The 40,542-nt window shown below is 64.4% G+C and carries 38 protein-coding genes and 1 tRNA gene; 23 read left to right on the top strand and 16 right to left on the bottom strand.

Annotated features, from left to right (window positions below):
• Positions 1 to 80 precede the first annotated feature (80 nt).
• From ACH107_RS09235 to ACH107_RS09225, 3 genes are all read right to left on the bottom strand, one after another.
• Complete coding sequence (locus tag ACH107_RS09235; protein ID WP_412505582.1) at positions 81 to 1,067, bottom strand: membrane dipeptidase; 987 nt, start codon at positions 1,065 to 1,067, stop codon at positions 81 to 83.
• 7 nt (positions 1,068 to 1,074) lie between these two features.
• Entirely contained in the window at positions 1,075 to 2,526 is a 1,452-nt protein-coding gene (locus tag ACH107_RS09230; RefSeq protein ID WP_412505581.1) for an aldehyde dehydrogenase family protein, read from the bottom strand.
• Between the two features lie 88 nt (positions 2,527 to 2,614).
• Positions 2,615 to 3,511, bottom strand: a complete 897-nt coding sequence (locus ACH107_RS09225; RefSeq protein ID WP_412505580.1) for a LysR family transcriptional regulator — start codon at positions 3,509 to 3,511, stop codon at positions 2,615 to 2,617.
• A 181-nt stretch (positions 3,512 to 3,692) separates the two neighbouring features.
• On the opposite strand from ACH107_RS09225, the gene ACH107_RS09220 reads away from it, so the two are divergent.
• From ACH107_RS09220 to der, 3 genes are read left to right on the top strand one after another with little or no spacing between them, the layout of a single operon-like run.
• Positions 3,693 to 4,361 carry a hypothetical protein gene (locus ACH107_RS09220; RefSeq protein WP_412505579.1) on the top strand — a complete coding sequence of 223 codons (669 nt, stop codon included), beginning with the start codon at positions 3,693 to 3,695 and terminating at the stop codon, positions 4,359 to 4,361.
• Positions 4,362 to 4,410: 49 nt separating this feature from the next.
• Entirely contained in the window at positions 4,411 to 5,742 is a 1,332-nt protein-coding gene (locus ACH107_RS09215) for a PQQ-binding-like beta-propeller repeat protein (RefSeq protein WP_412505578.1), read from the top strand.
• A gap of 49 nt (positions 5,743 to 5,791) precedes the next feature.
• Positions 5,792 to 7,249, top strand: a complete 1,458-nt coding sequence (gene der / locus ACH107_RS09210) for a ribosome biogenesis GTPase Der (protein WP_412505577.1) — start codon at positions 5,792 to 5,794, stop codon at positions 7,247 to 7,249.
• 18 nt (positions 7,250 to 7,267) lie between these two features.
• Here the strand turns inward: der and ACH107_RS09205 are convergent, their stop codons facing one another.
• Positions 7,268 to 7,978, bottom strand: a complete 711-nt coding sequence (locus ACH107_RS09205) for a DUF3488 domain-containing protein (protein WP_412505576.1) — start codon at positions 7,976 to 7,978, stop codon at positions 7,268 to 7,270.
• 175 nt (positions 7,979 to 8,153) lie between these two features.
• On the opposite strand from ACH107_RS09205, the gene ACH107_RS09200 reads away from it, so the two are divergent.
• On the top strand, positions 8,154 to 9,143 hold the full coding sequence (locus ACH107_RS09200; RefSeq protein ID WP_412505575.1) for a fatty acid desaturase: 990 nt from the start codon (positions 8,154 to 8,156) through the stop codon (positions 9,141 to 9,143).
• Positions 9,144 to 9,158: 15 nt separating this feature from the next.
• Here ACH107_RS09200 and ACH107_RS09195 read toward each other — a convergent pair whose 3' ends face one another.
• Both ACH107_RS09195 and ACH107_RS09190 read right to left on the bottom strand, forming a co-directional pair.
• The gene (locus tag ACH107_RS09195) at positions 9,159 to 9,626 is read right to left on the bottom strand and encodes a disulfide bond formation protein B (RefSeq protein ID WP_412505574.1); all 468 of its coding nucleotides are present in this window, start codon (positions 9,624 to 9,626) and stop codon (positions 9,159 to 9,161) included.
• Positions 9,623 to 10,201, bottom strand: a complete 579-nt coding sequence (locus ACH107_RS09190; RefSeq protein ID WP_412505573.1) for a YqaA family protein — start codon at positions 10,199 to 10,201, stop codon at positions 9,623 to 9,625. The genes ACH107_RS09195 and ACH107_RS09190 overlap by 4 nt, the downstream gene beginning before the upstream one ends.
• A gap of 129 nt (positions 10,202 to 10,330) precedes the next feature.
• On the opposite strand from ACH107_RS09190, the gene ACH107_RS09185 reads away from it, so the two are divergent.
• Positions 10,331 to 10,416: transfer RNA gene (locus ACH107_RS09185), tRNA-Leu, on the top strand.
• Between the two features lie 163 nt (positions 10,417 to 10,579).
• Here ACH107_RS09185 and ACH107_RS09180 read toward each other — a convergent pair.
• Complete coding sequence (locus ACH107_RS09180; RefSeq protein ID WP_412505572.1) at positions 10,580 to 10,798, bottom strand: hypothetical protein; 219 nt, start codon at positions 10,796 to 10,798, stop codon at positions 10,580 to 10,582.
• A 177-nt stretch (positions 10,799 to 10,975) separates the two neighbouring features.
• Here ACH107_RS09180 and ACH107_RS09175 point away from each other — a divergent pair, with 177 nt between their 5' ends.
• Entirely contained in the window at positions 10,976 to 11,521 is a 546-nt protein-coding gene (locus ACH107_RS09175; protein ID WP_412505571.1) for a histidine phosphatase family protein, read from the top strand.
• A 37-nt stretch (positions 11,522 to 11,558) separates the two neighbouring features.
• Here ACH107_RS09175 and typA read toward each other — a convergent pair whose 3' ends face one another.
• Entirely contained in the window at positions 11,559 to 13,379 is a 1,821-nt protein-coding gene (typA, locus tag ACH107_RS09170; RefSeq protein WP_412505570.1) for a translational GTPase TypA, read from the bottom strand.
• Positions 13,380 to 13,503: 124 nt separating this feature from the next.
• The gene (gene ssb, locus ACH107_RS09165) at positions 13,504 to 13,986 is read right to left on the bottom strand and encodes a single-stranded DNA-binding protein (protein WP_412505569.1); all 483 of its coding nucleotides are present in this window, start codon (positions 13,984 to 13,986) and stop codon (positions 13,504 to 13,506) included.
• Positions 13,987 to 14,176: 190 nt separating this feature from the next.
• Between ssb and ACH107_RS09160 the strand changes: the two genes are divergently transcribed.
• Positions 14,177 to 14,770 (top strand): lytic transglycosylase domain-containing protein, encoded by a 594-nt coding sequence (locus tag ACH107_RS09160; protein ID WP_412505568.1) that lies wholly within the window; start codon positions 14,177 to 14,179, stop codon positions 14,768 to 14,770.
• A gap of 21 nt (positions 14,771 to 14,791) precedes the next feature.
• On the opposite strand, the gene ACH107_RS09155 is transcribed toward ACH107_RS09160, so the two are convergent.
• The 3 genes from ACH107_RS09155 to miaA all read right to left on the bottom strand — a co-directional run bounded on the left by ACH107_RS09155 (position 14,792) and on the right by miaA (position 18,337).
• Entirely contained in the window at positions 14,792 to 16,459 is a 1,668-nt protein-coding gene (locus ACH107_RS09155; protein WP_412505567.1) for an ABC transporter substrate-binding protein, read from the bottom strand.
• Positions 16,460 to 16,531: 72 nt separating this feature from the next.
• A complete protein-coding gene (locus tag ACH107_RS09150) occupies positions 16,532 to 17,368 on the bottom strand; it encodes a helix-turn-helix domain-containing protein (protein WP_412505566.1) in 837 nt (278 codons plus the stop codon).
• 87 nt (positions 17,369 to 17,455) lie between these two features.
• The gene (gene miaA, locus ACH107_RS09145) at positions 17,456 to 18,337 is read right to left on the bottom strand and encodes a tRNA (adenosine(37)-N6)-dimethylallyltransferase MiaA (RefSeq protein WP_412505565.1); all 882 of its coding nucleotides are present in this window, start codon (positions 18,335 to 18,337) and stop codon (positions 17,456 to 17,458) included.
• Between the two features lie 142 nt (positions 18,338 to 18,479).
• On the opposite strand from miaA, the gene pyrH reads away from it, so the two are divergent.
• From pyrH to lpxB, 13 genes are all read left to right on the top strand, one after another.
• Positions 18,480 to 19,211 carry a UMP kinase gene (gene pyrH, locus ACH107_RS09140; RefSeq protein WP_412505564.1) on the top strand — a complete coding sequence of 244 codons (732 nt, stop codon included), beginning with the start codon at positions 18,480 to 18,482 and terminating at the stop codon, positions 19,209 to 19,211.
• Between the two features lie 45 nt (positions 19,212 to 19,256).
• Positions 19,257 to 19,820, top strand: coding sequence for a ribosome recycling factor (gene frr, locus ACH107_RS09135; RefSeq protein WP_412505563.1), 564 nt, complete (start codon positions 19,257 to 19,259; stop codon positions 19,818 to 19,820).
• A gap of 17 nt (positions 19,821 to 19,837) precedes the next feature.
• Positions 19,838 to 20,563: an isoprenyl transferase gene (locus tag ACH107_RS09130; protein WP_412505562.1), complete on the top strand. Its 726-nt coding sequence runs from the start codon at positions 19,838 to 19,840 to the stop codon at positions 20,561 to 20,563.
• On the top strand, positions 20,560 to 21,339 hold the full coding sequence (locus tag ACH107_RS09125) for a phosphatidate cytidylyltransferase (RefSeq protein ID WP_412505561.1): 780 nt from the start codon (positions 20,560 to 20,562) through the stop codon (positions 21,337 to 21,339). The genes ACH107_RS09130 and ACH107_RS09125 overlap by 4 nt, the downstream gene beginning before the upstream one ends.
• The gene (gene dxr / locus ACH107_RS09120) at positions 21,336 to 22,517 is read left to right on the top strand and encodes a 1-deoxy-D-xylulose-5-phosphate reductoisomerase (protein ID WP_412505560.1); all 1,182 of its coding nucleotides are present in this window, start codon (positions 21,336 to 21,338) and stop codon (positions 22,515 to 22,517) included. The genes ACH107_RS09125 and dxr overlap by 4 nt, the downstream gene beginning before the upstream one ends.
• Before the next feature lie 2 nt (positions 22,518 to 22,519).
• Complete coding sequence (rseP, locus tag ACH107_RS09115; RefSeq protein ID WP_412505559.1) at positions 22,520 to 23,866, top strand: RIP metalloprotease RseP; 1,347 nt, start codon at positions 22,520 to 22,522, stop codon at positions 23,864 to 23,866.
• A gap of 89 nt (positions 23,867 to 23,955) precedes the next feature.
• Positions 23,956 to 24,081: a hypothetical protein gene (locus ACH107_RS09110; protein ID WP_412505558.1), complete on the top strand. Its 126-nt coding sequence runs from the start codon at positions 23,956 to 23,958 to the stop codon at positions 24,079 to 24,081.
• Between the two features lie 150 nt (positions 24,082 to 24,231).
• Positions 24,232 to 26,559, top strand: coding sequence for an outer membrane protein assembly factor BamA (gene bamA, locus ACH107_RS09105; RefSeq protein ID WP_412505557.1), 2,328 nt, complete (start codon positions 24,232 to 24,234; stop codon positions 26,557 to 26,559).
• Positions 26,560 to 26,570: 11 nt separating this feature from the next.
• Positions 26,571 to 27,146 (top strand): OmpH family outer membrane protein, encoded by a 576-nt coding sequence (locus tag ACH107_RS09100; RefSeq protein ID WP_412505556.1) that lies wholly within the window; start codon positions 26,571 to 26,573, stop codon positions 27,144 to 27,146.
• A 64-nt stretch (positions 27,147 to 27,210) separates the two neighbouring features.
• Positions 27,211 to 27,675: a 3-hydroxyacyl-ACP dehydratase FabZ gene (gene fabZ, locus ACH107_RS09095; protein ID WP_412505555.1), complete on the top strand. Its 465-nt coding sequence runs from the start codon at positions 27,211 to 27,213 to the stop codon at positions 27,673 to 27,675.
• 4 nt (positions 27,676 to 27,679) lie between these two features.
• Positions 27,680 to 28,483 carry an acyl-ACP--UDP-N-acetylglucosamine O-acyltransferase gene (gene lpxA, locus ACH107_RS09090; protein ID WP_412505554.1) on the top strand — a complete coding sequence of 268 codons (804 nt, stop codon included), beginning with the start codon at positions 27,680 to 27,682 and terminating at the stop codon, positions 28,481 to 28,483.
• A gap of 5 nt (positions 28,484 to 28,488) precedes the next feature.
• The gene (locus ACH107_RS09085; RefSeq protein WP_412505583.1) at positions 28,489 to 29,295 is read left to right on the top strand and encodes an LpxI family protein; all 807 of its coding nucleotides are present in this window, start codon (positions 28,489 to 28,491) and stop codon (positions 29,293 to 29,295) included.
• The gene (lpxB, locus tag ACH107_RS09080) at positions 29,295 to 30,443 is read left to right on the top strand and encodes a lipid-A-disaccharide synthase (RefSeq protein ID WP_412505553.1); all 1,149 of its coding nucleotides are present in this window, start codon (positions 29,295 to 29,297) and stop codon (positions 30,441 to 30,443) included. Before ACH107_RS09085 ends, lpxB begins: the two co-directional genes overlap by 1 nt.
• Positions 30,444 to 30,497: 54 nt before the next feature.
• On the opposite strand, the gene ACH107_RS09075 is transcribed toward lpxB, so the two are convergent.
• Positions 30,498 to 31,127 carry a hypothetical protein gene (locus tag ACH107_RS09075; RefSeq protein ID WP_412505552.1) on the bottom strand — a complete coding sequence of 210 codons (630 nt, stop codon included), beginning with the start codon at positions 31,125 to 31,127 and terminating at the stop codon, positions 30,498 to 30,500.
• Positions 31,128 to 31,302: 175 nt separating this feature from the next.
• Positions 31,303 to 34,038 carry a DNA gyrase subunit A gene (gyrA, locus tag ACH107_RS09070; protein WP_412505551.1) on the bottom strand — a complete coding sequence of 912 codons (2,736 nt, stop codon included), beginning with the start codon at positions 34,036 to 34,038 and terminating at the stop codon, positions 31,303 to 31,305.
• 206 nt (positions 34,039 to 34,244) lie between these two features.
• On the opposite strand from gyrA, the gene ACH107_RS09065 reads away from it, so the two are divergent.
• The gene (locus tag ACH107_RS09065; RefSeq protein WP_412505550.1) at positions 34,245 to 34,514 is read left to right on the top strand and encodes an usg protein; all 270 of its coding nucleotides are present in this window, start codon (positions 34,245 to 34,247) and stop codon (positions 34,512 to 34,514) included.
• A gap of 46 nt (positions 34,515 to 34,560) precedes the next feature.
• On the opposite strand, the gene ACH107_RS09060 is transcribed toward ACH107_RS09065, so the two are convergent.
• Together ACH107_RS09060 and hemB are read right to left on the bottom strand one after the other, a co-directional pair.
• The gene (locus ACH107_RS09060) at positions 34,561 to 35,121 is read right to left on the bottom strand and encodes a YSC84-related protein (protein WP_412505549.1); all 561 of its coding nucleotides are present in this window, start codon (positions 35,119 to 35,121) and stop codon (positions 34,561 to 34,563) included.
• Between the two features lie 130 nt (positions 35,122 to 35,251).
• Positions 35,252 to 36,247, bottom strand: coding sequence for a porphobilinogen synthase (gene hemB / locus ACH107_RS09055; RefSeq protein WP_412505548.1), 996 nt, complete (start codon positions 36,245 to 36,247; stop codon positions 35,252 to 35,254).
• A 117-nt stretch (positions 36,248 to 36,364) separates the two neighbouring features.
• On the opposite strand from hemB, the gene ACH107_RS09050 reads away from it, so the two are divergent.
• Together ACH107_RS09050 and mfd are read left to right on the top strand one after the other, a co-directional pair.
• Positions 36,365 to 36,895, top strand: coding sequence for a component of SufBCD complex (locus ACH107_RS09050; RefSeq protein ID WP_412505547.1), 531 nt, complete (start codon positions 36,365 to 36,367; stop codon positions 36,893 to 36,895).
• Positions 36,896 to 36,926: 31 nt separating this feature from the next.
• Positions 36,927 to 40,382: a transcription-repair coupling factor gene (mfd, locus tag ACH107_RS09045; protein WP_412505546.1), complete on the top strand. Its 3,456-nt coding sequence runs from the start codon at positions 36,927 to 36,929 to the stop codon at positions 40,380 to 40,382.
• The last annotated feature ends 160 nt before the right edge of the window (positions 40,383 to 40,542 follow it).

The following is a 40,542-nucleotide window of genomic DNA, read 5'->3' as shown; positions in this document are numbered from 1 at the left end:
CCGGGCGCCGGCCCGGCAGGTGGTGGCTGCGGGGCGGGCGGACGCGCGGGGATGCGGGGCGGCGGGGCATGGCGGTGTGTCTACTCCGTCTGGCGGGGACCGAAGCCGGCGTCGAAGAAGGAAAGCCAGTTGTCGCCCATCAGGCCGGCGACCTCGGTGTCGCTGAAACCGATTTCGCGCAGACCGGCCTCGATGTTGCCGAAGTCGCGGTTGTCGCGGAACCAGCCGGGCTGGGGCGGAAAGCCGGGGTTCGCGGCCGAGCCCTCCCCGTAGTCGGTTTCGCGCGACCAGCGGCCGGTGCGCATCCAGTCGACCACGCTGTCGGGCTGATCCTGGCAGAGATCCGAGCCGATGCCGAAATGCGCGGGGCCGAACCTGTCGGCGGCGCGGGCCACCATGTCGCAGAAGGCGTGCACGGTGCAGTCGGATTTGTCCTTGAGGTGATGGGGATAGAGCGAGAAGCCCATCATGCCGCCATTGTCGACCACGGCGCGGATCACGTCGTCGCGCTTGTTGCGCAAGGCGGGGTGCCACGCATGCGGGTTCGCGTGGGTGATGGCGATGGGGCGTTCGGAGATCTCGGCGGCCTCGATGGTGGATCGGTCGGCGGAGTGCGACATGTCGATCACCAGCCCGACTCGGTTCATTTCCCTGATGACCTGCTTGCCCATGCGGGTTAGCCCCGGATCCTCGGCCTCGTAGCAGCCCGTCGCCAGAAGCGACTGGTTGTTGTAGCTCAGCTGCATGAATCGCGCGCCCAGCGTGTGCAGCACCTCGACGAGGCCGATATCATCCTCGATGGGCGCGGGGTTCTGGAACCCGAAGAAGATCGCGGTGCGGCCCGTCGCGCGCGCGCGGCGCACGTCATCGCCGGTGCGCCCGTGAAAGATCAGGTCGGGGTGGCGTTCGAACCGGCGGTTCCATGCCTCGATGTTGAGGACGGTTTCGCGGAAATTCTCGTGGTAGGCGATGGTGACATGCACCGCGTCGACGCCGCCTTCGCACATCTGGCGAAATATCTTCTCGGACCAGTTGGCGTATTGCAGGGCGTCGATGCGGTAGGTCATGCGGGGGTCACTCCGGCGTGCCGGCGGCGGTGTAGCTTGTCTTCATCGTGGTGAAGAATTCGGCCGCGGCCTGGCCCTGTTCGCGCGGTCCGTAGGAACTGTCACCGCGCCCGCCGAAGGGCACGTGATAGTCCATGCCGCCGGTGGGCAGGTTGACGGTGACGATGCCGGTGCGGGCGTTGCGCTTGAAATCCGAGGCGCGGGCCAGCGACCTGGTGACGATGCCGGAACTCAGGCCGAAGCGGGTGTCGTTGACGGTGGCCAGGGCCTCGTCATAGCTGCCGACCCTGATCACGCTGCTGAGCGGCGCGAACATCTCCTCGCGGTTGATCTGCATGTCGTTGCGAGTGTTGAGGAAGATACCCGGCGACATGTAGTAGCCTTCGTGCGGCATGTTCAGACGCTCGCCGCCGCAGGCCAGTTCGGCCCCTTCGGCGCGGCCCGTCTCGACCCACTTGAGGTTCTCGGAAAGCTGCTGTTCGCTGACCACCGGGCCCATCTGCGTGCCCTCTTCCAGAGCGTGGCCGACCCGCATCGCCTTGGTCGCGTTGACGAGTTTCTCGACAAAGGCGTCGTGGACGCCCTCGTGCACGACCAGACGCGAGGAGGCGGTGCATTTCTGGCCCGTGCCGCTGAAGGCGCCGTTGAGCGTTGCCGCCACGGCGGTATCCAGATCGGCGTCGTTCATCACCACCAGCGCGTTCTTGGAGCCCATCTCCATCTGCAGCTTGGTCATGTTGTCCAGTGCGGCGGCGGCGATGCCGCGGCCCACCGGGACCGAGCCGGTAAAGGTCAGCGCGTCAAGCTTCGCGGATTCCGCCATCGCCTGTCCGATGCCGCCGCCCGACCCCATGACGAGGTTGACGAGGCCCGTGGGGATATCCTGCCGCGAGATGATCTCGGCCAGGGCATGGGCCGAGCCCAGCACGAGGTTGGCCGGTTTCCAGACGACCGCGTTGCCATAGGCCAGCGCCGGGGCGATTTTCCATGCCGGGATGGCCATGGGGAAATTCCAGGGCGAAATGACGCCGACGACGCCGACGGGTTCGCGTTTGATATCCACCTCGACGCCCGGGCGGACGGATTGCGCGTTTTGCCCCATCTGGCGCAGGATCTCGGAGGCGTAATAAGTGAAATGCTGGCCCGAGCGGTAGACTTCGCCGCGCCCTTCGGCGCGGGGTTTGCCCTCTTCCCGGCTTAGCAGTTCGCCCAGTTCGTCGGCCCGGGCCATCAACTCGTTGCCGATATTCATCAGCGCGGCCTGACGGCGTTCGAGCCCGTAGCCGGCCCAGTCGGCCTGTGCCGAGCGCGCCGCGGCGATGGCCGTGTCAAGCTGGTCGGGCGTGCCTTGTGCGAAAACACCCACGAGGTCGGACAGATCGGAGGGATTGCGGTTCTCGATCCCGGTTCCGCCCGCGACCCATTGACCGGCAATATAGTTGCATTTGAGTTCGCTCATCGAGGACCATCCTTGTCATGCCGGGTACTGATGAAAGACTACGCCATGCCCTCTTGATTCAGTCAAATGCAAAGTTATGAACTTCCTTTCAACGGAATTGAAGCGTTTTCGCCCTGACCGAGACCTCGGCCCGCGTGATGGCTTGCACCAGCGCCATGGCGGCCGGTGTCAGCATGGGCTCGGGCGGCGTGACCATCCAGACCTCGCGCCGGGCGGTGCTGTCCACCAACGGCAGGAATTCGAGATCGAGGAATTCGGGCAGGATAGCCAGTTCGGGCAACAGGGTCACGCCGACGCCCGCGCGCACGAGGCTGAGCAGGGAGGCGGTGTTGCGCACCATCATGCGCGAGTCCTTGAGGATCGGGGCGAAATCATCGTCCCGGATGCTGTGGCACAGCCCGTTGGCGATGAAATCCACGCCGGCCAGATCGGCCCATGTCAGCCGTTCCCAATCGCGGGCGAGGGGGTGATCGACCGGGCAGACGACGCCGAAGGCATCCGTGAAGACAAGACGCCGATCGTGCCCGGGCATCGGCGGGAGGCTGGCCAGCCCGATATCGGCGCGCTCGGCGGCAAGCTCGCGTTGAACCGTGGCCGAGTCGGCGTCGGTCATCTCGATCCGGACGCCGGCGTGATCCTTCAGGTAGTCTTGCAGGATCGGTGGCATCACCGTCTGGGCGACCGATGGTGTGACGGCAAGGCGCACATGGCCCAGTTCGGCGCGCGACAACCCCTCGATCGCGGCGACGGTGCGTTCGAAATGCGCAAGCTCGCGCGCCGCTTCGGCATGGACCAGCCGGCCAAGCGGGGTGAGCCGGGATTTGCGGGAACTTTCGAACAGCGGCGCGCCCACGTGATCCTCGAACTGGCGCAGCATCATCGACACGGCCGAGGAGGTGCGCCCCAGCGTGTCCGCGGCATCGGCGAGGCTGCCGTGATCCGCGACCGCACGGAAACAGCGGAGCATCTCGATCTTGATGGCCAATGGTTAAGCCTTTCTTATCTGGCGCGGCTCAGTAAAAGCATTCCTGAAAGCGGGGGTGAAGGCAAGACATTCCGTTCGGGAAACGGGCCCGGCGCCGTGGCGGGCCGTCGCGGGCATTCGGCCTCTTGGCAGCGCAGGGCCATCGCGTTAAGAGAAACCGGTATTCAAGGGGGCGTCCGACGTGAGCGATACCGACAGTTTCATCGACGAGGTGACCGAGGAGGTCCGGCGCGACCGCCTGTATTCGCGCATCCGGCGCTACGGCTGGATCGGCGTGGTGGCGGTTCTGCTGATCGTCGGCGGGGCCGGCTGGAACGAGTGGCGCAAGGCGCAGGAGACCGAGGCGGCGCGCGCCCTGGGCGATTCGATGCTGGCGGCCCTGCAGCAGGAAGATGCCGCCGCGCGTGCCGACGCGCTGGCCGGGATCGAGGCGCCGGGGCCGGCCAGCCGCGCCGTGCTGGACATGCTGGCGGCGGCGGAGCGGACCGGCACGGCGCCAGAGGCTGCCGCCGAGAGGCTGCTGGCCCTTGCCGACAGGGACGGGATCGCGCCGATCTATCGCCAGATTGCCACGCTCAAGGCGGCGGGATTGCCGGATGGCGGGCTGGACCCCGAGACGCGGCGCAGCCGGCTGGAGGGCATCGCGCTGTCGTCTGGGTTGACCGGGCTGTTGGCCGACGAGCAACTGGCCTATCTCGATATCGAGGCGGGCGACACCGAGGCGGCGCTGGAGCGCCTGCAGACCCTCGTGGCGGCCGCGCAGGCGACGGCGGGCTTGCGCCAGCGGGCGTCGCAGGCGATTGTGGCGCTCGGCGGTGAGCCCGAGGGCCCGCCGCAGGAGGCGCAGTGACGGGCTCCGGCCACGTTCCGGCGCAAGGCGAAAGGTGAGGGCAAGAGCGTTGAAACCGACCGGATTGATCCTTGGGCTTGCGGCCCTTTCCGTGATGGCGGCCTGTACCGAGGAAGAGGCCATCCTGCCCGGGGAGCGCGAGGGCATCCGCGACGTGCTGAGCGACGAGACCGTGACCGAGGCCCCGGTGAACGCGGAGGCGGCGGCGCGCGACGTGCCGCTGGCGTTGCCGCCGGCGGAGGTCAACGCGGACTGGCGTCAACGCATCGGGACCCCGGCCACGCGGGCCGCGCACCCGGCGCTTGCCCGTGATCCGCAATTCGCGTGGAGTGTCGGCGTCGGCACTGGCAACGGCCGCCGAAACCGCATTTCGGCCGACCCGGTCGTGGCGCAGGGCCGCATATACACGCTGGACGCGCGGGCGCAGGTCAGCGCCGTGAGCCCCGCGGGCGAGCGGCTGTGGACGCGGGACCTGACGCCGCCGAACGACTCCGCCAACGATGCCGGGGGCGGCGGTCTGGCCTTTGGCGACGGCAAGCTGTTCGTGTCGTCCGGATTCGGATTGCTGACGGCGCTCGATCCCGCCGATGGCAGCGTCCTGTGGCAGCAGAACCTGCGCAGCACGGGCACGGGCAGCCCCGCCGTCAGCGGGGGGCTTGTGTACCTCGTCTCGGGGGACGAGGTGGGCTGGGCCATCGACACCGATGACGGGCGCATCCGCTGGCAGCTTTCGGCAACGCCCGACATCAACAACGTGCATGGCGGTCCCGCGCCCGCGCTGACGGACAAGTACGCCATCTTCGCCTTCGGATCGGGCGAGGTTCAGGGCGCGTTCCGCCGGGGCGGCCTGCGCCGGTGGGACGCCCCGGTTGCCGGCCAGCGCGAGGGCTACGCCGCGGGCCGCGTGGGCGATATCACCGGCGACCCGGTCGTTTCGGGGGACAAGGTCTTTGTCGGCAGCCATTCGGGCCGGACCGTGGCGCTGGCGCTCGGCAACGGAGAACGTGTCTGGACCGCGGGCGATGGCGCGCTCAATCCCGTCTGGCCCGCGGGCCGGTCGGTCTTCATGGTGTCCGACCGCAACGAGCTGATGCGCCTGTCGGCCGAGGATGGCAGCGTCATCTGGTCACGGCCCCTGCCGTTCTTCACCAAGAGCCGGCCGAAGCGGCAGACGCGCATTTACGGTCATTACGGCCCGGTCATCGCGGGCGGGCAGTTGATCGTGGCGTCGGGGGACGGGCTGTTGCGGCTGTACGATCCGGCCACGGGCGAGCCCACGGGCAGCGTCGAGATGCCGGACGGCGCCGCCAGCAACCCGGTGGTGGCGGGCAACACGCTGTACGTGGTTTCCGGCAAGGGCCGTTTGCTGGCTTTCCGTTGACCGCGTGATATTGTAAGGGGTCGGCTTCACCCGGCCCGGAGCCTGAGACATGACATTTACCCTTGCCATCGTGGGGCGCCCCAATGTGGGCAAGTCCACGCTGTTCAACCGCCTCGTGGGCAAGCGCCTTGCGCTGGTGGACGATCAGCCGGGCGTGACGCGCGACCTGCGCGAGGGTGAGGCGCGGCTGGGAGACCTGCGGTTCACGGTGATCGATACTGCCGGGCTGGAGGATGCCACCGACGATTCGCTCGAAGGGCGCATGCGGCGCTTGACCGAGCGTGCGGTGGACATGGCGGATGCCTGCCTGTTCCTGATCGACGCGCGGACCGGCGTGACACCGACCGACGAGCTTTTCGCCGACATCCTGCGCAAGCGGTCCGCCCGCGTGATCCTTGGCGCGAACAAGGCCGAGGGCAGCGCCGCCGACGCGGGCGTTTACGAAGCCTACGGGCTGGGGCTGGGGGAGCCGATTCGCCTGTCGGCCGAGCACGGCGAGGGGCTGAACGAACTGTATACCGCGCTGATGCCGCTGGCGGACGCGATGGCCGAGAAGGCCGCCGCCGACCTGCCGGAAACGGATGTGGCCGTTTCGGAGGCGGCCGACGAGCCCGCCCCGGCGATCACGCCTGACAAGCCGCTGCAGGTGGCGGTGGTGGGCCGCCCGAACGCGGGGAAATCGACCCTGATCAACCGGATACTGGGCGAGGACCGCCTGCTGACCGGGCCCGAGGCCGGGATCACCCGCGACGCGATATCACTGACGCTGGACTGGGACGGGCTGCCGACCCGCATTTTCGACACGGCCGGGATGCGCAAGAAGGCCCGGGTTCAGGACAAGGTCGAGAAACTGTCGGTCGCCGACGGGCTGCGCGCCGTGCGCTTTGCCGAGGTCGTCGTCGTGCTGCTGGATGCCGGGATACCCTTTGAACAGCAGGATTTGCGGATTGCCGACCTGGCCGAGCGCGAGGGCCGCGCGGTGGTGGTTGCGGTCAACAAGTGGGACGTGGAGCCGGCCAAGCAGCAGAAGCTGCGCGACCTGCGCGAAGCGTTCGAACGCCTGCTGCCGCAGCTTCGCGGTGCGCCGCTCGTCACCGTTTCGGCCAAGACGGGCCGGGGCCTCGACCGGCTGCGCGACGCGGTGATCCGGGCGCATGACGTGTGGAACCGGCGGGTGCCCACGGCCCAGCTCAACCGCTGGCTGGGCGAGATGGTCGCGGCGCATCCGCCCCCGGCGCCGGGGGGACGGCGGATCAGGCTGCGCTACATGACGCAGGCCAAGACCCGGCCGCCGGGTTTCGTGGTGATGTGCAGCCATCCCGAGAAGCTGCCAGAAAGCTATGCGCGGTATCTGGTCAACGGCCTGCGCGACGATTTCGACATGCCCGGCACGCCCATACGGCTGACCATGCGGTCGCAATCCGACAAGAACCCCTACAAGGGCCGCAAGAAATCCACCCCGTCGCGGCTGCGCAAGCATGTGAAGGGCAGGCCGCGCGACGATTGAGGACGCCACGCCCCGGCGTCAGCCGGCGCGGCGCCTGTGACGCAACGCCAGGGCGCCCAGTACGGCAAGCCCCGCGGTGCAAAGCGCCAGAACCGGCGCGTTGAGCGGGTCGAGGTTGTCGACGATGATGCCCACCAGCGCCCATGCGACCGCGAGCGCGTATTCCGGCGTGTCCGCGCGCGCGGTCAGTACCACGGCCGCGAGGATCAGCGCGACGCCGATCATCACGATCGCCGCCGCCTGCGCGCTCATCACGCCGTGGCCTGCCAGCATCAGCGCCAGCGCCACGCAGGACGCCGCGGTCAACCACCCGGCATAAAGCGCGATCGGGGTGCGCAACCACGCCCTGTCCCGATCGCCCGCGCGAAGAAGCGCGGCCACCGCCGTGCCCAGCATCGCCCAGATCAGGACGGTTGCCCAGAATGGCGACGTCTGCGCGACCGGGATCCACGCCGCCCCGATCACGAGGCTGGCGACAAGCGGCCAGCGCATCGCGTCCCAGCCCGGCGCGGTATCGCGCTTGAGCAGACCGAACAGCGCGCCGGCAATCAGCCAAAGGTAGATCAGGCCCCAGATGCCGAATGCGTATCCGGCCGGTTGGGCCGGGGGATCGACCTGCGGGATCGGGAACTGGTCGGGCCGGAAGCCGTTGAACCCCGATGTGGTGAGAGGTGACAGCGCGAAGGCCAGCGCCGCGGTGAGGGTGAGAATGGCTTTCATGCGTTCCATGCCGACCACGTCGTGCCGACGGGCAGTCGTGTCAATGCGTCATTTGGCCGGGCAGGGCGCCTGCCGGTACAGCGCGCTTGCATTTTGCACGGGTTGGCGTTCATGCTGAGCTCGTAACCGGCAGGCCACCGGTACAGCGATTCTGTCGATTGGTCATGCATCGGGCGAGGGTGCCATGGAAATCAGGGAATTCACCAAGCGGTACACGGGCAAAAGCGACCTGATGGGCACGCTGAGCCTGCTGGGAACGTTCGCGGTTTACGTGGCAGCGCTCGGGCTGGGGGCGCATTTCGCGGACCGGCCCGTCCTTGCGTCGGGTTTCGTCGTGGTGCTGGCCTTCGCGTCGGTGCGGCTTTACGTGTTGCAGCATGATTGCGGGCATGGCTCGCTTTTCGCGACGCGGCCGCTCAACGACTGGGCGGGCTACGTGCTGTCGGTCTTCTCGCTGACGCCCTACCGGGTGATGCAGTACAATCACAACCAGCACCATGCCTATCTCGGCAACCTCGAACATCGCGAGACGACCGAGGTCTACACGATGACGCTGCGGGAATGGCGCGCGGCGCCGTTGCGCACGCGGCTCTGGTACCGGCTGTACCGCAATCCGCTGGTGATGCTGTCACTGGGCGGGCTTTACACGTATTTCATCGCGTATCGCTGGCCGCGCAACACCCGCAAGGTGGGTGCTGCGGGCGTGATCGCCCACAACCTGATGCTTGCGGGCTATATCGCGCTTGTCTGGTGGGCGTTGGGGCTGGCCGGGCTTGCCGTGCTGGGGCTGAGCGCGCTGCTGGCAGGGGTCATCGGGGTGTTCCTCGTCTACCTGCAACACAATTTCGAGGACACCTACTGGGACCGCAAGCCCGATCTGGATTTCCGCAAGGCCACGCTGGAGGGGTCGAGCTCTCTTGACCTGGGCTGGCTGTGGGATCTGGGAACCGGGAACATCGCCTATCACGACCTGCATCATTTCAATCCCTCGATCCCGTCTTACAGGCTGCGCCGCTGCCAGAAGGATCTGCCCGCGGAGCTGCAATGCCACGATGCCATCGGCTGGCGCGAGGCGCTGGCCAGTTTCAGGCTCAAGCTGTGGGACGAGGACGCGGGCAAGCTGGTGCTGTTCCCGCGCGCGGACACGGGAACCAGCGTGGCGCGCCCGGCCTGATCGCGGGCGGTGGCGTCAGGCCCGCGCCCGCGCCGCCATGAGCCAGACCGCCGCCAGCGCGAGCGAGGCGAGCATGTTCCAGTTCGCCATGCTGAGCCCGAACAGGAAGGGCTGGAAGCTGTCGCACATCACCAGCGCGGGCGCGTCGCCGCTGCCGGGCAGAAGTGACGCGCCGTCGAGGCCCGACAGCCCCGTGCCGGTGCAGCTGTCGGGGCCGGGCCACCAGCCGCGCTCCACGCCGCCGTGATAGGCCCCTATGCCGGCCGTTGTCAGCGCCGACAGCGCACCCAGCACGGTCAGCACCGCGCCGGGCAGGGCAAGTGCCGCGAATCCGGCCAGCACCGCCGCCCCGTGCGGCCAGCGTTGCCAGAGGCACAGTTTGCAGGGGGCCCAGCCGTACGCTTGCGTGACGAACGCGGCCGCCAGAAGCACCGCCGAGCCGCCCGCGGCAATCAGGACAAGGGTGGCGCGTGTCGGTGTCACAAGTGCCTCACGATATAGAACCCGCCGAAGAGGAGCAGCACGAAAACGATCGTCACCAGCCCCAGGCGCCGCTCTATGAAATCGCGTACCGGCGCCCCGAACCTCCAAAGCAGGGCCGCCACGAGGAAGAAGCGCAGCCCGCGCGCGAGGATGGAGGTGGCGATGAAGGTGGCCAGCGGCATCGCCGTCCAGCCGGACATGATCGTGATGACCTTGTAGGGAAAGGGCGTGACGCCGGCCGTCAGCACCGCCCAGAACCCGAAATCGTTGAACCGGGTGTTGAACGCGGCCATGGCGTCGGCCTTGCCGAGGCTTTCCAGCACCGGGCGGCCGACCTGTTCGAAGGCCAGCGCGCCGATGGCATAGCCCAGCAGGCCGCCAAGGACCGAGGCCACCAGCGCCACGGTGGCGATCAGCCATGCGCGATGCGGCCGCGCGAGGATCATCGGGACCATCAGAACATCCGGCGGGATGGGAAAGATTGAACTTTCGACAAAAGATACCGCCGCCAGCACCCACAGGGCGTTGTGGTGGTGGGCCATCCGGATGGTCCAGTCGTAAAGACGCCTGAGCATTGGGGGCGGTCCTCGGGATGATGAATGCGGGCCAATGAGCATGGCCGACCACGGGGGTCAAGCCCCGTCGGCCGCGACGCGCTTTGGCACTGGACGCCGCGGCGGCGCTTCGTTAAGTGTACGCAACGGGCCCAAGTGGCGGAAGGGTAGACGCAGGGGATTCAAAATCCCCCGGGGGAAACCCCGTGTGAGTTCGAATCTCACCTTGGGCACCAAAAAAATCAGCTGCTTGTCGGTTCTGGTATTTTTGCCGGCGCAAGCGGGCCAAACGTTTGGGTAACAGGGTCTTGTTCTGTTGCCGGTCAGGTTTGCCCCCCTCAACTTTTTCCTTTCATGCGCTGATTCCGACAGCCGCCGGCGGCTGGCCCTGGTCCGGTACTATGCGACCATCTGCGCGCTCTGACCGGTCACGGCCAGTAGCCCGGCGCCCGGTGCGCCCGACCAGGACAGCTCGATGATGACCGGCTTGCGCAGCCCGTGCAGGCTGTAGGGTTTGGCGCGGCCGTGCAGGCTATTGCGCCAGGTCCTGAACGCTGTTTCGACACCGTGATATCCCGCCGGCTCTGCAAGGGTCTCTGCAATGATCTTCGTCATCATCGGTGGGCTGTCCGCTTAGCGCCAATCGCCCCTTATGGCAGACGAGATGTCGCTGGACGGGGCATCGGCTGCAACAGTTCATGACCGTCATGGTGCGCGAGCTTTATTCATCGGACAACGATTTTCGCTGTGGCGGCGCAGAGAGATCGCGTTAATGTCCTTTGCATGAAAAATGCGATGCGCGTATTGCTTGTATTTCTTGCTTTCCTCGTGCCGGGCACAGCGGCCGCGCAGGACCTGTCGGCGCTGACGCAGCCGGGTGCTGTTGCCTTGATGCGACACGCGCTCGCCCCGGGGACGGGAGACCCGGACGGCTTCGATCTTGATGATTGCAGGACGCAGCGAAACCTTGATGACCGTGGCCGCGCGCAGGCAAGCCGGATCGGTGAGGCGATGCGTAGCGCCGATGTGAGCTTTGATGCCGTCTGGACCAGCCAGTGGTGTCGGTGCCGTGATACCGCCCGGCTGGTCGGCATGGGCCCGCCGCAGGATGTGGCATCGCTCAATTCGCATTTCGCAGGTCGCGGTGACAGGGCCGCACAAACGCGATCAACGCGACGCCGCATCGCGTCACAGCCGGCCGACGCGCGGCTGCTTCTGGTAACGCATCAGGTCAACATCAGCGCGTTGACCGGCGAATTCGCGCGGTCGGGCGAAATCATTGTCGTGCGCCGGGAGCAAGGCGCACTGACAGTGGTCGACCGTATCATGATCGCGCCCTGACCCCTGACCCGGGTGACGCGCGTCGCCTGCCACCCGGTCAGGCTGACTTGGCGGCGCGCTTGCGTTCGTGAGGGTCGAGGTGGCGCTTGCGCAGGCGGATGGCGTTCGGGGTGACCTCGACCAGCTCGTCATCGTCGATATAGGAAATCGCCTCTTCGAGGCTCATGTTGACATGCGGCGTCAGGCGGACGGCGTCATCCGACCCGCTGGCGCGGACGTTGGTCAGCTTTTTCCCTTTCAGCGGATTGACCTCCAGATCATTCTCCCGGCTGTGCTCGCCGATGATCATGCCTTGATACACCTTCTCCTGCGGCCCGATGAACAGGCGCCCGCGTTCCTCGAGGTTCCACAGGGCAAAGGCCACCGACTCGCCGGTTTCCATGGAAATCAGAACGCCGGCCCTGCGGCCGGGGATAGGCCCCTTGTGGGGGACATGCCCGTGAAACACGCGGTTCATGACGCCCGTGCCGCGCGTATCCGTCAGGAATTCGCCATGGTACCCGATAAGCCCGCGCGAGGGCACGTGCGCGACGATCCGGGTCTTGCCGCTGTCGGCCGGCTTCATCTCGACCAGTTCCCCCTTGCGCGGGCCGGTCAGTTTCTCGATCACCGCGCCGGAATGGTCGTCATCCACGTCGATCGTCACTTCCTCGACCGGTTCCAGCGTGCCACCGTCCTCATCGTCCCGCATGAGCACGCGCGGCCGGGCAATCGACAGTTCATAACCCTCGCGGCGCATGTTCTCGATCAAAACGCCCATTTGCAGTTCACCGCGTCCGGCCACGTCGAACGCCTCACCGCCAGGGGTGTCGGTCACGCGGATCGCCACGTTCTGTTCCGCTTCCTTCATCAGCCGTTCGCGGATCACGCGCGACTGCACTTTCTTCCCGTCGCGACCCGCGAGCGGCGAGTCGTTGATGCCGAAGGTGATGGAAATCGTTGGCGGGTCGATCGGCTCGGCCTTCAGCGGCTCGTCGACCGCGAGGGCGCAGATCGTGTCGGCCACGGTTGCCTTGGACATCCCGGCGATGGTGACAATGTCACCCGCGACCGCTTCATCGATATCCTGCGGGGCCAGCCCCCGGAACGCCTGTATCTTGGTAACGCGGAATTGCTCGATTTTCTGCCCCACGCGCGACAGGCCCTGCACCGTCTGCCCGACCTTGACATGTCCCGATTCAACGCGTCCCGTCAGGACACGCCCGACGAACGGGTCCGCGCCGAGCGTCGTTGCCAGCATTCGGAAATCGTCGTCCACGCGCGCTACCTGTTTCGGCGCCGGAACATGGTTCACGATCAGCTCGAACAGTGCCGACAGGTCCTTGCGGGGGCCATCAAGCGCATGGTCGGCCCAGCCCGAGCGGCCCGAGGCGTACATGTGCGGGAAATCGAGCTGGTCCTCGTCGGCATCCAGGGCCGCGAAGAGGTCGAAACATTCATCGAGGGCGCGATCGGGTTCGGCGTCGGGTTTGTCGACCTTGTTCAGCACGACGATCGGCCGCAGCCCGAGCGCCAACGCCTTTGTCGTCACGAACTTGGTCTGGGGCATGGGGCCCTCGGCGGCATCGACAAGCAGCACCACGCCATCGACCATGCTCAGGATGCGTTCGACCTCACCGCCGAAATCGGCATGGCCGGGGGTATCCACGATGTTGATGCGCGTGCCTTTCCACTCGACGCTGGTGCACTTGGCAAGAATCGTGATGCCGCGTTCGCGCTCGAGGTCGTTGCTGTCCATGGCGCGTTCGTCGACGGCCTGCCCGACGCGGAAGGCACCGGATTGTTTGAGAAGTTCATCGACCAGCGTGGTTTTGCCGTGGTCGACATGGGCAATGATGGCGATGTTGCGCAGGTCCATCTGGGTTCCTCAGGTTGTTCCCGCGCGCCGTATACCCACTGGGCCCGAATGACCAGAGCTAAAGCTTGATGCAAGGTGTTTCCGCGCCGGGAGCGGGCGCCGCCGCTGGCCGTGCGGCAGCCGCTCAGAACGGTATCTCGTCGTCGATATCGCGGGCTGGCGCGCCGCCCCTTTGGTCATCCTGCGGGCCACCACCGTAATCGCCGACATACCCGCCACCGCTTGCGCCGCCACCGCTTGCGCCGCCGCCTTCACCGCGGCCGTCCAGCATGGTGAGCTCCGACTTGTAGGGGCGCAGAACCACTTCGGTGGTGTAGCGGTCCTGTCCGGACTGGTCCTGCCACTTGCGGGTTTCGAGCTGGCCCTCGATGTAGACCTTGGAGCCCTTGCGCAGGTATTGCTCGGCCACCCGCACGAGAGGTTCGGAAAAGATGGCGACGCGGTGCCACTCGGTCTTTTCGCGCCGCTCGCCGGTATTGCGGTCCTTCCAGTTCTCGGACGTGGCTATCGCGAGGTTGCAAACCTTGCCGCCGTTCTGGAAGGTCCGCACCTCGGGGTCGCGGCCCAGGTTGCCGATGATGATTACCTTGTTGACTGATCCGGCCATTAGGCGACCTCCTCCATCATGCGAATTGCCCTTCTCCGCTTACACCACCCCAGCTCGGTGAAGAAAAGGTAAAATTTTTCCGGTCTTGGGCGCGATCATGCCAAAGACAGGAGTGCATGCGCACGGATGCTGGAAAATCTCGTGTTTGCGAGTATGCTGCGCGCGAGTGGATGGGAGTAAGGAGCCGGCCATGCTGCGGGTGATCTGGGTCATTGTGGCGAGCGCGATATCGCTGCCGGTGGCGGCCGGGGCGGATGCTCTTTCGACCAAGAACCGCAGCGCGCTTTTCGACTCCCAGACCAGCGTTCTGGATACGCGGGCCAAGCAGCAATACAGCGATTCCGTTCGGCTGCAGCCGCGCGAGATACGGACGCCGACGAAATGGGGCACCGTCTCGACCAAGGGATATGACGGCGCCTACCGTGGAGTATTCCTGCCGATGGCGCGGGACGCGGCCCGGCGACACGGGGTGCCCGTCGACCTCTTCCTGAAACTCGTCCAGAGGGAATCGGCCTGGGACCCGACCGCGCGATCGCACAAGGGGGCCATCGGGCTGGCGCAACTCATGCCGGGGACGGCGCTCGTGTTGCGGGTCAACCCCAACGACCCGTACGAAAACCTTGATGGCGGCGCGCGGTATCTCGCGGAACAGTACCGGACTTTCGGGTCGTGGCGCCTTGCTCTTGCGGCCTACAACGCGGGTCCCGAGGCTGTCCGCAAACATGGCGGCGTGCCCCCGTTCCGTGAGACCCGGAATTACGTCAGGGCGATCTGGGGCGGCTGACGGAAAATCGGCCGCCGAATGTCAGGCCGCGAACCCGATCTTGTACAGGTGGATCTCGTTAGACGGATGTCTTTCGGCGTTCACCAGCCTGCCATTGTGGTGATTGTAGAGCCGGCGCCAGTACGGCTGGATGATCACGCCTTCGGTGCGCAACAGCGTCTGCAGCTTTGCCATCACCGGACGACGTTCATCTGCGCCGGCGATGGAATTCGCCCGTGCGATCAGGTGGTCGAATTCCTCGTTGCGGAACCCGGTCTCGTTCCACGCCGAGTCGGACCTGTAGGCAAGGTTGAGGACCTGTACATCCAGCGGCCTGTGGTTCCACTGCGTGGACGAGAAAGGATAAGTGAGCCAATCCTGCCAGAAGCGTGAGCCGGGCAGTATCCGGCGGCGGGCGGGAATACCCGCATCCCGCAACTGCGCGGCCACCGCGTCACCGGTATTGCGCTGCCATTCGTCGTCGATCGTGATCAGTTCGTGCTCGAACTCGGCCAGCCCCGCCTCCTGAAGCAGGCGACGGGCCTTGGCCGGGTCATGTTCGGGCGGGCCGATATCCGCATACGCGGGGTGGATCGGGCTTACGTGGTGATTTTCGGCGATCGTGCCGCGTCCGCCATACCCGAGTTCAAGGCAAATCGCGTTGTCCACGGCCATCGAAAGCGCTCGGCGCACAGAAACGTCGTCATAAGGCTTTCGCCCGGCGATGTCGGCCTGTTGGTGCGTCCGGATGACGGTCGTCGCGGCTGTCTCGGTCTTGGTCGCGGTCCAGCCGACGTTGTTCATCACCTCGATGAAATCGCCGACGGATTCGTACAAGAGGTCCACCTCGTCGGCCTCGGCCGCGGCGACCCAGTTCGACGGGTCCGTGCCGTAGTCGAGAAACTCGACCCGATCGACGAAAGGCCCGCCAAAGACTTTCTGGCCCCACCAGTCGTGGTCGGGGTTGCGTTCGAGAACGCAGTTTTCGCCGACCGTCATCCGCACCGGGCGAAAAGGGCCCGTGCCTATGCCGTGGTCGAACGGGTCGGAGCCGTCATAGCTTGCATGCGTCACGGCTGCCGGGTAGTCTGACATGCTTGCGATCAGGGTTATGTCGGGCGACGCGAGCGACAACAGGACATTGTGCCTGTCCTCGACCACGATGGAACCTTCACGCGCCTTGCTGGTTTCCGGATCGGCAAGACTGTTGAAGCGGCTGGCCATCGAATTGCCGCTGACCGTGTTGTCGCACCAGCGTTCGATGTTTCGCGCGACATCCTCGGCGGTGAACGGATCACCGTTGTTCCATGTCACACCGCGCCGGACACGCAACCGGTAGCGCGTGGCGTCCGCGTTGACCTCCCAGCTGTCGAGCAGCATGCCGCGGAAACCACCGTCGGCGCCGTACTCCACCAGGTATTCAAGAAAACCGCGGGTCTGGTTTCCCAGTTCGCTCCAGTCATAGGTGCGCGGATCCTTGAGCGCCTTCACGTTCTGCTGGATCCTGAGCGTCCCGCCCGGTGTTATGGCCGGTTGCGCCGCCGCCGTGCGGGGCAGACCCCCGATGAGACAGGCCGTCCCGACCGAGAGCCCCAGCGTGGTCGCGCGCGACAGGAATTCCCGGCGGCTGATCGTGCCGCGCCGCAGGTCGTCGACCAGCTTTTCGGCATGGTTCCCGGTCGACCTGCTGGGGCGAAGCGAATGCGGCATGAGCGTCCTTCAAGGCATCTCGTCGGGGGGTGGCGGACCTTTGTCCATATTGACACCGGCCCGGCCTCGATATCAACCCGATACGCCCGAGAAGCTCTGGCGCGCATGCGTGGGCGGCTCGGCAGCGCGCTTCCTCAGTGCCGAGGGCGTCTGCCCGGTATGGTGCAGGATGAAACGCGAAAAATACGCGGCACTGTTGAAGCCCAGCATCCCGGCGATCTGTTGCACCGGTCGTTCCGGTTGTTCCAGCAGGTCGCGCGCGGCGTGCAATGTACGCTCCGTCAGCATTTCGGCCGCGCTCAGCCCTGAGATCTGTCGGCAGCTTCGCGTCAGATGCGTGGGCGTCACCCCCAAGGCGGCGGCGTAGTCGGCCATGGTCCGGCCGGTTCTGAAATCGCGGGCGATCAATGCGCCGTAGGCCCGCACGAGCCGGATTGCCGCTGTTTCCTTTCCGTCGGTGTCGGGGCCGATCTCGATGAGTGCCCGCCGCAGCCAAACGGTCGCGAGGCTGGCCTGCGCGTTCAGCACCTCGTCGAGGAAGGGGCGCTTCTGGTTCTGCTCGCGCTGCATGCCTTCCAGTATCGCCGTGAGTTCGGTTTGCATCTGGGCATCCCGCACGCGCAGATGCACGGGTTCTTCCGGCATGAGCAACGGGCCGCCTGTCGGGATGACGCAGACGAGCCCGAATCCCTGTTTGCCGAGATCAAGCGAGAAAAGGCTGTCAGCCGGTATAACGATCGCATTGTGCACACCGACGCCACGCCGTTGGCCCTGCAGCGATGCAAGCCCTTGTCCGCGCGTGATCCAGATCAGCCTGTGAACGGCGCAACTGTGCTGAAGCGTGTGCCGCCATGCCGCCCCACGCTTCCACTCCGCCAGCGTCATCAGATGTGCGTGCGTGACTGCCAAGTTCGGACCCTCTCCTGCCAGAATGCCGCATTTTGAATGCATGATCACAGGAAATGCGCTGTCTGTCAGTGGAAACTATTGAGTTTTTTAAAGTTCATCGGCGGCAATCCGCCGCCATCCGGACATGCGTGACCGGAACCAGTTCCGCTGTCGCTTCGCGAATTGGCGCGTGGCGGTTGCCGCTGCATCGCAGGCTTCCTGCAGCGTGATCTCGCCACGGAGATGCGCGACAAGCTGTGGTGCGCCGATCGCCCGTGACGACAAACGATCAGGGTCCCAGGCGGGCAGGTTCGCACGTGCCTCGTCGAGGGCGCCGCTCGCGACCATTTTCCCGAACCTGCTCTCGATGCGGCGGTTGAGCCATTCCTTGGGTGTCGTCACCAGTAGCGTGGCGCATTCCGCGGGGGGCAGCAGGGGCGGGGGCGTGTCATCCTGCCATGCCGCAAGGCCGCGACCTGTCGCACGCAGCACCTCCCAGGCCCGCTGCACGCGGGCGGGGTTCAACGTATCAATCCGCAACCGTGTGGCCGGGTCGAGCTGGTCGGCCATCGCCACGTGCCCATGCGTGCGAAGGTAGTCATCGGCTTCCTGCCGGGTCTCGGGCGGTATTTGCGGTATCGCCGCCAATCCTTCTGTCAGCGCCGAGAAATAAAGGCCCGTTCCGCCGACGATGATGAGCCGTCCGGGGTCCTGAAGCAGGGGCTTGAGGTCACGCAGCCAGTGACCGACCGAATAAGCCCCGTCGGCCGCAACATGGCCGTACATGCGGTGTGGCACCGCTTTTTCGTCTTCCGGGGAGGGACGCGCCGTCAGAACGCGCCAGTTTTCGAAAACCTGGATCGCATCGGCGTTCACGATCAGACGGTCGTGGCGTTCTGCAATTTTCATCGCCAGACCGGACTTGCCCGATGCCGTCGGTCCTGCAATCAGGACGGCCTGGTCCCTGGGTATCTGCAAATCGTGTTTCATGAAGGCGAAATATGCCAGATTTGTCCCGAGTGCGAGACATCGCGGGCGATTTCCCGGCCGTCTTGGACTCTGCGATTGAACCTGCCTAGCTTTTGCATCATTTTGCGCCCGGCAAGGCGGCCGCTGTAACGGAGATCACCCGATGTCGGACACGAGTTCCCCTCAACCCATGTTCAACAGGGTTTTGCTCAAGATCTCGGGGGAAGCTCTGATGGGGGACCAAGGATACGGGCTGCATCCGCCGACGGTTGAACGTATCGCCCGCGAGGTACAATCGGTACACGAGCTGGGTGTCGAGATCTGCATGGTCATCGGCGGCGGTAACATTTTTCGCGGCCTGCAAGGATCAGCACAGGGGATGGAGCGTACCACCGCGGATTACATGGGCATGCTGGCGACGGTCATGAACGCCTTGGCGATGCAAAGCGCATTGGAAAAACGGGGCGTTTTCTGCCGGGTCATCAGCGCGATCCGGATGGACGAGGTCGCCGAGCCCTACATTCGCCGCCGCGCGGTGCGGCACCTTGAAAAGAAACGCGTGTGCATCTTCGCGGCGGGTACCGGGAACCCCTATTTCACGACAGACACCGCCGCCACGCTGCGCGCCAACGAAATGACCTGTGAGGCGATCCTGAAGGGCACCAAGGTCGATGGCGTCTATGACAAGGACCCCGTGCGCCACGCGGATGCCAAGCGGTTCGAGGAGGTGACCTATGACGAGGTGCTTGCACAGCATCTCAAGGTGATGGATGCCAGCGCGATCGCGCTGGCACGTGACAACAATCTGCCGATCATTGTCTTCAGCCTCGACGAACCCGGTGGGTTCCGGAGTATACTGGCTGGTGACGGTACCTATACAACGGTACGCGCTTGAAGCTAAAAAGGGGCCAAGGCACGGCAGCCGCAAGAAGGACAAGACATGGCTGATGATTTCGAACTGGACACCGACGATCTGCAACGGCGCATGGACGGGGCGATGAATTCGCTCAAGTCGGAATTCGCGTCGCTCAGGACCGGCCGCGCCTCGGCGAGCATGCTGGAGCCCGTCCAGGTGGAGGCCTACGGGCAGATGACACCGATCAACCAGGTCGGCACGGTCAACGTGCCGGAACCGCGCATGGTGACGATCAACGTGTGGGACAAGTCGCTGGTCGGGAAGGTGGAAAAGGCCATCCGCGAAAGCGGGCTCGGAATCAATCCGCAACTCAATGGCACGATCATCATGCTGCCCATCCCCGAGCTGAACGAGGAACGCCGCAAGGAATTGACCAAGGTCGCGGCGCAGTATGCGGAACATGCCCGTGTTGCCATTCGGAATGTCCGCCGTGACGGGATGGACCGGATCAAGAAGGCAAAGGCGGACGGCCTGTCTGAAGATGACCAGAAATTCTGGGAAAACGAAGTGCAGGAAATGACGGACAAGTTCATCGCGTCGGTCGACGAGGCGTTGGACGGCAAGCAAGCCGAGATCATGCAGGTCTGATGACCGGGAGCGCCACGATGGGAAAGACAACGGCCAAGCCGGGCGGGCCGCGCCACGTGGCGATCATCATGGATGGTAACGGGCGGTGGGCGCAAGCGCGCGGTCGTCCGCGCCTTTTCGGCCATCATGCCGGCGCGCGGCGCGTGCGCGAAGTTGTCAGCGCATGCCCGGCACTTGGCGTCAAGTACCTGACGATATTCGCCTTTTCCACCGAGAACTGGCGCCGGACCCAGACCGAGGTCGCTGGATTGATGAGCCTTTTCCGCCGCTACATCATGAAAGAGATGCAGGAGTTCGTTAAGGAAAACGTGCGCGTGCGCTTCATCGGGGATCGGCCGCGCCTTGATGCGAAGCTACGTGCGCTCATGGACGAGGCCGAGGAAATGACCCGGCATTGTACCGGCACGAACCTCACGATCGCGCTCAATTACGGCGGCCGGGACGAGGTGTCGCGGGCGACGCAACGCTTGGCACGGGACGTGGCAGAGGGGCGGCTTGACCCGTCTGACGTGGATGTCGAGACGTTGCCCAAGTACCTTGATACCTGCGTCTTGCCGGACCCGGACCTCGTGATTCGCACGTCGGGCGAGGCGCGGATTTCCAATTTCCTGCTGTGGCAGTCCGCGTATGCCGAATACGAGTTCATCGACACGCTTTGGCCGGACTTCACGCGCGAGATATTCACCGCTGTATTGCGCGGCTACGGCGCGCGCGACAGGCGTTTCGGCGCGGTAACGGCATGAATGACGGCGCCCGTTGGGCCGATCTGGCGCCGCGTCTGGTTTCGGGTGTCGTCATCGCGTTCGCCGGGATCGCGATGGTCTGGCAGGGGGGCTGGGTCTTTGCGGGGGCGCTGTCGATCCTGTGCGGCGTCATGATCTGGGAGGCCGCGCGCATGTTCGCGCTGCCAAGTCCGATCGGCGTCGCGGTCCTGGCCGGTGTCTCGGTGGCCATCGTTGCCGTTCTCCCCCCTGTGGCGAGCCTGCCGGTGATCCTTGCCGCCGCCCTGACAGGCGCGACCCAGGCGCCGCGCGAAAAGGGGACATATGCGGCGTTCGCGGTCTGGATCATCGCGGGCTGCGCGGCATTCCTTGTTTTGCGCGCGGGGTTGGGGTTTGCGTGGATGGTCTGGCTCGTGCTGGTTGTCGTGGTCTCCGACGTTGCCGGTTATTTCGCCGGGCGCAGCTTTGGCGGGCCCAAGTTCTGGCCCCGGCTCAGCCCGAAGAAGACATGGTCGGGCACCGTCGCCGGTTGGCTGGGCGGTGGCGTGGTGGGCGCGTTCTTGGCCGCGCCTCTCGACGCCGGTGCGATGCTGGTGCCGCTGTCCATCGTGGTCGCCCTGGCCGGCCAGTTGGGAGATATCGGGGAAAGCGCGGTAAAGCGTCGGCAGGGAGTGAAGGACAGTTCGGGGCTCATCCCCGGGCATGGGGGGCTGTTGGACCGGTTCGACGCGATGCTGGCGGCAGCTATCTTGGTGTTCATCACCTGGACGTTCGGTATTCTACCTGGAGCGACATGAAGCGTATTTCCATCCTGGGGGCCACGGGCTCCATCGGCCAGAACACGATCGACCTGTTGCGGCGGGAACGCAGCAAGTTCGAGGTCGTCGCGCTCACGGGCGGGCAGAACATCGCGCAGCTGGCGCGCGACGCGAAGGAGCTTGGGGCCGAGATCGCGGTCACGGCGGATGAGGCGCGGTACGAGGATCTCAAGCGTGCGCTGGACGGCAGCGGCGTGGAGGCGGCAGCCGGGCCGGCCGCCCTGCAAGAGGCCGCGTCACGCCCTGCGCAGTGGGTCATGTCGGCCATCGTGGGCGTGGCGGGGCTGCCCCCTGGCCTTGCGGCGCTCGAGCAGGGGGCCACGCTGGCCTTGGCCAACAAGGAATCGCTGGTCGCTGCGGGGTCGCTGCTGATGCGGACGGCCCGGCTGAACGAGGCGCGCATACTGCCTGTTGACAGCGAACACTCCGCGATTTTCCAGGCCCTTGTCGGCGAGGATACGGCCGCGGTCGAAAGGGTCATCATAACGGCGTCTGGCGGTGCTTTCCGCGACTGGCCGATCGAGGACCTCGCCGGAGCGACCGTGGCGCAGGCGTCCCGGCATCCCAACTGGGACATGGGGCAGCGGATCACGATCGATTCGGCATCGATGTTCAACAAGGCGCTTGAAATGATCGAGGCGCGCGAGTTCTTCGGTTTCGCGCCTGACCAGATCGAGGTGCTGGTGCATCCCGAGTCGGTCGTGCACGCGATGGTGGGGTTCTGTGATGGCGGCTTCATCGCGCATCTGGGCGCGCCGGACATGCGTCACCCGATCGGGTACGCGCTGCATTGGCCCCAACGACAGGAGGTGCCTGTCGGGATCATGGACCTTGCGCGACAGGGGCAACTGAACTTCCATGCGCCGGACGCGCAGCGGTATCCGGCGCTTGCGCTTGCACGTGATGTCATGCACAGGCGCGGGCTGAGCGGGGCGGTCTTCAACGCGGCCAAGGAGCGTGCTCTGGACCACTTCATGGCCGGGCGGGTTCGATTCACGGACATGGCGGACGTGGTCGAAGCGGTGCTCGACAAGGTTTCGTCCGACACCGGTCTCATTGATGCCGATATCACTCTTGATACGGTCGGCAGGGCAGACCATGTATCGCGGCAGCTTGTCGATGATCTGGTGGCAGGACAGCAGAAAAACAGGGTTTAGGTTTGGATATATCGGCGCTTGTTCCGCAATTCGGCGGGCTTTTCATGACTTTGGTTGCCTTCGTGGTCGCGTTGTCGGTCATCGTGGCGATACATGAATACGGCCATTACATCATCGGCAGGCTGTCCGGTATCAAGGCCGAAGTGTTTTCGCTCGGGTTCGGCCCTGTTCTCTGGTCCCGACGGGACCGCCATGGAACACAGTGGCAATTCGCGCTTCTGCCGTTCGGCGGGTACGTGAAATTCCTCGGGGATGGCAATGCCGCGAGCGCCGGTCCGAACGAGGCCGTGGCGCAAATGCCGCCGGAGATGCAGCGCCACACCATGGCCGGGGCGCCACTTTGGGCCCGGACGGCGACGGTGGCGGCCGGCCCCGTGTTCAATTTCATCCTGTCCATCCTCGTTTTCGCCGCGGTCATGATGACGCAGGGCCGGATGGCCGAGCCGCTGACCGTTGGCGAATTGAAACCCCTGCCGGTCGAGGGCATAACCCTGGAACCGGGCGACGAGTTGCTGAGCATCGCGGGGCGCGAGGTTCCGGCGCTCGATGACGGGCAGAGCTTTGACGACTTCGTCACCTCCCTGCCGCGTGAGCGTGCGCTGCCGTACACGGTGGCGCGCGCGGGCCGGGTTGTCGATGTCACGGGGCCGTACCCGATGCCGCCGCGTGTCGAACGGCTGGCGCCGCAATCCGCGGCATACGAGATCGACATGAAGCCCGGGGACGTTGTCGTTTCGGTTGATGGCGAGCCGATCGCATCCTTCGCGGAACTCAAGGAAATCGTCGAGGCCTCTGACGGGCGGGTGCTGGACCTCGGAGTCTGGCGTGATGGCGAAAGGCTGGACTTTGCGCTGTCACCCCGCCGGGTCGACGAACCATTGCCGGATGGCGGGTTCCGGACCGAATGGCGCATCGGTATCGCCGGTGACTTCGCGTTCGAGCCGGCGACCGAGACGTTGGGCCCGGGTGCGGCGTTGGCGGGCGGCGTCGCGCGGACATGGGGCGTGATCGAGAACACGTTGTCGGGCCTGTATCACATGATCACCGGCGCGATCAGCAGCTGCAACATGTCCGGTCCAATCGGCATCGCGGAGGTGTCGGGCGCGATGGCCAGTCAAGGGGCGGAGAGCTTCATCGTATTCATCGCGTTCCTGTCCACGGCCGTCGGGCTTCTGAACCTGTTTCCAGTCCCGGTTCTGGATGGCGGGCACCTGGTGTTTTACGCCTACGAGGCGGTGTCGGGACGCAAGCCGAGTGATGCGGCCCTGAGCTTCTTCACGACGGTGGGGCTGGTGCTTGTCCTGTCGTTGATGGTTTTCGCCTTGGCCAACGATATTTTGTGCCCGTGAGCCGCGTCACGATCTTGCCCATTTCTTGTTCCCAATGATGCCGTAATGGTTTCGCATCGTCAGGGTGTCCCTAACGACAGAGCATGACGATGAACCATATCGCAAACGGATACCGCAGCGTGAGCCTGATCGTTGATATCAATCGCGATCGCCTGATTTTCACGGGGGCAATCCTTGCCGCCCTGCTTTTCGCGGCCTTCATCGCGTCACTGTAAATTCCTTGATGTCCGGCAGGCATTGACGCGGACCGGCCCGCGCGATTGTCCGCGATGACGGCGCATGGGTGCTCCGTCATTGGCGTTTTGACAAGCCATTTAAGACGGGTTACTGACGTCCATACTGGGATGTCTGATTAGGTTTGGCCAATGGATAGTGACGCTAGGGGACAGGGGCTGCGCCACGCGGCAGCGACCTGTGAACGTGAAGTTCTGCGGCGGTTTCTCTGGCTCGTGGCCGTCCTCGTGGGACTCGCGCTGCCGGCTGAGCTCGAGGCACAAAACTATCGCTTCACATCGGTCACGATCGAGGGCAATCAACGGATCGAGCCGGGAACGATCCTCAACTACGCCGGTATCGCGCGTGGCGAAACAGTGACCGCCGGCGAGCTGAACGATGCCTACCAGCGTATTCTCGGAAGTGGCCTGTTCGAATCCGTCACGGTGGAGCCGCGCGGCAACAGGCTGTACATCGAGGTCGCGGAATACCCCACGATCAATCGTATCGCGTTCGAGGGCAACAACCGGCTGAAGGATGATGAACTGGAAGGGTTCATCGAAAGCCGTTCAAGACAGGTTTTCAGCCCGACGAAGGCCGAACGCGACGCGGCAACCATCACCGAGGCCTACGTGCAGAACGGTCGCGTTTCCGCACGTGTCACGCCAAAGGTCATCCGTCGCAGCGAAAATCGCGTCGATCTCATCTTCGAGATCTTCGAGGGCAAGAAGATCGAGGTTCAACGCATCGGGTTCGTGGGAAACAAGGCGTTCTCGGACAGGCGGTTGCGTCGTGCGATCGAAAGCAAGCAGGCCGGATTGCTGCGCGCCATCATCGAACGCGACACGTTTGTCGAGGACAGGCTGCGCTTTGACGAACAGGTGCTGACAGATTTCTATCAATCGCGCGGCTACGTGGACTTTCGGGTCACGGGCACCAACGCCGAGCTGACCCGGGAACGCGACGCGTATTTCATTACCTTCAACATTCAGGAAGGGCAGCAATTCCGTTTCGGTGACATCACCACCGTCAGCGAGATACCCGAAGCGGACGCCGACGCGTATCAAGACGTTCTCAAGATCAAGTCCGGCAAGGTCTATTCGCCCACGCATGTCGAGAACTCGATTGCCCGGATGGAGCGGCTGGCGATCAAGCAGGGTGTCGATTTCCTCCGTGTCGAACCGCGCATCACGCGGAATGACCGCGATCTCACGCTGGATGTCGAGTTCGCCTTGGTGCGTGGTGATCGCGTTTTCGTCGAACGGATCGATATCGAGGGCAACACGACGACCCTCGATCGCGTGATCCGTCGGCAATTCGACGTTGTCGAGGGGGACCCGTTCAACCCGCGGCAAATCCGCGAAGCGGCGGAGCGCATCAGGGCCCTGGGGTTCTTTTCCGAGGCCGACGTGACGGCGCGCGAAGGGTCGCGCCCCGATCAGGTCGTGGTGGACGTGAATGTCGAGGAAACCACCACCGGGTCAGTGAGTGTCGGTGCGAGCTTCTCCACGGACCAGGGGCTGGGTATCCAGTTGGGCTTCAGCGAACGTAACTTTCTGGGCCGGGGTCAATCTGTGACCGCGTCGATCCTGGCAAGCGAAGAGAATGCCAACTACAACCTTCGCTTCAAGGAGCCGGCATTCCTCGCGCGGGATGTCGGGCTGGGTCTGCAATTCTCTCTTATCGAGACCGATGACGATAACAGCCTCTTCGACACGACAACGGGCGTGTTCCGGCCCAGCCTTGATTTCCCCCTTGGGGACAACAGCCGGCTGGGCCTGTTCTACAATGCCCAGTATCAGGACATGGACAATTATAACGGGACGTCGGGGATCCTGACGTCCGAAGTTGCACAGGGTGAGCGGTGGTCGTCCGGGCTGGGCTACGAGTACAGCTATGATACGCGGCGTAGTGGCTTGAATCCCGATTCCGGTGTGCTCTTGTCCTTCGGGCAGGAATTCGCGGGGCTTGGCGGTGACCTGGATTATATCAAGACGTCGGCGCGGGTCGTCGGTCAAACAACCGTGCTGAACGAGGACGTCACCCTGCGCGCCATTCTGGAGGGTGGTGCCATCGATTTCCGCAACGGTCAGAGCAGCCGCGCCATCAACCGGTACACGCGACGGATCATGCGCGGGTTCCAGCCGAACGGACTTGGCCCGACCGAAGGCAACGAGCATCTGGGCGGCAATTATTTCGCGGCCATGAAATTCGAGGCGGAGTTCCCGCTTGGTCTGCCCGAGGAATACGGAATTTCGGGCGGTGCGTTCTACGACATAGGCGCCATCTGGGACGTTGATACGACGAACGCGACGGGTGCTGTCGCCTCCACCGGTTTCGAGGACCGTCACGTGATCGGCTTCTCGATCTTCTGGGAGTCGCCTTTCGGGCCGTTGCGCATGAATTTCTCGGCGCCTCTCAAGAGCGAGCCGGGTGATATCGAGCAGAACTTCGACCTCACCGTCAGAACGGAGTTCTGATGTCATTCCCCGTGCTGCGCCTGCTGTTTGTCCTGGCGCTCACATGTCTTCACGCGCCGATTGCTCAGGCGCAAAGCTTGGGCGTTGTGCAAAGCGACGTCCTGGTGCTGGATCCGGAGCGCCTGTTCGAGGAGACGCGCCTCGGCCAGAGCATGATGTCGGACTTTCAGGAAGAGCGCGAAGCACTGATCGCGCGCAATCGCAAGCTGGAAGCGGCATTGGAGGCGGAAGAAAAGGAACTCACGGAGAAACGCGCCGAAACGACGCCGGAAGAATTCCGCGAGATGGCCGATGCCTTTGACGAGAAGGTGCAACGGATCCGCACCGAAAGCGATCGGCGGGCGCGTGATCTTGAACGCAGGCGGGAACTTGCCCCGGCCCGTTTCATGCGCCAGGTCGAACCGGTTCTGATCGACATTCTGCGCGACGGCAGCGGGGTCGTCATACTCGATTCCCGAAGCGTGTTGTTACGTGCGGACGTGGTGGACATCACCGAGACGGCGATCCGCCGGATCGATGCCGAGATAGGCGCGAAGGCGCCGGCCCGAAACGGGGGCGGTGACGGGTCAGGACGCGAACAGGACTAGGCCGCCTTGCCGTGTCTGCCGCCACTTGCTAGGACACGCCGAGCCACGAACAAGAGGAACGCCCATGAACGCGCCGCTGAAATCCGCGGATATCCATATGATACAGCGGCTTATACCGCATCGCTATCCCTTCCTGCTGGTCGACAGGGTCGAGGATATTGACGGCTATCAAAAGGCCCGTGGCATCAAGAACGTCACGATGAACGAGCCGCACTTCCAGGGGCATTTTCCCTCGAAACCGATCATGCCGGGCGTGACGATCGTGGAGGCCATGGCGCAAACGGCGGCTGTCATGGTCGGAACGGCGCTCGGCATGGAGGACCGCAACATGCTGGTCTATTTCATGGCCATCGACAAGGCCAAGTTCCGGCGCATGGTAACCCCGGGCGACGTTCTGGAAATGCGCTTGGAGACCATCCGTGGCAAGCCGGGCGGCAAGGTCTGGAAATTCAGCGGTCTGGCCGAGGTCGGCGGAGAAATGGCCGCCGAGGCGGAGTTCTCGGCCATGATGGACCTGCCTGCGGAGTAAGGCGATGAGCGATCAGGGCGATACATTCGTTCATCCCTCCGCCGTCGTGGAGCGCGGCGCGGAACTGGGGCAGGGGTGCACGATAGGCCCCTTTTGCCACGTCACGGAAAACGTGCGGCTTGGCGACGGTGTCGAGCTGAAATCGCATGTCGTGGTGACGGGGCAAACAAGTATCGGCGCCGGCAGTATCATCTTCCCCTTTGCCTGTATTGGCGAGGTTCCCCAGGATTTGAAATTCAGGGGCGAGGAAACGCGGCTCGAGATCGGAGCGCGGACCCGTATTCGCGAACATGTGACGATGAACTGCGGCACCGAGGGCGGTGGTGGCGTGACCCGCATCGGCGACGATGGGCTTTTCATGGCGGGGTGCCACGTGGCCCATGACGTGCAATTGGGAAATCGGGTCATCATCGTCAACAATGCCGCGCTGGCCGGTCATTGCATGATCGAGGACGATGTCATCATCGGCGGGCTTTCCGGCGTGCATCAATTCGTCCGTATCGGCCGCGGGGCCATAATCGGCGCCGTGACCATGGTGACGAATGACGTGATCCCTTACGGCCTTGTTCAGGCGCCGCGCGGCGGGCTTGACGGTCTCAATCTCGTGGGGCTGAAGCGTCGCGGCGTGAAGCGCGCGGATATCACGGCGCTGCGCGCCGCGTTCCAGATGCTCGCGCAGGGCGAGGGGGCGTTCCAGGATCGCGCCCGCCGATTGGGCGAAGAGACCGAGAGCGATTACGTGCGCCATATCGTCGATTTCGTGACCGCCGCCAGCGACCGTTCCTTCCTGACGCCCGGCACGGATTGAGCGTGATGGCCGGACGGTTGGCAATACTGGCCTGCAGCGGCGCTCTGCCGGTGGAAATCGCCAAGGCGAATCCCGGCGCGTTGAAAATTGGCTTCGCCGGTGTCCCGAACGAATTACCGGGTGACGTGCATGAATTCCGGTTTGAAAAGCTCGGCGCCTTGTGGGCCTTCCTGCGGGAGAACAGCGTGGAGCGTGTCGTGTTCGCCGGCGGGCTTGCGCGACCGCCACTCGATCCTTCGGCTTTCGATTCGGGCATGGCGGCTGTCGCGCCGCGACTCGCCGCGGCAATGTCCGGGGGGGATGACGCCCTGCTGCGGCTTGTCATCGCGGTATTCGAGGAACAGGGTTTCAAGGTTGTCGGGGCGCATGAGGTTTGCCCGGGGCTGACGGCGGGGCACGCGTTTGAAATCGGCGGCTCGCCATCCGACGCGGACATGTCCGATGCGGCACGCGCGCGGTCGATCCTTGCGGCATTGTCGCCGCTGGACATCGGGCAGGCCTGCGTGGTGGCCGGCGGGCAGTGCCTTGGCATCGAAACGATGCAGGGCACCGACGCTTTGCTGCGGTTCGTTGCATCAACGCCGCCGTTGCAGCGCCCGAAAGCGCCCGGCGTGTTGGTCAAGGCCGCCAAAACCGGGCAGGATCTGCGTATCGACATGCCCGGCATAGGTCCGGAAACAGTGATTGCGACCGCCCGCGCGGGGCTAGCAGGCATCATCGTGGAACCCCAGCGGGTGATGATCCTGAACCGCGAAGAAGTGACCGACGCGCTCGGTGATACCGGGCTGTTCCTCGCCGCGCGGAGAACCTGATGCGGGTTTTCCTGATCGCCGGCGAAGCCTCGGGTGACCGTCTCGGCGCATCGCTGATGGCTGGCCTGAAAAGCCTTGCCGACGTGACGTTCTCGGGCATTGGCGGCCCCCTTATGCAGGCGGAGGGGCTCGAGAGTCTTTTCCCGATGGAGGATCTGTCGGTCATGGGGCTGGCCGAGGTGCTGCCGCGCTATCCGCACTTGCGGCGCCGCCTTCACGAGGCCGCGGCGGCCGTTCTGTCCGACCGTCCGGACGTTCTGATCACCATAGACAGCCCGGATTTCTGTCTTCGCGTGGCGCGTTTGGTCAAGAATTCGAGCGACATACGCACCGTTCATTATGTCGCGCCGTCCGTCTGGGCGTGGCGGCCGCGCCGGGCCGAGAAGATGGCGGGCGTCATCGATCATGTGCTCGCGCTGCTGCCGTTCGAACCGCCCTACATGCGCGAGGCGGGCATGGCCTGTGATTTCGTGGGGCATCCGGTCGTGTCGGAGCCCGTGGCGAACCAGCAGGAAATCGCCGGATTTCGCCGCGCATACGGTTTGGCCGACTCGCCGCTGCTGCTGGTGCTGCCGGGATCGCGGAAAAGCGAGGTGACGCGCCTGATGCCTGTTTTCTCGCAAGTCGTGGCGGCTGTGCTGGCGCGTCGGCCGGAATTGCGGCCGGTGATCCCCACCACGGCGAATGTTGCTTCGATGGTGCGGCAGGGTATCCGCGAGTGGCCCGGCGCGCCGGTTCTGCTCGATCCGTCAACCCTACCAACAGAGCTTGCCGCGAGCCACAAGCGTGCCGCCTTCTCAGCCGCCGATGCGGCGCTGGCAGCTTCCGGCACGGTGTCGCTGGAACTGGCGGCGGCGGACACGCCGATGGTAATCGCCCACGACATGAACTGGCTGAGCCGCGTCTTGATCAGCCGGATGCTGCGCGTGGACACGCTGACACTTGTCAATCTCGTGTCCGGAACGCGCGCGGTACCCGAGTTTCTGGGCAAGAGGTGCCGCGCCGACTTGATTGCCCCGGCCGTTCTCGACGTTCTGTCCAGACCTGACGAGCAACGGAACGCCATGCGCGAGACCATGGACAGGCTGGGACGCGGGGGAGAACCGCCCGGCCTGCGCGCGGCGCGTGCTGTTCTGTCAGGGCTCTGAGATTTGCAGGCACGCTTCTTCACCGGGCATGTCGGTATCGCCTTGCCCGCTGCGTCAGACGTTCGCGAAAATATTGTCCGACAGCGGGCCCGGTTCGCCGTCTCGCTCACTGGCTTGTGCTGCCGTGGTTGCCGTCTCGGGTTTTTCCTTCGGCTTGGTCGCGACCGACTGGCGGAGGCCCGCAAGATCCGCGTGCGATGGTGGCCGCTTGGCGACGCCTTGCGCCAATCGCACTCGCCGGGGCGCCACGCCGTGCCGCGAATGCATTTGCTGAACACGGGTGCGGCGGGCGATGATGGACGCCCGGCGCAGTTCGCGACGTCCCAGGGAGGAGTAGTTCAGGATAATGGCACAGACGAGTGCGATATCGCGCCAGAAGTCCGAGAGGTTGCCCATTTCGAAGACGATGAAGTTCTGGATGACGCTGCTGCACAGCACGAACATTGCCAGAAACAGGGAGGTCAGCCGCAATGCGACACCCGTCATGAACAGCACGCTTGAAACGAATATCAAGGTCGAGCCGACGAGGTCAGCCAGTGCGGCGGACATGAATGGCGCGAAAAGAATCGTTTGGTCCACGCCGATCACGAGATCCAGCGAGACGGCCATGAAGTAGGAGCCGATGACGATCCGGATGAGGTTCAGTCCGGTTTGGTTGATCCAGCGGTCATTGTTCGTGGTCAAGGCTTTTATCCTGCATGAGCGTAGTCTTCAGAAACCGTGAGCCGGGAGCGGCCCTGTACCCGTACAACCTGCCCGCGTCCTGCGGACAGGCTTTACACTCATTCAGAAATGTGTCGAAAATCGCACCCGCCAATGGCCTAAAGGGGCCAATTCGCGGCAAATCGTTGTTTTGGCCTCATTCCTCTTCGGGTATGGCCGCGTCTTCCGGGCGCTCCGCGATCCACGCCACGCTGACAACCTCCTCGTCGGCGCGCGTGTCAAAGACCTTGACGCCCCCGGCACTGCGCGAGCGGAAGGAAATACCCTGTACCGGGACCCGGATCGACTGGCCGCGCGATGTGGCCAGCATGATCTGGTCTTCGGGCTCGACGGGAAAGGATGCAACGAGGGCGCCGCCGCGTTGTGCCTTGTCGGTGGCCTGTACCCCCATGCCCCCGCGGCCGCGGACCGGGTAATCATGGCTGGAGCTGAGCTTGCCCGTACCCTTGGACGTGATGGTAAGGATCAGGTTCTCCGCTGCCGACATTTCGGCGTACCGTTCCGTGCCGATGGTGGCGCGGGTGTCGCCGTCGTCCTCGGCTGATCCCTCTTCCTCGGCAGCGCCGGCAACGGCGCGGCGCATCTTGAGATAGGCGGCGCGCTCCTCGGGCGTTGCGTCGAAATGCCGTATGACCGACATCGACACAACCCTGTCGCCGTCCTGAAGCCTGATGCCGCGTACGCCCGTCGATTTGCGGCCCTTGAAAACCCGCACCTCCGTCGTGGGAAACCGAATGGCCCGCCCGGACTTGGTGATGAGCATGATGTCGTCATCCTCGGTACAGATGCGGGCATTCACCAGCTCGGTGCCTTCGGGCAAATCCATCGCGATCTTGCCGTTCCGCTTGACATTGGTGAAGTCGGACAGCGCGTTCCGGCGCACGTCGCCCGCCGATGTCGCGAACACGATCTGAAGATCCTGCCAGTCATCCTCGGGGCGGTCGACCGGCATGATCGCGGCGATCGAAACACCCTGGTGGATCGGCAGGATGTTGACGATGGCCTTGCCTTTCGATGTGCGCCCGCCGAGCGGCAGCCGCCATGTCTTGAGCTTGTAGACCATCCCGTCGGTGGTGAAGAACAGAAGCGGCGTATGGGTATTGGCGACGAACAGCGTCGTGACGACATCCTCGTCCTTGGTCGCCATGCCTGACAGCCCCTTGCCGCCACGCTTCTGGGCGCGGAAGTCGGCAAGGGCCGTGCGCTTGATGTAGCCGCCCTGCGTGACGGTCACGACCATCTCTTCGCGTTCGATCAGGTCCTCGTCTTCCATGTCGCCCGACCACTCGACGATCTCGGTGCGGCGTGGAACGGCGAACTGCTCTTTCACGTCGCGCAGCTCTTCCGAGATGATTTGCATGATCCTTTCGCGCGATGCGAGAATCGCGAGGTATTCCTTGATCTTGCCGGCAAGTTCCTGCAGCTCGTCGGTGACTTCCCTGACCCCGAGTTGGGTCAGGCGTTGGAGCCGCAGATCGAGGATCGCGCGGGCTTGCGTTTGCGACAGGTTATAGGTGCCGTCCTCGTTTGCCTTGTGCGTCGGATCGTCAATAAGCGCGATATATTCAAGAATATCGTCGGCGGGCCAGCGCCGCGTCATCAGTTTTTCACGTGCTTCCGCGGCATCCCGGGACGCGCGGATCGTCGCCACGACCTCGTCCACGTTCGAGACGGCCACTGCCAGACCGCACAGCACGTGGCTGCGCTCGCGCGCCTTGCGCAGGTCATGGGCGGTGCGCCGCGCGACGACTTCCTCGCGGAAGGCGATGAACGCGCTCAGGAAGCCGCGCAGTGTCAGCTGCTCGGGCTTGCCGCCGTTGAGCGCCAGCATGTTGCAGCCGAAGCTTGTCTGCATCGGGGTGAAGCGGTAAAGCTGGTTGAGAACGACATCCGGGGTCGCATCGCGCTTGAGCTCCACCACGACGCGCACGCCCGTTCGGTCGCTTTCGTCCTGAACATGGGCGATCCCCTCGATCCGTTTCTCACGGGCGGCTTCCGCGATCTTTTCGATCATCGCGGCCTTGTTCACCTGGTAGGGCACCTCGTCGATGACGATGGCGAAACGATCCTTGCGCAGTTCCTCGATGCGGGTTTTGGCCCGAACGATGACGCTGCCGCGCCCCTCAAGGTAGGCCTTGCGCGCACCCGACCGCCCGAGCATCAGCCCCCCGGTGGGGAAGTCAGGGCCGGGAACGTATTGAATGAGCTGCTCGCTATCCAGATCGGGCTGCTCGATCAGGGCCAACGTAGCATCCGCGATCTCTCCGAGGTTGTGCGGCGGGATATTGGTCGCCATTCCGACCGCGATACCGCCGGCCCCGTTGACCAGCATGTTGGGAAAGCGCGCGGGCAGGACGGTTGGTTCGCGATCCTTGCCGTCGTAATTGTCCTGGAAATCGACGGTGTCTTTCTCGATATCGGCCAGCAGTGCCTGTGCCGGCTTGTCCATGCGCACTTCGGTGTATCGCATTGCGGCCGGGTTGTCGCCGTCCATGGACCCGAAATTCCCCTGGCCGTCCAGCAGGGGCAGTGACATCGAGAAATCCTGTGCCATGCGCACGAGTGCGTCGTAAATGGCTGAATCTCCGTGCGGGTGATACTTCCCCATCACGTCGCCGACAGGGCGGGCGGACTTGCGATAAGGTTTGTCGTGAGTGTTCCCCGTTTCGTGCATCGCGTAGAGGATACGGCGATGCACCGGTTTCAGGCCGTCGCGCAGGTCCGGGATCGCACGGCTCACGATGACCGACATGGCGTAGTCCAGGTAGGACGCCTTCATCTCGGCTTCGACAGAGATGTAGGGCCCGTCATGCGCGGAAGGCCCGCCTTGGATTTCTTCCGGGTTTTCAGGGTTTTGAGGCGTGTCGCTCACGTTGGCCGATCCTGTCTCGTTGCGCCATATCTAGGTGCACAGGATATATCAGAGGGCGGATATTGGGTGCAATGCTTCTTGCAAGCATGTGTTGGCAGCCATGCGGAAGGGGTGCTAACACACTGTTTTTATTGAAAAGTTAATTTTTGGCCAGCATGGTGTGAGGTACCATGACGAAAACAACGAGGTCCAGCAGGAGGATCGCCATGAAAATGAGTGAAACCGAGATGATGCTGAAGGGGTATGGCCTGACCACGGCAGAGTTCTTTTATCACATGCCGGATTATACGCATGTGCTGAACAGTTTCGTGTGGCAGGACTACGATCTGGCGCCCGATCATCCGCGCCTGTTCGAGTTCATCGAATTTTGGCAGCGTGAAATCGAGGGGCCACTGCATTCCGTTTCCTTCACTCACCGAAAACTGGTCTCGGCGGGCGAATGGCGCAACGTGAAAGGCGAGTTCAGGCTGAACTGACACGACGGTGAGCCCCGGGCCCACCGCTACGGTCATGTCCGGCCGGTCAGGGGATGATGCGCGTGTACTTCATGCCCTCGAGCGAAACGCCGGCCAGTGCGCCGGCCTGACCGAATATGACCGCCACGACCGGCGAGGTCGACGTGGTGGTTTCGGCCCGGATGTTCTCACCGCGATCGTTGAAGACGTATTCGATATCCGCGCCGGCGGCCCACCCCGAGGACCGGCGGAAACGTGCCAGCGCGTCGTCCGTCATGAAGAACAGGACATGCGCGAATTGCTGCGCGCCGATCTGCAACCCGACGCTGCCCTTGGTGGCCGAGTAATAGTCGACAGTGGAACCGCCCACGCGCAACGCGCCGCGTCCGTAGCCGCCGCCGACGAAAAAACCGCCCTCGGTCATCAGCGGCATGACAAGGATCCCGGTGGATTTGTCAGCCAGATTGCGGGTGTTCGGATAGTTGGAATACAGGTGATCCAGCGTTGCATCGACGCGCGCGTCGATACGTTGCGCATTGTTCGTGCCGACGCCATTGCCGCAGGCGGCCAAAGTGCCTGCCCCGGCGAGAGCTGCGAGCGTGAAGCCGCGACGTGTGAAATTGTTCATTGTTCTGCCCATGTCTCTTGCCTGATATCCTGCCGCGGTTTTCCCCGCGGCGACTTGACCGTAGTATACGAATCCCGGATGGGGCTGTCACGCCCGATCACGGCACATCGCGGAAACCCGCCATCCGCTGTCAGCCAAGAATGCGCGCCGCCTCGGGGGCGTAATAGGTCAGAACGCCGTCACAGCCCGCACGCTTGAACGCCACGAGGCTTTCCATCATGGCGCGGTCCCTGTCCAGCCAGCCGTTTTCGCCAGCGGCGGTGATCATCGCGTATTCACCGGACACCTGATAGGCGAAGGTCGGGGCGCCGAAACTGTCCTTCACGCGCCGGCAGATGTCGAGATAGGGCATGCCCGGCTTGACCATGACCATGTCCGCCCCCTCTTTGAGGTCGCGCGCAACGCAGCGCAGCGCCTCGTCGGTGTTCGCCGGATCCATCTGGTACGTCTTCTTGTCGCCTTTCAGGGCATTGGAGGCGCCGACGGCATCACGGAACGGACCGTAAAAGGCACTGGCGTATTTCGCCGCGTACGACAGCAGCAGGACGTTTGTGTGGCCATCAGCCTCGAGCGCTGATCGTATGGCGCCGATGCGGCCGTCCATCATGTCCGACGGGCCGATGATGTCGACGCCGGCCTCGGCCTGCGCGCGCGCCTGCCTGACCAAAGCCTCGACGGTTTCGTCGTTGACGATCTCGCCATCCCGGACAAAGCCGTCATGCCCGGTATCCGAGTAGGGGTCGAGCGCGACGTCGGTCATCACGGCGATCCCGGGCACCGCCGCCTTTATGGCGCGCGTGGCCCGGTTCGAGAGGTTGTCGGGGTTCCACGCTTCGGCGCAGTCAGGGGTGCGACTGGCGGCTTCGGTGTACGGGAAAAGGCAGATCGCGGGGATGCCCAGTTCGGCGGCCTCGCGCGCGGCGACGACGACCCTGTCCACGCTGCGCCTGACCACGCCGGGCATGGAGGGGACGGGCTCCTCGATGTCGTGGCCGTCGCGCACGAAAACGGGCCAGATCAGGTCGGCAGGAGACAGCGTGCTCTCGGCGACGAGCGCGCGAACGGCCGCGTTCGCGCGGGTCCGGCGCAGCCGTGTCGCGGGGAAGGGGGCGTGGATGGATTGCATGGCGTGCCCTCGTGAGACATGTCGCGAATGACTGGCATGGAAATTCCCCCATCTCAAGGGTAGGAATTGCGCGGCGGCGCGGTTAATAGGAGCGCCAATCTAACTCGGGGGCCGGGCGTGGACTGGTATCAGAACGTTTTCGAACTGATCGACATGCGCAGCTTCAGCAACCTGTGGTTCTGGATCGCGCTGGCGGTATTGTGGTCGTCGACCAGTCACTGGGTGCTCGGCGTCCCGTGGGATCTCGTCTTGCGGGCGAAGAAGCGGCAGACGGATGAGAGCATCGCGGATTTCGAGGCGATGGTGCGCATCAATGTCAATCGCATCCTTTACATCGCGCACGAGACCGGGCTTCTTCTGGCGGCGTTTGTCTGTTTCTTGATGACGGTTCTGCTCCTGCTGGGCTTCGTCTACGGCAACGAATTCTCGCAGGCGCTTTTCCTGCTCGGATTTCCCATGACGCTGGTGGGGCTGATCACCGTCCGCACGGCACGGCTGATCCGGCGGAATGAACTTTCCGGAGAGGCGTTGTACGTTCAGATGTACCGCCACCGTCTCGTGACGCAGGTGATCGGCGTGATCTCGATCTTCGTAACAGCGATGTGGGGCATGTTGCAGAACATGACCCTTGGCGTCCTCGGTGGATGACGCGCCCCCTTTGAACGGCGGACAGGACAGCATGAGCAGGTCAGATAGAATCGTGGCAGGTGGTGCGCCCGAGGGATACGACGCACGCCTCGTTCTCAAGGAACTGGACGTGTCAGATGCGCCGGTCATCCATGTCGCGCGCGATGACAAGCGACTGGCGGCAATGGCTGAATCGTTGCGTTTCTTTGGTCCCGACGTGCCGGTTCTGCGATTTCCCGGGTGGGATTGCCTGCCATACGAACGGGTGTCGCCCAACGCTGACATAAGCGCGGCGCGAATGGCGACGTTGGCCGGGCTGGTGCATGACGGGCCGTCACGGTTCGTTCTGCTGACGACGCTCAATGCCGCGACGCAGTTCGTGCCGGCGCGCGACGTGCTGCGCGAGGCCGCGTTCACCGCGAGCGTGGATCAACGCATCGACGAGGACGCGCTCAAGGCTTTTCTGGTGCGCATGGGGTTCGCGCAGGCCCCGACCGTCACGGAGCCCGGCGATTACGCGGTGCGCGGCGGGATCATCGACATCTACCCGCCGGGAAAATCCGGCCCGGTGCGGCTGGACCTGTTCGGCGACGTTCTTGACGGGGTGCGTCGGTTCGACCCGGCGACGCAGCGGACCACCGAGAAACTCGACAGGATAGAGCTGGCCCCGGTCAGCGAGGTGATCCTCGATGACGCGGCCATCCGCCGCTTCCGCCAGAATTACCGCATCGAGTTCGGGGCCGCGGGCACCGATGACCCGCTTTACGAGGCGGTGAGCGCGGGCCGCAAGCATCAGGGGATCGAGCATTGGCTGCCCTTTTTCCACGACAGGCTGGAAACGCTTTTCGAGTATCTGCCCGATGCCACGGTGACGCTTGATGACCAAACCGATGCAACGCGGGCTGCGCGGTGGGAAACGATCGTTGACCAGTACGAGGCACGGCGTCACGCGTTGAGCCAGAAATCGCGCGAGGACACCCTTTACAAGCCATTGCCGCCGGGGCTGCTCTACATGGACGAGGATGCGTGGCAAGGTGCCGTGGCGAACCGGCGGGTGATGCAGTTTCACCCGCTGCCGCAGGCCACCGGCCCCGGGGTGATCGACGCGGGAGGCAGGATCGGGCGCAATTTCGCCCCCGAGCGCCAACAGGAAAACATAAACCTGTTCAGTGCTTTGAAAGATCACATTGACGCGCGTCTCGCGGTGGCGCCCGTGGTGGTCGCGGCGTATTCCGAAGGTGCGCGGGAGCGGCTGGAGGGTCTTCTGGAAGACGAGGGCCTGCACGGCGCGGTGACGGTGGGCGATGCCACGCGGATCGGCAAACGCGGGTTGCATCTGGCGGTCTGGCCGCTCGACCACGGTTTCGCGGCCCCAGAGCTGACGGTCATCGCCGAACAGGACGTTCTGGGCGATCGGTTGATCCGGGCGCCCAAGAAACGCAAGCGCGCCGAGAACTTCCTGACCGAAGCGCAAAGCCTCAGCCCGGGCGATCTGGTGGTGCATGTTGACCACGGGATCGGGCGCTACCGCGGGCTGGAGGTCGTTCCTGCGGCGGGCGCGGCGCATGAATGCCTGCTTCTGGAATATGCCGAGGGGTCCAAGCTCTACCTGCCGGTCGAGAATATCGAGTTGCTGAGCCGCTACGGCCACGAGGAAGGCCTGCTGGACAAGCTGGGCGGCGGGGCATGGCAGGCCAAGAAAGCCCGCCTCAAGGAACGCATCCGGGAAATGGCGGACCGGCTGATCCGGATCGCGGCGGAGCGCGAGCTGAGGAAGGCGCCCGTTCTGGCCCCCGAGCATCACGCGTGGGAGGAATTCGCGGCCCGTTTCCCCTATCAGGAGACCGACGACCAGCTGCGCGCGATCGAGGACGTCCTGGCCGACCTCGAAGCCGGCACACCGATGGACCGTCTTATCTGCGGCGACGTGGGGTTCGGCAAGACCGAAGTCGCCATGCGCGCGGCGTTCATCGCGGCGATGCAGGGCGTACAGGTTGCCGTCATCGCGCCGACCACGCTGCTGGCCCGCCAGCATTACCAGAGCTTTGCCGAGCGGTTCCGGGGCTTCCCCGTCACGGTGCGGCCCCTGTCGCGGTTCGTCGGCGCGACCGAGGCCGCCCGCACGCGCGAGGGGCTTGCGACGGGCACGGTGGACATCGTCGTCGGCACCCATGCGCTGCTGGCCAAGAACGTGCGTTTCCAGAACCTCGGGCTGCTGGTCATCGACGAGGAACAGCGTTTCGGTGTCACCCACAAGGAGCGGCTGAAGCAGTTGCGCAGCGACGTGCATGTACTGACGCTGACGGCGACGCCGATCCCGCGGACCCTGCAACTGAGCCTGAGCGGCGTACGTGATCTGAGCATCATCGGAACGCCGCCGATCGACCGGTTGTCGATTCGCACCTATGTCAGCGAGTTTGACAGCGTGACCGTACGCGAGGCGCTGTTAAGGGAGCATTACCGTGGCGGGCAGAGTTTCTTCGTCGTGCCGCGCATCAAGGATTTGCCCGAGATCGAGGCTTTCCTGTCCGAGCAGGTGCCCGAGGTTTCCTATGTCGTGGCCCATGGCCAGATGGCGGCGCGTGAGCTCGACGACCGGATGAACGCCTTTTATGATGGCAAGTACGATGTCCTGCTTGCGACCACGATCGTTGAATCCGGGCTCGACATCCCGACCGCGAACACGATGGTGATCCATCGCGCCGACATGTTCGGGCTGAGCCAGCTTTACCAGATCAGGGGGCGCGTCGGGCGTTCGAAAACAAGGGCTTATGCCTATCTGACCACCAAGCCACGGGTGCCGTTGACCCCGGCCGCCGAAAAACGGCTGCGCGTGTTGGGCAGCCTCGACACGCTGGGGGCGGGGTTCACCCTGGCCAGCCAGGACCTGGATATCCGCGGGGCGGGCAACCTGCTGGGCGAGGAACAGTCGGGCCAGATGCGTGATGTCGGCTACGAACTGTACCAATCGATGCTGGAAGAGGCGATCGCCAAGATCAAGGCGGGCGAGATGGAAGGGCTCAGCGGGGCCGATGAGCAATGGGCGCCGCAGATCAATCTGGGCGTGCCCGTGCTGATCCCGGATGACTACGTGCCGGACCTTGATGTTCGGCTTGGATTGTACAGGCGACTCAGTGGGTTGCAGAGCAAAGTTGAGCTGGAGGGCTTCGCCGCCGAGCTCATCGACCGCTTCGGCAAGCTGCCCAAGGAGGTCAACACGCTCATGCTGGTCGTGCGCATCAAGGCCATGTGCAAGAAGGCCGGCATCGCCAAGCTGGATGGCGGCCCGAAGGGCGCGACCCTGCAGTTCCACAATGACCGCTTCGCCTCGCCCGAGGGGTTGGTCGAATTCATCAAGGATCAGAAAGGCTTGGCCAAGGTCAAGGACAACAAGATCGTGGTTCGGCGCGACTGGCGCAAGGACAGCGACAAGATCAAGGGCGCCTTTGCCATCGCCCGCGACCTTGCCGAGAAGGTCGTTGCCGAAAACAAGCGGGCCAAGGCGTGATGCCGTGCGGGCAGGCACGGTTAACGGGGAGGCGGGAGGTGCCGGCAGGGCGATCGGCACCGCATAGGTGAGGCGACGGTTTCGCGACGGTGCCGCAGCGCCCGGCGAGCGCGGTTGACGCGGCGCCCGGTGATCGCCGCGCGAAAGCTGGTGCGCGGCC

The organism is Roseovarius halophilus (ex Wu et al. 2025), assembly GCF_047086965.1.
The sequence above is the reverse complement of the archived record's forward strand: the minus strand, read 5'-3'. Positions and strand labels throughout refer to the sequence as shown.

Excerpts from the sequence above, each read along its gene's own strand:
- ACH107_RS09235 (WP_412505582.1), bottom strand. The coding sequence starts at position 1,067 with ATGACCTACCGCATCGACGCCCTGCAATACGCCAACTGGTCCGAGAAG.
- ACH107_RS09230 (WP_412505581.1), bottom strand. The coding sequence starts at position 2,526 with ATGAGCGAACTCAAATGCAACTATATTGCCGGTCAATGGGTCGCGGGC.
- der (WP_412505577.1), top strand. The coding sequence starts at position 5,792 with ATGACATTTACCCTTGCCATCGTGGGGCGCCCCAATGTGGGCAAGTCC.
- ACH107_RS09205 (WP_412505576.1), bottom strand. The coding sequence starts at position 7,978 with ATGGAACGCATGAAAGCCATTCTCACCCTCACCGCGGCGCTGGCCTTC.
- ACH107_RS09200 (WP_412505575.1), top strand. The coding sequence starts at position 8,154 with ATGGAAATCAGGGAATTCACCAAGCGGTACACGGGCAAAAGCGACCTG.
- ACH107_RS09190 (WP_412505573.1), bottom strand. The coding sequence starts at position 10,201 with ATGCTCAGGCGTCTTTACGACTGGACCATCCGGATGGCCCACCACCAC.
- ACH107_RS09180 (WP_412505572.1), bottom strand. The coding sequence starts at position 10,798 with ATGATGACGAAGATCATTGCAGAGACCCTTGCAGAGCCGGCGGGATAT.
- ACH107_RS09175 (WP_412505571.1), top strand. The coding sequence starts at position 10,976 with ATGCGCGTATTGCTTGTATTTCTTGCTTTCCTCGTGCCGGGCACAGCG.
- typA (WP_412505570.1), bottom strand. The coding sequence starts at position 13,379 with ATGGACCTGCGCAACATCGCCATCATTGCCCATGTCGACCACGGCAAA.
- ssb (WP_412505569.1), bottom strand. The coding sequence starts at position 13,986 with ATGGCCGGATCAGTCAACAAGGTAATCATCATCGGCAACCTGGGCCGC.
- ACH107_RS09160 (WP_412505568.1), top strand. The coding sequence starts at position 14,177 with ATGCTGCGGGTGATCTGGGTCATTGTGGCGAGCGCGATATCGCTGCCG.
- ACH107_RS09155 (WP_412505567.1), bottom strand. The coding sequence starts at position 16,459 with ATGCCGCATTCGCTTCGCCCCAGCAGGTCGACCGGGAACCATGCCGAA.
- miaA (WP_412505565.1), bottom strand. The coding sequence starts at position 18,337 with ATGAAACACGATTTGCAGATACCCAGGGACCAGGCCGTCCTGATTGCA.
- pyrH (WP_412505564.1), top strand. The coding sequence starts at position 18,480 with ATGTCGGACACGAGTTCCCCTCAACCCATGTTCAACAGGGTTTTGCTC.
- frr (WP_412505563.1), top strand. The coding sequence starts at position 19,257 with ATGGCTGATGATTTCGAACTGGACACCGACGATCTGCAACGGCGCATG.
- ACH107_RS09130 (WP_412505562.1), top strand. The coding sequence starts at position 19,838 with ATGGGAAAGACAACGGCCAAGCCGGGCGGGCCGCGCCACGTGGCGATC.
- ACH107_RS09125 (WP_412505561.1), top strand. The coding sequence starts at position 20,560 with ATGAATGACGGCGCCCGTTGGGCCGATCTGGCGCCGCGTCTGGTTTCG.
- dxr (WP_412505560.1), top strand. The coding sequence starts at position 21,336 with ATGAAGCGTATTTCCATCCTGGGGGCCACGGGCTCCATCGGCCAGAAC.
- ACH107_RS09110 (WP_412505558.1), top strand. The coding sequence starts at position 23,956 with ATGAACCATATCGCAAACGGATACCGCAGCGTGAGCCTGATCGTTGAT.
- bamA (WP_412505557.1), top strand. The coding sequence starts at position 24,232 with ATGGATAGTGACGCTAGGGGACAGGGGCTGCGCCACGCGGCAGCGACC.
- fabZ (WP_412505555.1), top strand. The coding sequence starts at position 27,211 with ATGAACGCGCCGCTGAAATCCGCGGATATCCATATGATACAGCGGCTT.
- lpxA (WP_412505554.1), top strand. The coding sequence starts at position 27,680 with ATGAGCGATCAGGGCGATACATTCGTTCATCCCTCCGCCGTCGTGGAG.
- ACH107_RS09085 (WP_412505583.1), top strand. The coding sequence starts at position 28,489 with ATGGCCGGACGGTTGGCAATACTGGCCTGCAGCGGCGCTCTGCCGGTG.
- lpxB (WP_412505553.1), top strand. The coding sequence starts at position 29,295 with ATGCGGGTTTTCCTGATCGCCGGCGAAGCCTCGGGTGACCGTCTCGGC.
- ACH107_RS09065 (WP_412505550.1), top strand. The coding sequence starts at position 34,245 with ATGAAAATGAGTGAAACCGAGATGATGCTGAAGGGGTATGGCCTGACC.
- ACH107_RS09060 (WP_412505549.1), bottom strand. The coding sequence starts at position 35,121 with ATGAACAATTTCACACGTCGCGGCTTCACGCTCGCAGCTCTCGCCGGG.
- hemB (WP_412505548.1), bottom strand. The coding sequence starts at position 36,247 with ATGCAATCCATCCACGCCCCCTTCCCCGCGACACGGCTGCGCCGGACC.
- mfd (WP_412505546.1), top strand. The coding sequence starts at position 36,927 with ATGAGCAGGTCAGATAGAATCGTGGCAGGTGGTGCGCCCGAGGGATAC.